Annotated in this window: 64 protein-coding genes (2 of these 64 only partly in view); 7 read left to right on the top strand and 57 right to left on the bottom strand. The window is 63.8% G+C overall.

The annotated features are described in order from the left end of the window. Both APZ15_RS38785 and APZ15_RS05615 read left to right on the top strand, forming a co-directional pair. Positions 1-594, top strand: partial view of a lipid II-degrading bacteriocin gene (locus APZ15_RS38785; protein ID WP_080982187.1) — the 3' portion only. It extends 540 nt beyond the left edge of the window; the window shows 594 of its 1134 coding nt (coding positions 541-1134); the start codon falls outside the window, past its left edge; it ends in the stop codon at positions 592-594. 76 nt (positions 595-670) lie between these two features. Continuing rightward, positions 671-1069, top strand: a complete 399-nt coding sequence (locus APZ15_RS05615; protein WP_027788557.1) for a hypothetical protein — start codon at positions 671-673, stop codon at positions 1067-1069. Between the two features lie 60 nt (positions 1070-1129). Here the strand turns inward: APZ15_RS05615 and APZ15_RS05610 are convergent, their stop codons facing one another. From APZ15_RS05610 to APZ15_RS05600, 3 genes are all read right to left on the bottom strand, one after another. Beyond that, on the bottom strand, positions 1130-2596 hold the full coding sequence (locus APZ15_RS05610) for a glutamate synthase subunit beta (protein WP_021162703.1): 1467 nt from the start codon (positions 2594-2596) through the stop codon (positions 1130-1132). Between the two features lie 85 nt (positions 2597-2681). After that, a complete protein-coding gene (locus tag APZ15_RS05605; RefSeq protein WP_027788558.1) occupies positions 2682-7385 on the bottom strand; it encodes a glutamate synthase-related protein in 4704 nt (1567 codons plus the stop codon). A gap of 288 nt (positions 7386-7673) precedes the next feature. Continuing rightward, a complete protein-coding gene (locus tag APZ15_RS05600; protein WP_027783329.1) occupies positions 7674-8387 on the bottom strand; it encodes a transposase in 714 nt (237 codons plus the stop codon). Positions 8388-8580: 193 nt separating this feature from the next. Here APZ15_RS05600 and APZ15_RS05595 point away from each other — a divergent pair, with 193 nt between their 5' ends. Next, entirely contained in the window at positions 8581-9312 is a 732-nt protein-coding gene (locus APZ15_RS05595; protein ID WP_027788559.1) for an OmpW/AlkL family protein, read from the top strand. 163 nt (positions 9313-9475) lie between these two features. Here APZ15_RS05595 and ugpQ read toward each other — a convergent pair whose 3' ends face one another. The 12 genes from ugpQ to APZ15_RS05535 form a co-directional block, all read right to left on the bottom strand. Next, the gene (gene ugpQ / locus APZ15_RS05590) at positions 9476-10240 is read right to left on the bottom strand and encodes a glycerophosphodiester phosphodiesterase (protein ID WP_027788560.1); all 765 of its coding nucleotides are present in this window, start codon (positions 10238-10240) and stop codon (positions 9476-9478) included. A gap of 28 nt (positions 10241-10268) precedes the next feature. Then, a complete protein-coding gene (locus tag APZ15_RS05585) occupies positions 10269-11354 on the bottom strand; it encodes a sn-glycerol-3-phosphate import ATP-binding protein UgpC (RefSeq protein ID WP_027788561.1) in 1086 nt (361 codons plus the stop codon). A gap of 32 nt (positions 11355-11386) precedes the next feature. Next, entirely contained in the window at positions 11387-12232 is an 846-nt protein-coding gene (ugpE, locus tag APZ15_RS05580; RefSeq protein WP_027788562.1) for a sn-glycerol-3-phosphate ABC transporter permease UgpE, read from the bottom strand. Next, a complete protein-coding gene (ugpA, locus tag APZ15_RS05575) occupies positions 12229-13113 on the bottom strand; it encodes a sn-glycerol-3-phosphate ABC transporter permease UgpA (RefSeq protein WP_027788563.1) in 885 nt (294 codons plus the stop codon). The genes ugpE and ugpA overlap by 4 nt, the downstream gene beginning before the upstream one ends. Before the next feature lie 97 nt (positions 13114-13210). After that, positions 13211-14545, bottom strand: coding sequence for a sn-glycerol-3-phosphate ABC transporter substrate-binding protein UgpB (gene ugpB, locus APZ15_RS05570; protein ID WP_027788564.1), 1335 nt, complete (start codon positions 14543-14545; stop codon positions 13211-13213). Between the two features lie 90 nt (positions 14546-14635). Next, positions 14636-15844, bottom strand: a complete 1209-nt coding sequence (locus APZ15_RS05565; RefSeq protein ID WP_021162708.1) for a deoxyguanosinetriphosphate triphosphohydrolase — start codon at positions 15842-15844, stop codon at positions 14636-14638. Positions 15845-15886: 42 nt separating this feature from the next. Next, a complete protein-coding gene (gene aroB, locus APZ15_RS05560; RefSeq protein WP_027788565.1) occupies positions 15887-16966 on the bottom strand; it encodes a 3-dehydroquinate synthase in 1080 nt (359 codons plus the stop codon). Next, positions 16963-17517 carry a shikimate kinase AroK gene (gene aroK, locus APZ15_RS05555; protein ID WP_027788566.1) on the bottom strand — a complete coding sequence of 185 codons (555 nt, stop codon included), beginning with the start codon at positions 17515-17517 and terminating at the stop codon, positions 16963-16965. Before aroK ends, aroB begins: the two co-directional genes overlap by 4 nt. 40 nt (positions 17518-17557) lie before the next feature. Then, positions 17558-19201 (bottom strand): type IV pilus secretin PilQ, encoded by a 1644-nt coding sequence (locus APZ15_RS05550; RefSeq protein ID WP_027788567.1) that lies wholly within the window; start codon positions 19199-19201, stop codon positions 17558-17560. Continuing rightward, positions 19198-20064, bottom strand: a complete 867-nt coding sequence (locus APZ15_RS05545) for a hypothetical protein (RefSeq protein WP_027788568.1) — start codon at positions 20062-20064, stop codon at positions 19198-19200. Before APZ15_RS05545 ends, APZ15_RS05550 begins: the two co-directional genes overlap by 4 nt. After that, positions 20061-20669 (bottom strand): hypothetical protein, encoded by a 609-nt coding sequence (locus APZ15_RS05540; RefSeq protein ID WP_049097336.1) that lies wholly within the window; start codon positions 20667-20669, stop codon positions 20061-20063. Before APZ15_RS05540 ends, APZ15_RS05545 begins: the two co-directional genes overlap by 4 nt. Continuing rightward, on the bottom strand, positions 20666-21586 hold the full coding sequence (locus APZ15_RS05535; RefSeq protein WP_027788570.1) for a type IV pilus biogenesis protein PilM: 921 nt from the start codon (positions 21584-21586) through the stop codon (positions 20666-20668). Before APZ15_RS05535 ends, APZ15_RS05540 begins: the two co-directional genes overlap by 4 nt. Before the next feature lie 225 nt (positions 21587-21811). On the opposite strand from APZ15_RS05535, the gene APZ15_RS05530 reads away from it, so the two are divergent. Next, positions 21812-24199 (top strand): penicillin-binding protein 1A, encoded by a 2388-nt coding sequence (locus APZ15_RS05530; RefSeq protein ID WP_088611330.1) that lies wholly within the window; start codon positions 21812-21814, stop codon positions 24197-24199. Positions 24200-24277: 78 nt separating this feature from the next. Here the strand turns inward: APZ15_RS05530 and cyaY are convergent, their stop codons facing one another. Then, the gene (gene cyaY, locus APZ15_RS05525; RefSeq protein ID WP_021161744.1) at positions 24278-24604 is read right to left on the bottom strand and encodes an iron donor protein CyaY; all 327 of its coding nucleotides are present in this window, start codon (positions 24602-24604) and stop codon (positions 24278-24280) included. A gap of 36 nt (positions 24605-24640) precedes the next feature. On the opposite strand from cyaY, the gene lptM reads away from it, so the two are divergent. Further along, positions 24641-24919 (top strand): LPS translocon maturation chaperone LptM, encoded by a 279-nt coding sequence (gene lptM / locus APZ15_RS05520; RefSeq protein ID WP_021161743.1) that lies wholly within the window; start codon positions 24641-24643, stop codon positions 24917-24919. A 74-nt stretch (positions 24920-24993) separates the two neighbouring features. Here the strand turns inward: lptM and msrQ are convergent, their stop codons facing one another. The 5 genes from msrQ to APZ15_RS05495 all read right to left on the bottom strand — a co-directional run bounded on the left by msrQ (position 24994) and on the right by APZ15_RS05495 (position 31042). Then, positions 24994-25680, bottom strand: coding sequence for a protein-methionine-sulfoxide reductase heme-binding subunit MsrQ (gene msrQ, locus APZ15_RS05515; protein WP_027788572.1), 687 nt, complete (start codon positions 25678-25680; stop codon positions 24994-24996). Positions 25681-25700: 20 nt separating this feature from the next. Beyond that, positions 25701-26696, bottom strand: a complete 996-nt coding sequence (gene msrP / locus APZ15_RS05510; protein WP_027788573.1) for a protein-methionine-sulfoxide reductase catalytic subunit MsrP — start codon at positions 26694-26696, stop codon at positions 25701-25703. 158 nt (positions 26697-26854) lie between these two features. Further along, positions 26855-28045 (bottom strand): c-type cytochrome biogenesis protein CcsB, encoded by a 1191-nt coding sequence (gene ccsB, locus APZ15_RS05505; RefSeq protein ID WP_027788574.1) that lies wholly within the window; start codon positions 28043-28045, stop codon positions 26855-26857. Between the two features lie 4 nt (positions 28046-28049). After that, entirely contained in the window at positions 28050-30266 is a 2217-nt protein-coding gene (locus APZ15_RS05500; protein WP_027788575.1) for a cytochrome c biogenesis protein ResB, read from the bottom strand. Positions 30267-30388: 122 nt separating this feature from the next. Then, positions 30389-31042, bottom strand: coding sequence for a c-type cytochrome (locus tag APZ15_RS05495; protein ID WP_027788576.1), 654 nt, complete (start codon positions 31040-31042; stop codon positions 30389-30391). 214 nt (positions 31043-31256) lie between these two features. Between APZ15_RS05495 and yihA the strand changes: the two genes are divergently transcribed. Continuing rightward, positions 31257-31916 (top strand): ribosome biogenesis GTP-binding protein YihA/YsxC, encoded by a 660-nt coding sequence (gene yihA, locus APZ15_RS05490; protein WP_021161737.1) that lies wholly within the window; start codon positions 31257-31259, stop codon positions 31914-31916. A gap of 253 nt (positions 31917-32169) precedes the next feature. Beyond that, positions 32170-33168 (top strand): porphobilinogen synthase, encoded by a 999-nt coding sequence (gene hemB / locus APZ15_RS05485; protein ID WP_027788577.1) that lies wholly within the window; start codon positions 32170-32172, stop codon positions 33166-33168. 95 nt (positions 33169-33263) lie between these two features. On the opposite strand, the gene dsbD is transcribed toward hemB, so the two are convergent. The 36 genes from dsbD to recQ form a co-directional block, all read right to left on the bottom strand. Then, positions 33264-35108, bottom strand: a complete 1845-nt coding sequence (gene dsbD / locus APZ15_RS05480; protein ID WP_027788578.1) for a protein-disulfide reductase DsbD — start codon at positions 35106-35108, stop codon at positions 33264-33266. Then, entirely contained in the window at positions 35101-35427 is a 327-nt protein-coding gene (gene cutA / locus APZ15_RS05475; protein ID WP_021161734.1) for a divalent-cation tolerance protein CutA, read from the bottom strand. Before cutA ends, dsbD begins: the two co-directional genes overlap by 8 nt. Before the next feature lie 208 nt (positions 35428-35635). After that, a complete protein-coding gene (gene rplQ, locus APZ15_RS05470) occupies positions 35636-36031 on the bottom strand; it encodes a 50S ribosomal protein L17 (protein WP_027788579.1) in 396 nt (131 codons plus the stop codon). 148 nt (positions 36032-36179) lie between these two features. Then, positions 36180-37157, bottom strand: coding sequence for a DNA-directed RNA polymerase subunit alpha (locus tag APZ15_RS05465; protein ID WP_006477176.1), 978 nt, complete (start codon positions 37155-37157; stop codon positions 36180-36182). Positions 37158-37281: 124 nt separating this feature from the next. After that, positions 37282-37905, bottom strand: coding sequence for a 30S ribosomal protein S4 (gene rpsD, locus APZ15_RS05460; protein WP_021161733.1), 624 nt, complete (start codon positions 37903-37905; stop codon positions 37282-37284). Between the two features lie 154 nt (positions 37906-38059). After that, on the bottom strand, positions 38060-38461 hold the full coding sequence (gene rpsK, locus APZ15_RS05455) for a 30S ribosomal protein S11 (RefSeq protein WP_004197937.1): 402 nt from the start codon (positions 38459-38461) through the stop codon (positions 38060-38062). Positions 38462-38489: 28 nt separating this feature from the next. Continuing rightward, positions 38490-38855 (bottom strand): 30S ribosomal protein S13, encoded by a 366-nt coding sequence (gene rpsM, locus APZ15_RS05450; RefSeq protein ID WP_006400641.1) that lies wholly within the window; start codon positions 38853-38855, stop codon positions 38490-38492. A gap of 38 nt (positions 38856-38893) precedes the next feature. Further along, on the bottom strand, positions 38894-39010 hold the full coding sequence (rpmJ, locus tag APZ15_RS05445) for a 50S ribosomal protein L36 (protein WP_004199844.1): 117 nt from the start codon (positions 39008-39010) through the stop codon (positions 38894-38896). Between the two features lie 20 nt (positions 39011-39030). Then, positions 39031-39249 (bottom strand): translation initiation factor IF-1, encoded by a 219-nt coding sequence (infA, locus tag APZ15_RS05440; RefSeq protein ID WP_004521905.1) that lies wholly within the window; start codon positions 39247-39249, stop codon positions 39031-39033. Between the two features lie 8 nt (positions 39250-39257). Then, on the bottom strand, positions 39258-40607 hold the full coding sequence (secY, locus tag APZ15_RS05435) for a preprotein translocase subunit SecY (protein WP_006482915.1): 1350 nt from the start codon (positions 40605-40607) through the stop codon (positions 39258-39260). A gap of 42 nt (positions 40608-40649) precedes the next feature. Further along, a complete protein-coding gene (gene rplO / locus APZ15_RS05430) occupies positions 40650-41084 on the bottom strand; it encodes a 50S ribosomal protein L15 (RefSeq protein ID WP_006482880.1) in 435 nt (144 codons plus the stop codon). A 26-nt stretch (positions 41085-41110) separates the two neighbouring features. After that, positions 41111-41293: a 50S ribosomal protein L30 gene (gene rpmD, locus APZ15_RS05425; RefSeq protein WP_006400644.1), complete on the bottom strand. Its 183-nt coding sequence runs from the start codon at positions 41291-41293 to the stop codon at positions 41111-41113. A gap of 15 nt (positions 41294-41308) precedes the next feature. Continuing rightward, positions 41309-41827 (bottom strand): 30S ribosomal protein S5, encoded by a 519-nt coding sequence (gene rpsE / locus APZ15_RS05420; protein WP_006482895.1) that lies wholly within the window; start codon positions 41825-41827, stop codon positions 41309-41311. Between the two features lie 14 nt (positions 41828-41841). After that, a complete protein-coding gene (gene rplR, locus APZ15_RS05415; protein WP_006477183.1) occupies positions 41842-42207 on the bottom strand; it encodes a 50S ribosomal protein L18 in 366 nt (121 codons plus the stop codon). 12 nt (positions 42208-42219) lie between these two features. Then, entirely contained in the window at positions 42220-42750 is a 531-nt protein-coding gene (gene rplF / locus APZ15_RS05410) for a 50S ribosomal protein L6 (RefSeq protein WP_006758786.1), read from the bottom strand. Between the two features lie 18 nt (positions 42751-42768). Continuing rightward, the gene (gene rpsH, locus APZ15_RS05405) at positions 42769-43164 is read right to left on the bottom strand and encodes a 30S ribosomal protein S8 (protein ID WP_006477185.1); all 396 of its coding nucleotides are present in this window, start codon (positions 43162-43164) and stop codon (positions 42769-42771) included. Positions 43165-43178: 14 nt separating this feature from the next. Beyond that, positions 43179-43484, bottom strand: coding sequence for a 30S ribosomal protein S14 (rpsN, locus tag APZ15_RS05400; protein ID WP_011350676.1), 306 nt, complete (start codon positions 43482-43484; stop codon positions 43179-43181). Positions 43485-43491: 7 nt separating this feature from the next. Continuing rightward, complete coding sequence (rplE, locus tag APZ15_RS05395) at positions 43492-44031, bottom strand: 50S ribosomal protein L5 (RefSeq protein WP_006482882.1); 540 nt, start codon at positions 44029-44031, stop codon at positions 43492-43494. A gap of 16 nt (positions 44032-44047) precedes the next feature. Continuing rightward, on the bottom strand, positions 44048-44356 hold the full coding sequence (gene rplX / locus APZ15_RS05390; protein ID WP_006477187.1) for a 50S ribosomal protein L24: 309 nt from the start codon (positions 44354-44356) through the stop codon (positions 44048-44050). A gap of 9 nt (positions 44357-44365) precedes the next feature. Then, positions 44366-44734: a 50S ribosomal protein L14 gene (rplN, locus tag APZ15_RS05385; RefSeq protein ID WP_006482918.1), complete on the bottom strand. Its 369-nt coding sequence runs from the start codon at positions 44732-44734 to the stop codon at positions 44366-44368. A gap of 309 nt (positions 44735-45043) precedes the next feature. Continuing rightward, entirely contained in the window at positions 45044-45316 is a 273-nt protein-coding gene (rpsQ, locus tag APZ15_RS05380) for a 30S ribosomal protein S17 (protein ID WP_006477189.1), read from the bottom strand. Beyond that, a complete protein-coding gene (rpmC, locus tag APZ15_RS05375; protein WP_006400652.1) occupies positions 45313-45507 on the bottom strand; it encodes a 50S ribosomal protein L29 in 195 nt (64 codons plus the stop codon). The genes rpsQ and rpmC overlap by 4 nt, the downstream gene beginning before the upstream one ends. A 9-nt stretch (positions 45508-45516) precedes the next feature. After that, a complete protein-coding gene (gene rplP, locus APZ15_RS05370) occupies positions 45517-45933 on the bottom strand; it encodes a 50S ribosomal protein L16 (protein WP_006482873.1) in 417 nt (138 codons plus the stop codon). Between the two features lie 2 nt (positions 45934-45935). After that, on the bottom strand, positions 45936-46736 hold the full coding sequence (gene rpsC / locus APZ15_RS05365; RefSeq protein WP_006482899.1) for a 30S ribosomal protein S3: 801 nt from the start codon (positions 46734-46736) through the stop codon (positions 45936-45938). A gap of 11 nt (positions 46737-46747) precedes the next feature. Continuing rightward, positions 46748-47077, bottom strand: coding sequence for a 50S ribosomal protein L22 (gene rplV, locus APZ15_RS05360; protein ID WP_004199272.1), 330 nt, complete (start codon positions 47075-47077; stop codon positions 46748-46750). A 12-nt stretch (positions 47078-47089) separates the two neighbouring features. Next, positions 47090-47365, bottom strand: coding sequence for a 30S ribosomal protein S19 (gene rpsS / locus APZ15_RS05355; protein WP_004199273.1), 276 nt, complete (start codon positions 47363-47365; stop codon positions 47090-47092). Between the two features lie 10 nt (positions 47366-47375). Continuing rightward, positions 47376-48203 (bottom strand): 50S ribosomal protein L2, encoded by an 828-nt coding sequence (gene rplB, locus APZ15_RS05350; RefSeq protein WP_006482900.1) that lies wholly within the window; start codon positions 48201-48203, stop codon positions 47376-47378. Between the two features lie 2 nt (positions 48204-48205). After that, positions 48206-48520: a 50S ribosomal protein L23 gene (gene rplW, locus APZ15_RS05345; protein ID WP_004199275.1), complete on the bottom strand. Its 315-nt coding sequence runs from the start codon at positions 48518-48520 to the stop codon at positions 48206-48208. Next, on the bottom strand, positions 48517-49137 hold the full coding sequence (gene rplD / locus APZ15_RS05340; RefSeq protein WP_006477192.1) for a 50S ribosomal protein L4: 621 nt from the start codon (positions 49135-49137) through the stop codon (positions 48517-48519). The genes rplW and rplD overlap by 4 nt, the downstream gene beginning before the upstream one ends. Beyond that, complete coding sequence (gene rplC / locus APZ15_RS05335; protein WP_006482922.1) at positions 49137-49787, bottom strand: 50S ribosomal protein L3; 651 nt, start codon at positions 49785-49787, stop codon at positions 49137-49139. The genes rplD and rplC overlap by 1 nt, the downstream gene beginning before the upstream one ends. A gap of 178 nt (positions 49788-49965) precedes the next feature. After that, positions 49966-50277 carry a 30S ribosomal protein S10 gene (rpsJ, locus tag APZ15_RS05330; RefSeq protein WP_004199280.1) on the bottom strand — a complete coding sequence of 104 codons (312 nt, stop codon included), beginning with the start codon at positions 50275-50277 and terminating at the stop codon, positions 49966-49968. A gap of 285 nt (positions 50278-50562) precedes the next feature. Then, positions 50563-51753 (bottom strand): elongation factor Tu, encoded by a 1191-nt coding sequence (gene tuf / locus APZ15_RS05325; RefSeq protein WP_057056448.1) that lies wholly within the window; start codon positions 51751-51753, stop codon positions 50563-50565. A gap of 39 nt (positions 51754-51792) precedes the next feature. Further along, positions 51793-53895 (bottom strand): elongation factor G, encoded by a 2103-nt coding sequence (gene fusA, locus APZ15_RS05320; protein WP_021161762.1) that lies wholly within the window; start codon positions 53893-53895, stop codon positions 51793-51795. A gap of 123 nt (positions 53896-54018) precedes the next feature. Continuing rightward, positions 54019-54489 carry a 30S ribosomal protein S7 gene (gene rpsG / locus APZ15_RS05315; RefSeq protein ID WP_006477195.1) on the bottom strand — a complete coding sequence of 157 codons (471 nt, stop codon included), beginning with the start codon at positions 54487-54489 and terminating at the stop codon, positions 54019-54021. A 172-nt stretch (positions 54490-54661) separates the two neighbouring features. Then, positions 54662-55042, bottom strand: a complete 381-nt coding sequence (gene rpsL / locus APZ15_RS05310; protein ID WP_006400662.1) for a 30S ribosomal protein S12 — start codon at positions 55040-55042, stop codon at positions 54662-54664. Positions 55043-55269: 227 nt separating this feature from the next. Beyond that, on the bottom strand, positions 55270-55319 hold the end of the coding sequence (gene recQ / locus APZ15_RS05305; protein WP_021161761.1) for a DNA helicase RecQ. The gene runs 1798 nt beyond the window's last position; only the last 50 of its 1848 coding nucleotides appear in the window; its start codon lies off the right edge, out of view — the gene reads right to left on this strand; the stop codon is at positions 55270-55272.

The following is a 55319-nucleotide window of genomic DNA, read 5'->3' as shown; positions in this document are numbered from 1 at the left end:
GGTCAGTCACACGGCATCCCTCCGACGCGCGGATTTGCATCGTATGGAAATCCATTGATGTTCGTTGAAGCAATTAATCACTGGATAAACGGAGACGGGACCCAACGAACCGTCAACATTGAATCTCTAAACTTAAAAATGAGTGTCGCCGATTTCAAAGAAATAACGAAGGCTATCGAGAATCCCGGATATGGTCCCGGCACCTACTCGTTCGACACGGCTTTCAGCACCAACATTTTCAATCACGGAACAAAGGACCTCTGGAGTGCCTCAACTTTTGGGCGAGTATCCGGCAGGATACGTGGCACACTTGTGATGCTTGAGGACGATACATATCGGTTTGACGGCTACTACTCACTCAATCCCGATAGATTCGATGCAGATCCCTCAAACCGCCCATTCCTGCAGGAAGCTGCAACGACATTTCTGGCCAAGCTCGGCGCCATCCTGGGCCGCAAGGACTATCAAATCAATTTTTTCGGCGAAAAAAGTCTTTCGTTCTCGGGCCAACGGCCGGTCAAGAATGCAGGCACACGCCCCCCTCAGGCAGTCCATAGACCGTCGCTCGGTGGACTGATGCGCCCACTTCGCTAGCATGCCGCCGGGCGGCTCCGGAAATGTGGCTGCCCGAATCCATCACACATGTTCTTTACGTCCCATCGGGCACGTCATGATTTCCAGAACCATGCGCGGAGTTCTCAGGCTAGTTCTTTGGCTAGCTGGCGCAGTAATCTGCGCCTATACGCTGCTGTTCATCGTCGTCGCGGCTTCCCGGTATGAGAGAACGGAAGGCAGTTGCCCCGACATGCCCCTCGATGCGCTACGGAAAAAAGTCCAGGCTCGTCTTCTCGAAGCGCATGGGATACCGCCGGACAGCATCCGGTTCGACGGCGCGCCGCAGTATCACGCATGGAAGCTGGGTGTGTGGGAACTCCCGCTGCGCGTTGACGAAACCCGATACACCGCGATGATCGACTGCAACGAGCAACTTGCAAGCTACGGGCGAACCATCGATCCGTTGGGCGCCCCAACCGGACAAGCCCGCGATCGCCCACAGCATCAGAAATAAAAAAACCGGGCGCCCTTTCGGACGCCCGGCTCTCATCGAAACCCGCTCGCGATATTCAGCTCAGCGCGGCAGGTTCGAATGCCCCATCAGGTACGCATCGACCGAGCGCGCGCACTGGCGGCCTTCGCGGATCGCCCACACCACGAGCGACTGGCCGCGACGCATGTCGCCCGCGGCGAACACCTTGTCGACCGACGTGTAGTACGAGCGATCGCCTTCGGTCGCCGCACGCGCGTTGCCGCGCGCGTCCTTCGCGACGCCGAACGCTTCGAGCACCGGCGCCGCCGGCTGCGTGAAGCCCATCGCGAGCAGGACGAGATCGGCCTTCAGTTCGAACTCCGAGCCCGGCACTTCCTGCATCTTGCCGTCCTTCCACTCGACGCGCGCGGCGATCAGCTTCTCGACCTTGCCGTTCTTGCCTTCGAGACGCTTCGTCGCGACCGCCCAGTCGCGCTCGCAGCCTTCCTCGTGCGACGACGACGTGCGCAGCTTGATCGGCCAGTACGGCCACACGAGCGGCTTGTTCTCCTCTTCCGGCGGCTGCGGCAGCAGCTCGAACTGCGTGACCTGCTTCGCGCCGTGACGGTTCGACGTGCCGACGCAGTCCGAACCCGTATCGCCGCCGCCGATCACGATCACGTGCTTGCCCTTCGCGAGCAGCTGGTCGGCGAGCTTGTCGCCCGCGTTCACGCGGTTCTGCTGCGGCAGGAAGTCCATCGCGTAATGCACGCCGGCGAGCTCGCGGCCCGGCACCGGCAGGTCGCGCGGCGTTTCCGAACCGCCCGCGATCACGACCGCGTCGAATTCTTCCTTCAGCGTGTCCGGAGAAATGGTTTCCTTCGCGAGGCTGCCGATCGACTCGGGCAGCGGATCCTTGCCGATGAACACGCTGGTGCGGAACGTCACGCCTTCCGCTTCCATCTGGCGCATGCGGCGGTCGATCAGCCACTTCTCGAGCTTGAAGTCGGGGATCCCGTAACGCAGCAGGCCGCCGACACGATCGTTCTTCTCGAACACCGTCACGTCGTGGCCCGCGCGCGCGAGCTGCTGCGCGGCGGCGAGGCCCGCGGGGCCCGAACCGACGACCGCAACCTTCTTGCCCGTCTTGTGCTCGGCCGGCAGCGGCTTCACCCAGCCTTCCGCCCAGGCCTTGTCGATGATCGCGTGCTCGATCGACTTGATGCCGACCGGATCGTTGTTGATCCCGAGCGTGCACGCCGCCTCGCACGGCGCCGGGCAGATGCGGCCCGTGAACTCCGGGAAGTTGTTGGTCGAGTGCAGGACTTCGATCGCCTGCTGCCAGTCCTGGCGGTAAACGAGATCGTTGAAATCCGGAATGATGTTGTTGACCGGGCAGCCGTTGTTGCAGAACGGGATGCCGCAATCCATGCAGCGCGCGCCCTGGACCTTCGCGTCCGCGTCGGTCAGTGCCGCGACGAATTCCTTGTAGTGCTTCACGCGCGTGAGCGGTGCTTCGTACGCCTCGTGGCGGCGTTCGAACTCCAGAAAACCGGTTGCCTTGCCCATAAGGTGCTCTTCTGTTCGGTGTATCGGGTGGGGGAGCCGCGCGCGGCCGTCAGGCGCGCGCGGCATTCGCTATGTCGTTCGTCGCTCAGGCGGCCAGTTCTTCCTTCGCCGCCTTCTTCGCACCGATCTCGCCCAGCGCGCGCTTGTATTCGTGCGGGAACACCTTCACGAACTGGCGGCGCGCCGCGTCCCAGTTTTCCAGCAGCGACTTCGCGCGCGGCGAACCCGTGAACTGGAAATGACGCTCGACGAGCCCCTTGAGCAGCGCTTCGTCCGTCGTGCCTGCGTGCCAGAGTGCGCGGTCGACCGTGCGCTCCTGCTCGGCCTGCTGCAGCACCGGCTCGAGCGCGACCATCGACTTGTTGCACTTCGCCGCGAACGTGCCTTCCGGATCGTAGATGTACGCGAGACCGCCCGACATGCCGGCCGCGAAGTTGCGCCCGGTCTCGCCGAGCACGACGACCGTACCGCCCGTCATGTATTCGCAGCCGTGGTCGCCCGTGCCTTCGACGACCGCCGTCGCGCCCGAGTTGCGCACGCAGAAGCGCTCGCCCGCGACGCCGCGGAAGAACGATTCGCCTTCGATCGCGCCGTACATCACCGTGTTGCCGCAGATGATGTTTTCCTCGGACTTGCCGCGGAAGTCGTTGGTCGGACGGATGATGATCCGGCCGCCCGACAGGCCCTTGCCGACGTAGTCGTTGCCGTCGCCGACGAGGTCGAGCGTCACGCCCTTCGCGAGGAACGCGCCGAAGCTCTGGCCGGCCGTACCCTTCAGCTGGATGTGCACCGCGTCGTCGGCCAGGCCTTCGTGGCCGTGCTTCTTCGCGATCACGCCCGACAGCATCGCGCCGACCGTGCGGTTCACGTTGCGCACCGGCTGGATGAACGACACGTGCTCGCCGTTCTCGATCGCCGCCTTCGCCTTCTCGATCAGCACGTGGTCGAGTGCGCGCTCGAGGCCGTGATCCTGCACGTCGACGTGACGCGGTGCGACGTCCTCGCACTCTTCCGGCTGGTAGAACACGCGCGAGAAGTCGAGGCCCTTCGCCTTCCAGTGCTCGATGCCCTTGCGGGTGTCGAGCAGATCGGCTCGGCCGATCAGGTCGTCGAACTTCGCGACGCCGAGCTGCGCCATGATCTCGCGCACTTCCTCGGCGACGAAGAAGAAGTAGTTCACGACGTGCTCGGGCTGGCCCTTGAACTTCGCACGCAGCACCGGATCCTGCGTCGCGACGCCGACCGGGCACGTGTTCAGGTGGCACTTGCGCATCATGATGCAGCCTTCGACGACGAGCGGTGCCGTCGCGAAGCCGAATTCGTCCGCGCCGAGCAGCGCGCCGATCACGACGTCGCGGCCCGTCTTCATCTGCCCGTCGGCCTGCACGCGGATCCGGCCGCGCAGGCGGTTCAGCACCAGCGTCTGCTGCGTTTCGGCCAGGCCGAGTTCCCACGGCGTGCCCGCGTGCTTCACCGACGACAGCGGCGACGCACCCGTGCCGCCGTCATGGCCGGCGATCACGACGTGATCGGCCTTCGCCTTCGCGACACCGGCCGCGACCGTGCCCACGCCCACTTCCGACACGAGCTTCACCGAGATGCTCGAGCTCGGGTTCACGTTCTTCAGGTCGTGGATCAGCTGCGCCAGATCCTCGATCGAGTAGATGTCGTGGTGCGGCGGCGGCGAGATCAGGCCGACACCCGGCACCGAGTAACGCAGCTTGCCGATGTACTCGGACACCTTGTGGCCCGGCAGCTGGCCGCCTTCGCCCGGCTTCGCGCCCTGCGCCATCTTGATCTGGATCTGGTCGGCCGATGCCAGGTACTCGGCGGTGACGCCGAAGCGGCCCGACGCGACCTGCTTGATCTTCGAGCGCAGCGAATCGCCGTCCTTCAGCGGAATGTCGCTGACGATCTCGTCGCCGATCACCGACTTCAGCGTCTCGCCCGACTTGATCGGAATGCCGCGCAGCTCGTTGCGGTAACGCTTCTCGTCCTCGCCGCCTTCGCCGGTGTTCGACTTGCCGCCGATCCGGTTCATCGCGATCGCGAGCGTCGCGTGCGCTTCGGTGCTGATCGAACCGAGCGACATCGCACCCGTCGCAAAACGCTTGACGATGTCCTTCGCCGGCTCGACGTCGTCGATCGGAATCGCCTTGGTCGGCTCGACCTTGAACTCGAACAGGCCGCGGAACGTCATGTGACGCTTGGTCTGGTCGTTGATCAGGTGCGCGTATTCCTTGTACGTCTGGTACGAGTTGCTGCGCGTCGCGTGCTGGAGCTTCGCGATCGAATCCGGCGTCCACATGTGGTCTTCGCCGCGCACGCGGTACGCGTACTCGCCGCCCGCGTCGAGCATGTCGCGCAGGACCGGGTTGTCGCCGAATGCGTCGCGGTGCAGGCGGATCGCTTCTTCCGCGACTTCGAACAGGCCGATGCCGCCGACCTTCGACGCCGTGCCCTTGAAGTACTTCTCGACGAGGTCGCTCGACAGGCCGAGCGCTTCGAAGATCTGCGCACCCGTGTACGACATGTACGTCGAGATGCCCATCTTCGACATCACCTTCTGCAGGCCCTTGCCGACCGCCTTCGTGAAGTTGTAGACGGCCTTCTCCGGCGACAGGTCGCCCGGCAGGCCTTCGGCCATCTTCGCGAGCGTTTCCATCGCGAGGTACGGGTGCACGGCTTCCGCGCCGTAGCCCGCGAGCAGCGCGAAGTGGTGCGTCTCACGTGCGGAGCCCGTCTCGACGACGAGGCCCGTGCTCGTGCGCAGCCCTTGCTGGACGAGGTGCGTGTGGATCGCCGACGTGGCGAGCAGCGCCGGGATCGCGACATGCTCGGCGTCCGTCTTGCGGTCGGACACGATCAGCATGTTGTAGCCCGACTTCACCGCGTCGACGGCTTCCGCGCACAGCGACGCGAGACGCGCCTCGATGCCTTCCTTGCCCCAGGCGACGGGATAGCAGATGTTCAGTTCGTATGCGCTGAACTTGCCGCCCGTGTACTGGTCGATCGCGCGGATCTTCGCGATGTCCTTGAAGTCGAGCACCGGCTGCGACACTTCGAGACGCATCGGCGGGTTGATGTTGTTCGTGTCGAGCAGGTTCGGCTTCGGGCCGATGAACGACACGAGCGACATGACCATGTTCTCGCGGATCGGGTCGATCGGCGGGTTCGTGACCTGCGCGAACAGCTGCTTGAAGTAGTGATAGAGCGTCTTGTTCTTGTTCGACATCACCGCGAGCGGCGAGTCGTTGCCCATCGAACCGACGGCCTCTTCGCCCTGCTGCGCCATCGGCGCCATCAGGAACTTCAGGTCTTCCTGCGTATAGCCGAACGCCTGCTGGCGGTCGAGCAGCGCGGCGCCCTGCGTACGGCCGGCCGCGACTTCCTCGGCCTTCGGCTCGATCTCGTCGAGCTTGATGCGCACCGCGTCGATCCAGCTCTTGTACGGCTTCGCGTTCGCGAGGTTGTCCTTGAGCTCCTTGTCGTCGATGATGCGGCCGTGTTCCATGTCGATCAGGAACATCTTGCCCGGCTGCAGGCGCCACTTCTTGACGATCTTCGATTCGGGGATCGGCAGCGTGCCGGCTTCCGACGCCATGATGACGAGGTCGTCGTCGGTCACGATGTAGCGCGCCGGACGCAGGCCGTTACGGTCGAGCGTCGCGCCGATCTGGCGGCCGTCGGTGAACGCGATCGCGGCCGGGCCGTCCCACGGCTCCATCATCGCGGCGTGGTATTCGTAGAACGCGCGGCGGTTCTCGTCCATCAGCGTGTGCTGTTCCCACGCTTCCGGGATCATCATCATCACCGCGTGCACGAGCGGGTAGCCGGCCATCACCAGCAGTTCGAGACAGTTGTCGAAAGACGCCGTATCGGACTGGCCCGGGTAGATCAGCGGCCACAGCTTCGGAAGATCGTCGGCGAGCACGTGCGACGCGATCGCGCCGGTACGCGCGTTCAGCCAGTTCACGTTGCCCTTCACGGTGTTGATCTCGCCGTTGTGCGCGATCATCCGGTACGGGTGAGCCAGCTCCCATGCCGGGAACGTGTTGGTCGAGAAGCGCTGGTGCACGAGCGCGAGCGCCGACACGACGCGCGCGTCCTGCAGGTCGCGGTAGTACACGCCGACCTGGCCCGCGAGCAGCAGCCCCTTGTAGACGATCGTGCGCGCCGACATCGACGGCACGAAGTATTCCTTGCCGTGCTTGAGCTTCAGCGCCTGGATACGGTGGCTGGCCGTCTTGCGGATCACGTACAGCTTCCGCTCGAGCGCGTCCGTCACCATGATGTCCTTGCCGCGGCCGATGAAGATCTGACGGATCAGCGGCTCGCTCGCCTTCACGGTCGGCGAAATCGGCATCGCGTGGTCGACCGGCACGTCGCGCCAGCCGAGCACGACCTGGCCTTCGGCCTTCACCGTGCGCTCGAGCTCCTGCTCGCACGCGAGACGCGATGCGTTTTCCTTCGGCAGGAAGATCATGCCGACCCCATATTCGCCGGCCGGCGGCAGGTTCACGCCCTGCTTCGCCATTTCCTCGCGATAGAACGCGTCCGGAATCTGGATCAGGATGCCCGCACCGTCGCCCATCAGCGGATCGGCACCGACCGCGCCACGGTGATCGAGGTTCTCGAGGATCTTCAGACCCTGCTGAATGATCTCGTGGCTCTTCTTGCCCTTGATGTGAGCGACGAAGCCGACGCCGCAGGCGTCGTGTTCGTTTTGCGGGTCATACAGACCTTGTGCGGCGGGCACCGCGGCGAGCGGCTGCTGGTGGTCGTTCATGGGGACACCGTCGTAAAGGGGGCCTGGAGGCCGTTGAACCATTTTCTTGTTGCCGTCGATCCCGCTCCCGACGGGAGACGGCGCGGCCGACAGTGGGTGGGCATGCTTCGCCCGGGCCACCGGAATTCGGAATATACGCGACGAATCAAGGGAATAGCAACAAAAACCGCTTGATCGAACCCCAATTAAACGGATGCTTCGATCTGGTGCCGTTTTATTGGGGCCGTATCATTTTGGTGCAAAAAGAAGCGGCGCCCGCAGCGCCGCTTCTGGCCCGCCTTTCCGGCGTTACTGCTGGATCGGCGGCGTGTTCTCGCGCACCTTTCTGGGGCGTCCGCGCGGCAGCGGCGACACGCGCCGGTTTGCCGTGCGCGCCGCCCACTCGCGATAGTTCTCGCCGCCGAGCACCCAGCCTTTCAGCGTCGCCTGCTGCAGCTGGTCGGCCTGCCGCTCGTCGAGCGGCTGCTCGCACAGCTCCTTGTACGCGCGCTGGCGGTCGAACGGCGTATTGCCGAGCGCCCAGTAGAGCGGATGGTCGGTGATCAGGCTGTCGACGGTGAGCCCGACGTGATGCCGGTAGCTCGACCAGCGATAGGCTTCGGGCGTCGCAACGAGTTGCGAGCGTACCGGGCTCATCTCGACCACGCGGCTCGCGAGCAGGAAATAGCGCTCGCCTTCGATCACGGTCGCGCGGTAGCGGCCTTCCCACAGGGTGCCGCGCCGCGAATAGCGCCGGTTGAAATGCGCGACGTAGCGACGGCCGACGGCCTGCATCGCCTTCGGCAGGCTCGCCTCGTCGCTCGGGGTCACGAGGAGTTGCACCTGGCGCGGCAGCAGCACATAGGCATGCACCGACAGGTGGTGATCGCGCGCGGCGGCCTTCAGGCAGTCGATGAAGAGTTCGTAGTCCTGGTCGTCGACGAACGCGGGTTGCTGATCCAGGCCGCGCAGTATCACGTGCTGCGGCTGGTCGGGAACGTAGAGTCGGGCTAACCGTGCCATGCTGAATGTCCGTTTGAACGCGTTAGGAAATACCCGGAGGTCCGAAAGTGCGCACCTGCGTAGAATGCCCGTCCTGTCGGTGCGCGGATACGTACGGTCGTACTAATCCTAGGGTGAAAACTCTAACTTACGAGCTTGTTTGGTTTTAAACGCAGTCGTCATAATGAGCACGCCTTAGATCGGAGGAGACACAATGAAACGAAAACTGGCCATTACGGGGGCCGCAGCGCTCGCATTCACGTTCGCGGGCGGTACGGCACATGCACAATCCGCAGGTGATTTCTACGTCAGCACCGGCTGGCTGCACCTGTCGCCGCAGGACAGCAGCGACCCGCTGTTCCTGTATCGCGTCGGCGGCACGCCCATCAACCAATCGATTCCCAACACGGGCGCCGGCATCAACGACGCCGATACGCTCGGGCTCGCCGCTGGCTACTTCGTCACCGACCACATCTCCACCGAGCTCGTGATGGGGATACCGCCGAAGTTCGACATTACCGGCAAGGGTCAGTTCGAAAAGTTCGGCGTACTCGGCCGTGCGTACCAGTGGAGCCCCGCCGTATTGCTTCGCTACCACTTCAACGACGCCAACGCGAAGTTCCGTCCGTATGTCGGCGTCGGCGCGACGTACGTCTGGTTCACCGGCGCAAAGATCACGAACAGCAGCTTCGAGAACGGCGTGCTCGGCGGTCCGACCAGCGCGACGACCAGCAACCAGTGGGCGCCCGTGTTCAACGCCGGCTTCACGTACAACTTCACGAAACACTGGTTCGCGGGCCTGTCGCTCTCGTACATCCCGGTCAGCGTGACCGCAACCTTCACGACGGCCCGCCGGACGCCGGTCGGCACCCTGACCGAAACGTCGAAAGCGAAGATCTCGCTCAACCCGATCGTCACGTACCTGAACGTCGGTTACCGCTTCTAAGCGTAGTCGAATATTTGGGGAATGGTTAATCCTGCTGCAATTTGTAGCGGAATTTTCGTGACGTAACGTCTCCACGATGTAAAACGCCCCGGCGAAATCCCGCCGGGGCGTCGTTTTTTTGTCTCAGGGTCTTCCCTTGCCCGCCATCGCGCGGGACCGGGCGCTACGCGATGTCGTCCAGCGCATCGGGACCAATCAGGTCGATGCGGTCCGTGCAGATCGCGTCGACACCCCAACGCGCGAGTTCGCGCGCCCGTTCGAGGTCGTTCACCGTGTACACCAGGATGCGCAGCCCGGCCGCCTTGATCGCGCGCACGAGCAGTTCGTCGAGCCGTTTGTGGTCTGCATGCAACGATACGCAGCCGAGCGCGCCGACGACCTGCGCATGCCAGTCGTCCGGCACGGACTCGTAGAGCATCCCGCGCGGCAGCGCCGGCACGGTCTCGCGCGCCTGTTGCAGCGCATCGAACGAGAACGACGACAGCAGCGGCGGGACCGCCGCATCGCGCCAGTACGCGGCCGCGTCGGCCGCCACGCGCTGCCCGGTCTCGCGCTCGCGCCCCGGGCACGGCTTGATCTCGACGTTGGCGGCCAGCCCGTGCGCGATGCAGCGTGCCGCCGCCGCCTCGAGCGTCGGCATCCGCTCGCCCGCGAAGCGCGCGTCGCGCCAAGCCCCCGCGTCGAGCTCGGCCAGCGCCGCATAGCGCATGCCCGCCGCCGCCCCCTGGCCGTTCGACGTCCGGTCGACCGTGTCGTCGTGCAGCAGGAACGTCACGTCGTCGGCCGACAGCTTCGCGTCGAACTCGACCATCCGGTAACCGCGTCGCGCGCCCTCGTCGAGCGCGGCGAGCGTGTTCTCCGGCGCGAGCGTGCCGCCGCCGCGATGGGCGACGACGCGCGGATAGGGCCAGTCGGTACGGGAAATCATCGTCGGTCTCTCTGCAAGGTCAGCCGGTTCAGCCGGCACGCTTGCCGGTCTCTGGGTCGAAGAAATGCAGCCGGTGCGCGGGCAGCGCGGCCGCCAGCGCCGTGCCGCGCGCGGGGCGGTCCGCGTGCGGCAGGCGCACCGCGACGTCGTGGTTGCCCCAGCGGCCGTGCGCGAGGTTGTCCGCGCCGAGCAGCTCGCACGAGTCGACCGGCAGCGTCGCCTGCGCGACGCCCGGCTGCGGTGTCATGTGTTCCGGACGCACGCCGAGCACCCAGTCGCGCCCGGTGGCGATCTCCGCGCCTATGCCGGGTGCGCCGGCGACCGGCAGCGCGGGGCCGCCGCCCGCGACCGTGAAGGTCGCGCCGTCGTCCGACAGCCGGCCGTGCATGAGGTTCATCGCGGGCGAGCCGATGAAGCCCGCGACAAACACCGTCGCCGGCTTCTCGTACACGTCGACCGGCGCGCCGATCTGCTCCGCGTAGCCGCGATTCATCACGATCACACGCTGCGCAAGCGTCATCGCCTCGATCTGGTCGTGCGTCACGTAGACGCTCGTCGTCGCGAGCCGCGCATGCAGCCGCTGGATCTCGAGCCGCATCTGCACGCGCAATTTCGCGTCGAGGTTCGACAACGGCTCGTCGAACAGGAACACCGACGGCTCGCGCACGATCGCGCGCCCCATCGCGACGCGCTGCCGCTGGCCGCCCGACAGCTCGCGCGGGCGCCGCGCGAGCAGCGGCTCGAGTTCGAGGATCTTCGCGGCCGCCGCCACCCGCGAGTCGATCGTCGCACGCTCGATCCCGCGGATCTTCAGCCCGTAGCCCATGTTCTGCGCGACCGTCATGTGCGGATACAGCGCATAGTTCTGGAACACCATCGCGATGTCGCGATCCTTCGGCTCCAGCGTGTTGACGACGCGCTCGCCGATCGCGATCTCGCCGTCCGTCACCGTCTCGAGCCCCGCGATCATCCGCAGCAACGTCGACTTGCCGCAGCCCGACGGGCCGACCAGCACGATGAATTCGCCGTCGGCGATCTCCACGTCGATGCCATGCAGCACGTGCTGCTTGCCGTCGTAGGATTTCCTGACGCCCTTCAAGCTCAGCGCAGCCATACCTGGTCCTTCTCCCGGTTACCGTCCGTGGTTCATTTCTCGGAATCGACGAGGCCGCGCACGAACCAGCGCTGCATCGCCAGCACGACGACGAGCGGCGGAATCATCGCCAGCAGCGTCGCCGCCATCACGTATTGCCATTCGGTCGCGGCGTCGCCGCTCGCGATCATCATCTTGATGCCCACCACCGCCGTCGACAGCGATGCTTCCGTCGTGATCAGGATCGGCCACAGGTACTGGCTCCAGCCATAGATGAACGTGATCACGAACAGCGCCGCGATGCTCGTCTTCGACAGCGGCAGCACGACGTCCCAGAAGAAGCGCATCGGCCCCGCGCCGTCGATGCGCGCGGCGTCCATCAGTTCGTCGGGCAGCGTCATGAAGAACTGCCGGAACAGGAACGTCGCGGTGGCCGACGCGATCAGCGGCAGCGTCAGCCCGGCGTAGGTGTTCGTCAGGTGCAGCGTCGACACGACCTGCACGGTCGGGAAGATCCGCACTTCCACCGGCAGCATCAACGTGACGAAGATCAGCCAGAACGCCGTGTTGCGGAACGGGAAGCGGAAATAGACGATCGCGTACGCGGACAGGATCGACACCGCGATCTTGCCGACCGAGATGCCGAGCGCCATCGCGAAGCTGTTGACGAGCAGGCGGCCGAACGGCGCCGTCGCGGCGCCGCTGCCGTGGCCCCAGATATAGGCGATGTTCTCGAACAGGTGCGTGCTCGGCACGAGCGACAGCGGCACCGTGAGCACTTCCTGCGCGCTCATCGTCGCCGCACAGAACGCGACGTAGACGGGGAACACGATCAGCACGACGCCCGCGATCAGCACCGCGTGGCAGAACAGGTCGAAACCCTTGCGATTTTCGATCATGCGTATTGCACCCTGCGTTCGACGAAACGGAACTGGATCACCGTGAGCCCGACGACGATGATCATCAGTACGACCGACTGCGCGCCGGAGCTGCCGATGTCGAGCCCCTGGAAGCCTTCCGCGTAGATCTTGTAGATCAGCGTCTTCGTGCTCTGCGCGGGGCCGCCGCCGGTGGCCGCGTCGATCACCGGGAACGTGTCGAAGAACGAATAGACGAGGTTGACGACCAGCAGGAAGAAACTGGTGGGCGACAGCAGCGGCAGCACGAGGTTGAAGAAGCGTCGCACCGGCCCCGCGCCGTCGATCGCCGCCGCCTCGATCAGCGAACGCGGAATCGCCTGCAGGCCCGCGTAGAAGAACAGGAAGTTGTAGCTCACCTGCTTCCACACCGACGCGAGCACGACGAGGAACATCGCCTGCCCGCCGTTCAGCGCGTGGTTCCACACGATGCCGCCCTTCGCGAGCGCATAGGTGATCAGGCCGATGCTCGGATTGAACAGGAACGCCCACAGCACGGCGGCGATCGTCGGCGCGACCGCGTACGGCCAGATCAACAACGTGCGATATGTGCGCGCGCCACGGGTCACGCGGTCCGCGCACGCGGCGAGCAGCAGCGACACGACGAGCCCGCTCACCGTGACGAGCGTGCTGAACACGAGCGTCGTGCGGAACGAATCGAGATACAGCGGATCGGCGAACAGGTGCGTGAAGTTCGCAAAACCGACGAATTCACTCGACGTGCCGAACGCGTCCTGCATCTGCGTCGACTGCCACAGCGCGACGCCGGCCGGCCACAGGAAGAACACGGCGGTGATCGCGAGTTGCGGCGCGATCAGCAGGTACGGCAGCAGGCTCGTGCCGAAACGGGAACGGGATTGCATCGCGGATATCCGGTCAGACGAAACGGAAAGGAAACCGCGCCGCCGGCCGGCCCGCACGCTTGCGCGGCGCGGCCGGCGGCACGAACGCGATGCGCGCTCAGCTGCCCGACTTCTCGAAGCGGCGCAGCAGCTCGTTGCCGCGCGAGGCCGCCGAATCGAGCGCGTCCTTCGGCGATTTCTTCTGCGCCCAGACCTGTTCGAACTCCTCGTCGACGACCGTGCGGATCTGCGGCATGTTGCCCAGGCGCAGCCCCTTCGTGTACGGCAGCGGCGGCTTGTTCAGCATCTGCTTGATCGCGGTTTCGGCGCTCGGGTTCTTCGCGTAGAAGCCCTGTTCGCGCGTCAGGTCGTACGCCGCCTTGGTGACCGGCAGGTAACCCGTGTCCTGGTGCCACTTCGCGGCGACGGCCGGCGATGCGAGAAACGCGAGGAATTTCGCGACGCCCTTGTAGGTCGCCGGATCCTTGCCCGCCAGCACCCACAGGCTCGCGCCGCCGATGATCGCGTTCTGCGGCGCGCCCTTCACGTTCGCGTCGTACGGCATCATGCCCGTGCCGAAGCTGAACTTCGCGAACTTCTGCAGGTTCGCGAGCGCGCCCGACGACGTCGTCATGATCCCGCAGTCGCCGCTGTAGAACTTCGCCGATGCTTCGTCCTTGCGGCCCGCGTACGTGAACGTGCCGTCCTTCGCCATCTGCTGCAGGAACGACACGTGCGCGATCTGCTGCGGCTTGTTGAATTCGAGCACGGCGTCCGTACCGTCGAAGCCGTTGTTGCGGCTCGCGAACGGCAGTGCATGCCACGCGCTGTAGTTTTCGAGCTGGATCCAGCCCTGCCAGCCGGTCGTGAAGCCGCACGCCATCCCCGACTTGCGCAGTTTCTCGGCATCGTCCTTCACGTCGGCCCACGTCTTCGGCGGCTGGTTCGGATCGAGCCCGGCCTTCTTGAACGCGTCCTTGTTGTAGTACAGCACCGGCGTCGAGCTGTTGAACGGCATCGACACGAGATGGCCCGTCTTCGCGTCGCTGTAGTAGCTCGCGATGGTCGGCACGAACGCCTTTTCGTCGAGCGGCACGCCGGCCTGCCTGAACACGTCGTAGACGGGCACGACGGCCTTCTTCGCCTGCATCATCGTGGCCGTGCCGACTTCATAGACCTGGAGGATCGCCGGCGCATTGCCGCTGCGGTAGGCCGCGATGCCGGCCGCGAGCGCCTGGTCGTAGGTGCCCTTGAAGACCGGCACGATCTTGTAGTCGCTCTGCGACGCGTTGAACTGGTCGGCGATCGCGTTGACCCGCTCGCCGAGCGCGGCTTCCATCGCATGCCAGAACTGGATTTCCGTCGCGGCGAGCGCCGCGTGCTGCACCCCGAACATCAGCGCGCCGCCGAGCGCGATCGAACGAACCAGTGTCCCCGCAGGCTTCTTCTTCATCGACCTCTCTCCTATGAAAACGTTACCAACAGCGTGTGCAACATTCCCATCGCCATTGAACCGGCGAAGTCTAGTGATCGTTTGTGACAGTCAGTTGTCGTTGATGACGAACAGGCGCTGATACTCCTTCAGCGCGAAGCGGTCGGTCATGCCGGCGATGTAGTGCGCGACGAGGCGCGGCTGCTGCGCGGCGTCGTCGGACTGGTACGGCGGCGGCAGCAGCCGCGGATCGTCGATGAACGCATCGAACAGCCCGGTGACGACGCGCTGCGCCTTGCTCGCCATGCGCATCACCTTGTAGTGGCGATAGAGGTTCTTGAAGAGGAAACGCTTGAGGGCGGCCGCCTGGGCGGCAACGGATTCGCTGTGCGACACGAGCGGCGGCGCCGCGCGCACGTCGTCGAGCGACGCCGGCGCGACGCGCGCGAGATTGCGCGTCGTTTCGTCGATCAGGTCGACGATCAGCGTGTTGATGATGCGGCGCACCGTCTCGTGCACGAGACGGCGGCCTTCGAGGTGCGGGAACTCGGCGAGCGCCGCCTCGTAGTGGCGCTGCCACAGCTCGACTTCCGCGAGCTGCTCGATCGTGATCAGGCCGGAACGCAGGCCGTCGTCGACGTCGTGGTTGTTGTACGCGATCTCGTCCGCGATGTTGGCAAGCTGCGCTTCGAGCGACGGCTGGCGGCCCTGCAGGAAGCGCTCGCCGAGCGCACCGAGCTTGCGCGCATTCTCGCGCGAGCAGTGCTTCAGGATGCCTTCGCGTGTCTCGAAGCACAGGTTCAGCCCGTTGAACGCGCCGTAGTGCTCCTCGAGCTCGTCGACGACCGCCAGGCTCTGCAGGTTGTGCTCGAAGCCGCCATGCTCGCGCATGCAGGCGTTCAGCGCGTCCTGCCCGGCATGGCCGAACGGCGTATGGCCGAGATCGTGCGCGAGCGAGATCGCCTCGACGAGATCCTCGTTCAGGCGCAGGTTGCGCGCGACCGAGCGGGCGATCTGCGCGACTTCGAGGCTGTGCGTGAGACGCGTGCGGAACAGATCGCCTTCATGATTGACGAAGACCTGTGTCTTGTATTCGAGCCGGCGAAACGCGGTCGAATGGACGATGCGGTCGCGGTCGCGCTGGAATTCGGTGCGCGCCGCCGGTGGTGTTTCCGGATGGCGGCGGCCGCGCGACTGCGACGCGTGTGCGGCATACGGAGCGAGATGGGCTTCCAGCGCCGCCAGTGTCGGCGGCTCGGCCACCGGCGCAGCGGATACGCGGCCGGCTTCGGGCAGTGTGCTGCTGGATGTCTCGCTCACGTCTCCTCCATGTCAGGGGCGCCGTTGCATCCGGGCCGCCCGTTAGCGCGTCGTCTGCGCCAGTGTAGCGAATACGGCTTCGTCCGGCGCCTGCGTGATCAGCGTATCGCCGAATCGCTTCAGCAGGATGAACTTGATCGCGCCGGCCTCCGCCTTCTTGTCGACGCGCATCAGGTCCATGTAGCGCGCGTCGCCGAGCGCGGGCCCGCGGGTCGGCAGGTGCGCCGCCGCGATCACCGCATCGAGGCGCTGCCGCGACGCTTCGTCGAGCAGGCCGAGCCGCACCGACAGGTCGCCCGCCATCACCATCCCGCAGCCGACCGCCTCGCCGTGCAGCCACTCGCCGTAGCCGAGCCCGGCCTCGATCGCATGACCGAACGTGTGGCCGAAGTTCAGGATCGCGCGCAGGCCGCCTTCGCGTTCGTCGGCCGCCACCACGCTCGCCTTGATCTCGCACGAGCGCTTCACCGCGTGCGCGAGCGCAGCCGGGTCGCGACGGTTCAGCGCGTCGACGTTGGCCTCGATCCAGTCGAAGAATGCCGCATCGGCGATCGCGCCGGTCTTGATGATCTCGGCGACACCGGCCGCCAGTTCACGGTCGGGCAACGTCGTCAGCGCGCCGATGTCCGCGATCACGGCCTGCGGCTGGTAGAACGCGCCGATCATGTTCTTGCCGAGCGGATGGTTGATGCCCGTCTTGCCACCGACCGACGAATCGACCTGCGACAGCAGCGTCGTCGGCACCTGGATGAACGGCACGCCGCGCATGTAGCATGCGGCCGCAAAGCCCGTCATGTCGCCGATCACGCCGCCGCCGAGCGCGACGAGCGTCGTCTTGCGGTCCGCGCGGTCGGTCAGCAGGCCGTCGAAGATCAGGTTCAGCGTCTCCCAGTTCTTGTACGCCTCGCCGTCCGGCAGCACGACCGTCGACACGCGCTTGCCGAGCGGCGCGAGCGCCGCGCGCAGCGCGTCGCCGTAGAGCGGATCGACCGTCGTGTTCGTGACGATCGTGACGGAAGAACCCTTGATGTGAGGTGCGAACAGCTCGGCGCGGCCGATCAGGCCGGCGCCAATGTGAATCGGGTAGGCGCGGTCGCCCAGGTCGACGTTGACAGTAATCATGCTTGTAGCGGCTTGGCGATGACGCCCGCCAGTTCGAGTTGCATCAGCACCATGTTGACGAGACCGTTGACCGACGGACGGCCGGTCTCGATGACGAAATCCGCGCATTCGCGGTACAGCGGGTCGCGCACTTCATACAGCGCTTCGAGGCGCCCCTTCGGGTCTTCGGTCTGCAGCAGCGGGCGGTTCTTGTCCTTGCGCGTGCGCAGCCACAGGTCGTGCGGGTTCGCGCGCAGGTAGACGACGATACCGTTGCTTTTCAGGCAGTCGCGATTTTCCGGGCGCAGCACCGCGCCGCCGCCCGTCGCGAGCACGATGTTCTCGCGCTGCGTGAGATCGGCGATGACCTGCGTTTCGCGATCGCGAAACCCGGCCTCGCCCTCCAGCTCGAAGATCACCGGAATGCGCGCGCCCGTGCGGGCCTCGATTTCGTGGTCGGAGTCGAAGAACGTCCTGTCGAGACGACGCGCGACCGCACGGCCCACGGTGGTCTTACCCGCTCCCATAAGGCCGACGAAAAATACGTTTGCATGTGGGTCCCGCGCTTGCAACGGCTTCCTCTGCTTCAATCTTGCTGGTGTGTGGCGCAGCTTACTGGCAAAGCGGCTGCCTTGTCGAGCCTGCGCCGGCGGCTTCCGGCCCCGTTTTATCGGCATCCGCGCTGCCCATGCCGCGTGCATCGCAGCGCGCATCGACGACCGTCGGCGTGATGAAGACGACCAGTTCGCTGCGCTGGTCGCGTTGCGCGCGGTGCCGGAAAAGCGCGCCCAGAAACGGTATTTTGCCCAAGAGCGGCACGCGCGTCACATCGTTCCGGTTCAGTTGCTCATAGATCCCGCCGATCGCGACCGTCCCGCCGTTCTCGACCTCGACGCGCGTCTGTACGTGCTTCGTATGAATCGCCGGGCCGGCCGCCGTCGGCTCGCCGACGCTGTCCTTCGTCACGTCCAGGTCGAGCACGACGCGCCCGTCCGGCGTGATCTGCGGCTCGACCTCGAGCTTGAGCGTCGCCCGGCGGAACTGCACGCCGCTCACGCCATTGCCCACCTTCGCCTGGTACGGCAGCTCCGAACCCTGTTCGACGATCGCCTTGACGCGATCGGCGGTCACCACGCGCGGGCTCGAAACGATCTGGCCCCGCCCCTGCGCCTCGAGCGCGCTCAGTTCGACGTCGAGCACACGGCTGAGCGGCGCGGCAAACAGCGTGAAGCCGGCGGTCGCCGCTTCGAAGCCGCCGAGCGGCCGCCCGGCAAGGTCGAGCGCGTTGCGCGCGCCGCTCGTGAACGAGGCGCTTTCGCTCGCACTCTCGCCCGACGGCGGCCGCGCCTGCGCCCTCAGCGCGACACGTGCGCCGAGATTGCGCGAAAAGCCTTGCTCGCCCTCGACGATGCGGGCCTCGATCCGGACCTGCCGCGACGGCCGGTCGATCGCATCGATCAGGCTCGCGATCTGGTCGAGACGCGGCGCGAGATCGGTGACGAACAGCAGGTTCGTCCGCGGATCCGCCGCCGCGGCGCCGCGCTTCGACAGCAGGCGCTGGCCGGTTGCGCCGGCCAGCAGCCGTTGCACGTCCTGCGCGCGCGGGTAGCGCAGCGCGAACGTCCGGCTCGCAAGCGGCTCCAGATCCGCGGCCCGCGCGTGCATTTCGAAGCGCTCGCGTTCGCGCGCCGCCAGCTCGGCCGCCGGCGTGACCCATATCACGTTACCCCGCCGCGACATCGCGAGCCCGTGCGTGTCGAGCAGCGTGTCGAAGGCATCGCGCCAGCGGACATTGTTCAGACGTAACGTGACGGTGCCGCGCACCTGCTCGCCGACGACGATATTGAGCCCGGTGAACCGCGCGAACGCGTCGAACGCGGCCGCAAGCCCCGCTCCCTGCAGATTCAGCGAAATCCGCCGTGCGTCGTCCGCATCGCCCGGGTGCCGCGCGGCGGCATCGCCCATCCGGGCCGGCGGCGCCAACGGGATCGGCGGCCCCTCCAGCCCGGGGGCCGGGGCGGCGGCCTCCGCCTGAAGCGTCGTGCGAGCCGCCTGGTCGAACGGCGGCGGGCCGGCCTCCGCAGATGCGGGGCCGTCCGCCCCGTCCACCGCGCCTTGGGGCAACGGCAGGCCCGGCACCGGCACCTCCATCGATGCCGCGGGCCAGACGGCCGGCAGCGGCGGCAACGAGGCGCTTGCACCGGCCGCCGTCAATCCGGCCCAGACGGCGAGCGCCCGACATCCGTGCTTCATCATGGGTGCCTCCCGTCGTCCAGGGCGACTCGGTACGCGCCATCCGCCGTCGCGAGCGTCACGGTGACGGGATCGACTCGCACCACCCGCGCGGCCCCGAGGGCTTCGCCGGGCACCAGGGCAGCGAATGCGCCGCCACCGTCGTCGAACAACGCGAGACCGGCACGCCTGTCGCGAATCGTGCCGGCCAGGCGGGCAGCCGCCCCCTCCGTTTCAGACGAGCCGGCCTCGCCGAACGGATCGGCGCCGGGCGCGTCGGCCAGAACCGGCGTCTCCCCGCCCTTGGACGTCATCGCCGGCAACTCCGGAAACACGTCGACCGCCATTTCCACACGCGCGGCCTCCTTTCCTCGTTCGACACGCAGCGTGGTCGGCACCGCCAGCACCGGAAAACGCGCCAGCCATCCGACCATCTGCAGCAACGCGCGAAACCCGCCATCCGCGACGATGCGCACCGAGCGCTGCCCTTCCGGCACTGCCCCCTCGGCGCGCAGCGGTTCGATCGATACGCCGCGCAGCCCGCTCGACGCGGCGCGATCGGCCAGCTCCAGCATCAACGCGGCCCATTCCGGCGCACGCGACGAGCGATCGCCGTCGGCCGCCGCCGGATGCGCGTCGTGTTGCCGTGCAGCGGCTGCGAGAACACGCTGCGCGTCGGCCTCTCGCTTCTGCGCCGCCGCCAGCAACGCGCGGCTGTGCGCGAGCCCGCTCCAGTCCGCGGCATTCGCCAGATGAATGCCGCCCGTCAGCACGGCCGCGAACGCGAGCACGCAGCCTGCGATATGCGCAGTCGCCGGCGACACGCGCCGCACGCCGTTCCGCCATCCTCCGCGATACGGTGCGGGCCGATGCGCGAGCGCCGTCATGCGCCACCTCCCGATGCTTTCCGGGACGGCATCGCGTCGTGCCAGCGCAACTGGACCGAGAACCGGAACGGCATCCCGCCGGCAGCGACCGGTGCATCCGGGGCTGGCTTCAACGCATCGATATCGATCCGCCAGCCACGCTGCTCGCGCGCCATCCCCGCAAGCCATCGCGCAGCCGCCCGGTAGCTCACGGCGCGGACATCGAGCACGGCACCGGCCGACGTCGTACGCAGCGCATCGAGCCGAACCGTGCCGTCGTGCACCTGCGCCAGGGTCGCCAGCAGCCCCGCGACGTGCCGATAAGGTGCGGCGCGCGCGGCCGCCTGCGCGTCACGCTGCGCGACGACGGCCGCCGCATTGGCGGCGCGTGTCGCAGCGCCCATCTGCGGCTGCAATTGCCGCAGCCGCGCCTCCACGATTGCGCGCTCCGCATCCACACGCCACCGCGCCCCGCTGGCGACACCCGTCCACAGGCCGGCGCCGAGTATGCCGAGCAGAACCGCCGTACCGCACTGCGCGGCCCGACGACGTCGCAACGCCCGCGCCAGCCGCTCCCGGTACGGCAACAGGTTGAAGCCGCCCGGCTCCGCATGGAGGGCCGTCATTCCCACACCCCGCGCAATGCCAGCCCGAATGCAACAGCCAATGCCGGGCCGCCCGGCGTGCCGGTGGACAGGCACGATTGCGCGCCCCAGCCCGCGCAGTCGAACGGCACCGCAACCGCGCCGACCACGTCGCCGATCTCGGCGACGGACGTTTCGAAGCGGGCGATACACCGCTCGTCCCCGGCCACGAGGACACAGCGCACGGCCCCGAGCGCGCGCCGGCGCAATGCATCGGAAAACGCCCCCGGCACCACGCCGGACAGCGTCAGCACCGGTACGGCCGACGGACCGTCGATTCGCCAGCCCTGCACGCCCGAGTCATGGAACCAGAGCGCCGCGCAGGGGCCCGCCTGCGCGTCGAGTTCGCATTGCGCCGCATAGCGCAACGCACGCAGCGCGGCGGCCGATTCGCCGTCGACCACCGTCAGATCGACACCGGCCTGCGCGGCCACATCGACCCGCCGTTCGATCAGCGCCAGCGAGGCCACGGCAACCTCGATCTCCCCCGCACCGCCATCCTGCCGCCAGTCGAACGCGAGACTGTCCGGCGCGAGCCCCGAAATGCGTTCGGCCGCCTGCCGCGCGGCGTCCTCGATGTCGTCCCGCCCGGCCAGGTCCAGCATCGCGGTGCGCATCTCGTCATCGGGCAACGCCATCACGCCGCGCGCGCCGCACCGCACGTCGGCCGCCGACAGTCTCGACACGGCCGCGGCCAGCGCCCGAGCGACCGCCGCCCAACGCGCATCCTCCGGGCCACCCGCCAACCCGACCGGCTCCCGCTCCAGCCCCTCGACGCACACCTCGGCGCCCCGGCCGCGCCGGCTCAGCACGACCACCCTCACCTCGTCCGCACCGACGTCGATTCCCGTCGACCGGTGCCCGCCCTGCGCAAACCGCGCTCGCCATCTTCCCGCCATCCCAGCCTCCCGAGATCGTCGCGGCCCACGCCGCGTTTCCGGGACTGATTCTGCAAAACGGCGCGTCGGGCCGACAGTCGGCCTAACGGCCAGCATCCGCTCGCGACGGCCGCGCGCGGGCTATGCTGGAAGCACGCCGGCCCGCGGCTTCGGGGCGGGCGGCCCCCGCGTCAGGACCGGTCTTACCGGGCAGCTATAATCGCGGGACTGTTTTCCGGTATGCCTATGCAATCCACGACTCCTACGTCCCCGCCTCCCGCCCCGGAGCCAAAGAAGCGGCCCTGGTGGCAAAAAGTCCTGCTCGGATTCGCCACGATGTGCGTGGCGCTCGTCGTGGCCGGCGGCCTCGTGCTTGGCTACGCGCTCGTCGTCGCGTGGCCGAACATGCCGTCGCTCGATGCGCTGACCGACTATCGCCCGAAGGTGCCGCTGCGCATCTATACGTCCGATCACGTGCTGATCGGCGAATTCGGCGAAGAGCGCCGCGACGTCGTCCATTTCAAGGACGTGCCCGACTCGCTGAAGAAGGCGATCCTCGCGATCGAGGACGCGCGGTTCTACGATCACGGCGGTGTCGACCTCACCGGCATCGTGCGCGCCGGCTTCGTCGCGCTGACGAACGGCCATGCGTCGCAGGGGGCGAGCACGATCACGATGCAGGTCGCGCGCAACTTCTTCCTGTCGAGCGAGAAGACCTACACGCGCAAGATCTACGAGATGCTGCTCGCGTACCGGATCGAGCGTGCGCTGACGAAGGATCAGATTCTCGAGGTCTACATGAATCAGATCTATCTCGGCCAGCGCGCATACGGCTTCGCGAGCGCCGCGCGGGTCTACTTCGGCAAGGACCTGAAGGACATCACGCTCGCCGAAGCGGCGATGCTCGCGGGGCTGCCGAAGGCGCCGTCCGCGTACAACCCGGTTGTGAACCCGAAGCGCGCGAAGGTGCGCCAGGAATACATCCTGCAACGGATGCTCGAGCTGAACTTCATCTCGCGCGAGCAGTACGACGAGGCCGTCGCACAGCCGCTCGTCGTCAAGGGTCCGGGCCGCGATTTCAGCGTGCACGCCGAGTACGTCGCGGAAATGGTCCGACAAATGATGTACGCGCAATACCACGAGGAAACCTACACGCGCGGCTTCAACGTCGTCACGACGATCGACTCCGCGGATCAGCAGGTCGCCTATACCGCGCTGCGCAAGGGGATCATGGATTACGAACGCCGGCACGGCTATCGGGGGCCGGAAGGCTTCATCGAGCTGCCGGCCGGCGCCGACGACCGCGAACAGGCGATCGACGATGCGCTGCTCGAACACCCCGACAACGGCGAACTGATTGCAGCGGTCGTCACGGCCGCGAACCCGCGCCAGATCACGGTCGCGTTCATCGACGGCAGCAATGCGACGATCGAAGGCGACAACCTGCGCTTCGCGTCGGGCGCGCTGTCGACCAATGCGCAGCCGAATCGCCGCATCCGTCCGGGTGCGATCGTCCGCGTCGTGAAGAACGACGCCGGCAAATGGTCGATCACGCAGTTGCCGCAGGTCGAGGGGGCGTTCCTGTCGATCGTCCCGCAGGACGGCGCGATCCGCTCGCTCGTCGGCGGCTTCGACTACAACAAGAACAAGTTCAACCACGTCACGCAGGCGTGGCGGCAGCCGGGTTCGTCGTTCAAGCCGTTCATCTATTCGGCGTCGCTCGACAAGGGCCTCGGGCCGGCAACGGTGATCAACGACGGTCCGCTGTATTTCAGCGCGGCCGAAACGGGCGGCCAGCCGTGGGAGCCGAAGAACTACGGCGGCGGCTTCGAAGGCCCGATGTCGATGCGCACCGCGCTGCAGCGTTCGCGCAACCTCGTGTCGATCCGGATCCTGAACCACATCGGCACGAAGTACGCGCAGCAGTACATCACGCGCTTCGGCTTCGACGCGGAACGCCATCCGGCGTACCTGCCGATGGCACTCGGCGCGGGCCAGGTCACGCCGCTGCAGATGGCGGGCGCGTATTCGGTATTCGCGAACGGCGGCTACCGCGTCAATCCGTACCTGATCGCCGAAGTCACCGATCCGAACGGCGCGATCGTCGTGCGCGCGCAGCCGCTCGTCGCCGAACAGAATGCGCCGCGCGCCATCGACGCGCGTAACGCGTACGTGATGAACAGCCTGCTGCAGAGCGTCGCGCAACGCGGCACGGGCGCACGGACCAACGTGCTGAAGCGCACCGACCTCGCGGGCAAGACCGGCACGACGAACGACTCGCACGACGCGTGGTTCGCCGGCTACCAGCACACGCTCGCCGCGATCGCGTGGATCGGCTACGACAATCCGCGCAGCCTCGGCGATCGCGAAACGGGCGGCGGCCTCTCGCTGCCCGTCTGGATCGACTACATGGGTGCCGCGCTGAAGGGTGTGCCCGAGTTCAAGCCGACGATGCCGGACGGCGTCGAATCGCTCGGCGGCGAGCTGTACTTCACCGAGTTCGCGCCGGGTCACGGCTTCGTGTCGACGGTCGGCGTGCCGCAAGCGCCAGCCGCGCAGAACGTCGATGCGACCGTGCCGCACGTCGACGAGCAGGAAAAGCAGGACATCATGAACCTGTTCCAGGCGCACTGACTCTCGGCCCGGACATGAAAAAAGCGCCCCGCGGGGCGCTTTTTCGTTGGGTCACGCGTCGGGGCGGGGCCCCGATCGTCATGCGCTGAACGTGATCGGCAGGCCGGCCTGCTGAGTCGCGTATTCGGTGAGCGCCGAGAAGAACTCGGTGCCCGTGCGCGTATCGCGCCATGCGCCGTCGATGAACCGGTAATGGAAACCGCCGGCCTTCGCGGCGATCCACACTTCCTTCATCGGCGGCTGCAGGTTGACGATGATCTTCGAGCCGTTCTCGAACGTCAGCGTCAGGACGCTGCCGTTGCGCTCCAGATCGATGTCGTGATCGCCGTCGTTGGCGTCGTCGACGGTACGCTCGACGGCCGCCAGCACGGCCTCGGCACGGGTCAGGTATTCGGTATCGGACATGCTAAACTCTATCGGTTCAATTGTTCAGGGACGATCATGCGAGTCGTTTTCCGGATGAGCGCGATTGTAGCGGCTTTGGCGATTCTTGCCGGCTGCGGTCAAAGCGGCGCGCTCTATCTGCCCACCGTGCCTCCGCTGCCCAAGCCACTCCAGCAGCAGGACACACCGCCGTCGGACGTGAAGCCGACCGATGAAAACGCGTCGTCCGACAGTGTGCCCGATTCGTCCGGCACGCCGCTCATGCTGTCGCCCGAATTGTCGAGCGGGGCATCCGCCACGGCTGCACCGGCATCGAGCCCGGCCGTCGCGAAGTAACGACGCGCCGCCCGCGCAGGCTCGCGAAACGAGGCGATGACTTCCCGGTCATCGCCTTTTGTTTTTCTGCGCCGTCACGCGCGCACGCGCCGCCATCCCCATGCAGCCAGCCGCCAGCCGAGCAGCGCGACAACGATCGCCGCATACAGCTTCGGCTGCGCGAGATTGTGCTTGCCGGCCCTCATCGACCAGAAGTGCAGCACACCGAACAGCGCAATCGCGTAGATCGCGCTGTGCAGCGTCGCCCAGTGGCGGCCGAGCCGGCGCACCATCGCGCGCGGCGACGTTGCCGCGAGCGGAATCAGCAGCACGAACGCGGCGAAACCGACCGTGATGAACGGGCGCTTGCCGACGTCCTTCAGGATCGCGACGACATCGAACCACTTGTCGAACCACAGGTAAGTCGTGAAGTGCAGCGTCGCGTAGAAGAACGCGAACAGCCCGATCATGCGGCGAAAGCGCAGCAGCGCGGCGACCCCCGTCATGCGCCGAAGCGGCGTGACGGCGAGCGTGACGCACAGCATCACGAGCGTCCAGAGGCCCGTCGAGCGCGTGATGAACTCGATCGGATTCGCGCCGAGCCGGTCGGTCAGCCCGAACAGCACGAGACGCGTGAGCGGATAAAGGCCTGCCGCGAATACCAGCACCTTGGCCGGCGCGAGCCAGCGCGGCGCGGCGGGGCGAGTCGCGCCGGCCCGCACGGCACGTGCAGCCGGGCCGGCGCCCGCTGCACGCGCGGGCGTCAGCGTCGAAGGAGGCATGTCGTTTCTCACCTTCGCCCTCAGAAATTCTTCTTCAGGTCCATGCCCTGATACATCGACGCGACCAGGTCGCCGTAGCCGTTGAACATCAGCGTCTTGCGCTTCGGCGTGAAAAAGCCGTCCTCGCCGATGCGCCGCTCGGTCGCCTGGCTCCAGCGCGGATGATCGACGTTCGGGTTCACGTTCGAATAAAAGCCGTACTCGTTCGACGCATACGTGTTCCAGCTCGTCTTCGGCTGCTTGTCGACGAAGCGAATCTTCACGAGCGACTTCGCGCTCTTGAAGCCGTACTTCCACGGCACGACGATACGCACCGGCGCGCCGTTCTGGTTCGGCAGCACCTGCCCGTAGACGCCCATCGTCAGCAGCGTCAGCGGATTCATCGCCTCGTCCATCCGCAGCCCTTCCGAGTACGGCCAGTCGAGCACGGGTGTCGACAGGCCGGGCATCTGCGACGGGTCGGCCAGCGTGATGAACTGTACGTATTTCGCATTGCCGGTCGGCTGCACCCGCTTGATCAGCTCGGACAGCGGCACGCCGATCCACGGGATCACCATCGACCATCCCTCGACGCAGCGCAACCGGTACACGCGCTCTTCGAGCGGCGCGAGCTTCAGCAGCTCGTCGAGATCGAACACCTTCGGATGCAGCACCTCGCCCTCGACGCTCACGCGCCACGGGCGCGGCCGCAGCGTGCCCGCATTCTGCGCGGGGTCGCTCTTGTCGGTGCCGAATTCGTAGAAGTTGTTGTAGGACGTGATGTCCTTGAACGGCGTCACCTTGTCGGCCGCGACGAACTTCGGGTTCGTTTTCGCCGCGAGCTTCGCTGCCCGCGCGTCGGGCGACGCATAGGCGGCAAATGCCGCGCCGCTACCGCCGAGCAGCCCGCCCGCCGCCGCGAGGCCGGCCGCCTGCAATACGCGCCGCCGGTTCTCGAAGACCGCACGCGGCGTGATTTCGCCGGGCGCGATATCGCCACCGGTCAGTACGTTCAGCAAAGGGCGTTTGATCCACATCGTGCTGCTCCTCCTGCCTGCGCCGCGCGCAGCTTCATGGGCGTTCGACCGGCCTCATCTTGCGCCGTTCGCCGGCCGGACCGCCCGTCCGTTACAAAAGAAAACCGCCGGGCACGCAGTGCACCGGCGGTCTCATAGTCGGACGAGCAGCGGGAATCTTACAGCTTGCCGTAGCTGTGCAGCCCGGACAGGAACATGTTGACGCCGAGGAACGCGAAGGTCGTCACGAGCAGGCCCGTCAGCGCCCACCACGCGGCCACCGTACCGCGCAGGCCCTTCATCAGGCGCATGTGCAGCCACGCCGCATAGTTGAGCCACACGATCAGCGCCCAGGTTTCCTTCGGGTCCCAGCTCCAGTAGCCGCCCCATGCCTCGGCCGCCCACAGCGCGCCGAGGATCGTCGCGATCGTGAAGAACGCGAAACCGACCGCGATCGACTTGTACATCACGTCGTCGAGCACGTCGAGCGTCGGCAGGCGATCCGCGAGCACGCCGCGCTCCTTCATCAGGTACGCGACCGACACCATCGCCGACAATGCGAAGCTGCCGTAGCCGATGAAGTTCGCCGGCACGTGGATCTTCATCCACCAGCTCTGCAGCGCCGGCACGAGCGGCTGGATCTGCTGCGCATCGCGTGCGACCGAGTACCACATCAGGAAGCCGACCGCCGCGCTGATCACCAGCAGCACGAACGCGCCGAGCGAACGCGTCCCGTAGTGGCCTTCGTAATAGAGATAGAGCAGCGCGGTGATCAGGCTGAACAGCACGAACACTTCATAGAGGTTCGACACCGGAATGTGCCCGACATCCGCACCGATCAGGTAGGACTCGTACCAGCGCACCATCAGGCCGGTGAAGCCCATCAGCACGGCGACCCACGTGAGCTTCTGGCCGATCGCGGAGCCCGATTCCGAGCGCGCGAGCAGGCCGATCCAGTAGAAGATCGTCGCGAGCACGAACAGCGCGCTCATCCACAGGATTGCCGACTGGCTCGACAGGAAGTACTTGAGGAGGAACGCCGAATCGGCGCGCGCGAGATCGCCCTGGTAGATCTGGATCGACAGCAGCGCCAGCACGGCGATCGACGCCATCATCAGCCGCGCGGGCTTCCAGCGCCAGCCGAGCGCGACGAGCGCCGGCACGGTGCCGATCATCACCGCCTTGTCGTAGTAATCCATGTGCGCGTTGTAGTGCACGAGCGCATAGCCCGCGCCCACCACGAGCGCCAGTGCGAACAGCCAGTCGAGCAACGACAGGCGCGCGAGGAACGGACGATCGTCGAACAGCGGTGCCGTGACCGGCGCCTGGGCCGACGCCCGATGGGAAGAGGAAACTTGCGTGAGATCCATGATGTTACCGGGTGGAATTCTCGGAATCGGAACCGCCGCCGGCAGGCGAACGGGCCGTCGATGCCGCACCGGCCGGTGCGGCATCGCGAGGTGCGGCGTGCAAGGCGGCACCGGCCGCGTCGCGCGTCTGCACGTATTCTTTCTCGAAATCGAAGGTCTTGCGGGCCGTGGACATTGCCATCACCACATCGACGCCCGAACCGGCGTCCTTCAGCCAGAACCAGAGGCGCCGCTCGCGCACGTAGAACATCGAGAAGATGCCGGCGACCAGCAGCAGGCTGCCAAGATACACCAGATTCTTGCCGGGTGCGCGCGTCAACTGAAATACCGAAGCTTGCACCTGCTTGAATGAGTCAAGCTGCAAATAGACCGGCGATCCATACAAAAAGCTGTCGGATAGCGCGTTGATCGCGTTCTGTACGAAACGGATCGTGTCGGTGCCCTGCTGCGCCGCCGGCTCCCCCGCACGCTCGCGCGCGATCTGCCAGACCTCCCACATCGAGCCTTCGAGCATCCGCAGCAGCAGGCTCGCGGCCTTCTCCTGCTCGGCCTTGGGCACCGAGCGGTCGATGAACGTCGCCACGGCCTGGAAGCCGCCGATCGGCTGGCCGTCGGCGCCGCGACCGACGCTGTCATCGTTCGCCGCAAACAGGGTCAGCACCTTCAGCGCGCTGTCCTGCAGGCGGCCGCGCAACGATGCGTCGGTGCCCGGCAGCGAACGCTGCGCGAAGCGCGCGGCGGCTTCGGCGCGCACGGAAGGATCCTCGAGCGCGGCGCGCAGGTGCATCCATTCGCCGATCGAATCCTGGCTGTCGGCCGGAATCCGCATGTAGCGGAACGGGTCGTTCGGGCTCGTGCGCACGCCGGCGAGGAACACGCGCTCGCCGTTCATGTCGACGGGCAGCATGTAGTTGTTGAATTCGCGCGCCTGGCCGTCCTTGCCGCGGATCTTGTACTGCACGGACGGGCCGATGTTGTGGAGCTGCGTCGGCTTCGACGTCTTCGCGCCGGAGCCGAGCCGTTCGTCGAATACTTCCTTCAGCGAGCTCGTCGTCGCCACACCACGCACGTCCGGCTTGCCGTTCGCGTCGGCCATGTTCTCGACGTTGATCGCGCGGAAATCGGCGAACTCGATCGTGTCGCCGTCGGCGCCCGGCATCTGCAGCGGCGCCGAACTGCCGATCGTGCCCTGCACGGGGAAGGTCTTCGCGTTGCCGCCCGTCATCGGATAGGCCGTCATCTGCATCTGCGAGCCGCCGTCCTGGAAGCTCGACTGGTAGATCGACACGCCCTTGTACGTGAACGGCTTGTTGACCTCGACGCGCGCCGGAATTTTCCGGCCGGTCTCGCGATCGATCACGACGATGTCGCTCGCGAACAGTTTCGGCATGCCCGTCGTGTAGTAGTCGACGATGAACTTGTTGAGCTGGATCGAGAACGGCAGGTCCTGGATCAGCGAGCCGCTCGGCTGGTTCAGGATCGCGGTCGACACGAACTGGCCCTCGGGCACCCACGCGTAGCCGCGGAACGTCGGGTTCGACGCGGACAGGCGATGGTCGGGCGAGATCTCGCTGATCGTCGCGCTCGTGTTGACCGGGCTCTTGCCGAACATCCACATCTGGAATTTGATCGGCAGGTTGCTGTCGAGCAGGCCGCCGATACAGATCACGACGATCGCGAGGTGCGCGGAGATATAGCCCCACTTGGTCATCGCGCCGCGCTTCGCGGAGATCAGCGTCGCGCCGTCGTTTTCACGCACGACGTGCTTGTAGCCGGCCTTGGTGACGAAAGTGGCGAGCGTTGCCGTGACGGTCGCGCGCGTGCCGGAAGCCGTGTACTCGGCCTTGTGGTGGAAAGCCCGCAGGCTGCCTTCGCGAACCTTGTCCTTCCAGCTCTTTGCATCGGCGAGCATCTTCGGCGCGTTGCGGATCACGCACAGCGAGATCGACACGACGAGGAAGATCAGGATCAGCATGAACCACCACGCGCTGTAGACGTTGTACAGGCCGAGCGAGCGGAAGATGTCCGCCCAGAACGGCCCGAACTGGTTCACGTAATTCGGATACGGATCGTCCTGGGTCAGGACCGTGCCAATGATGCTCGCGATCGACAGCACCACCAGCAACGCAATCGCGAAGCGCATCGAGCTCAGCAGCTCGACCGCGCGCTTCGACGCACCCTGACTCGACTTCGACTGCAACCCCGACGTGGTAACGCTCATTCAAACTCCGACTGACAACAAAAAAGGGCAAGGCGGCCGCGACTGCGCGGCGCCCCACCCTTTTCTTGTTCTGACTCCGGCCGCCCTTCGGGCGTCCGGTCATTTCATTCGCGGCTGACCGCTCAACGCAGGCCCGCGATGTAATCCGCGACGGCCTTGATCTCGTTGTCCGACAGCCGCGTCGCGATCTGATGCATCGCCTCGTTGTTGTTGCGTGCGCCGGCACCCTGCTGGAACGCGGTCAACTGCGCGACCGTGTAATCGGCCCACTGTCCAGACAGACGCGGGTACTGGACCGGGAGACCCTGCCCTGTCGGCCCGTGGCAGCTCGCGCAGGCGGGTACGCCCTTCTCCGCGATGCCGCCGCGATAGATCTTCTGGCCGATCGGCACGGTCGCCGCATCGCGTGCGGTGCCGAGCTTCGTCGTCTGCGACCCGTAGTACGCGGCGACGTTGCGCATGTCGTCCGCGCTCAGCGCGCTCGCGAATCCGACCATCACTGCGTTGGTCCGCACCGGCCCCTTCGCGCCCGGCTGCGTCTTGAAGTCGTTCAACTGCTTGACCAGATATTCGGGATGCTGGCCGGCAAGCTTCGGGAAACTGCCCGACGCGCTATTGCCATCGGCACCGTGACACGATGCGCACACCTGCCCGGCAATCGCCTTGCCGCGGTCGAGATCCGGCTTTGCTGCCTCCGCCGCGTTTGCCTCTGCTACGAAACCTACGAACCCTGCTGCAACCTGAAGCACCATCAGAGACTTGCACAGTCGATTCATTCGCACACCCTGTTTCGTCTTGTGGGAATTTGAGGTTCTGCAAAAAACGACGGCGTTCAGTCTACCGCAGAAGCCACATAAAAGCGCGAGGCAGGCGCCCGGTGGCCTTCGGTAAAACCGCCGTATTGTACAATATCGCGTTGAAAGCTCCCGCGCCTATCGGGGCTACCCCGCCTCCACCAAGCGGCTCGCGCCGCCCGTCCTTCCGGTTCCCATGGCCTTTCTGCTCCATCAAGCCCGCTTCTACACGACCGTCAACCATCTGCGCGACCTGCCGCCGACGGTCCAGCCGGAAATCGCGTTCGCGGGCCGCTCGAATGCCGGCAAGTCGACGGCGATCAACGTGCTGTGCAACCAGAAGCGGCTGGCCTTCGCGTCGAAGACCCCTGGCCGCACGCAGCATATCAACTACTTCTCCGTCGGCCCGGCCGCCGAGCCCGTCGCGAATCTCGTCGACCTGCCCGGCTACGGCTACGCGGAAGTGCCCGGCGCCGCCAAGGCCCACTGGGAAATGCTGCTGTCGTCCTACCTGGCAACCCGCTCGCAGCTTTGCGGCCTGATTCTGATGATGGATTCGCGCCGCCCGCTGACCGACCTCGATCGCCGCATGATCGAGTGGTTCGTACCGACGGGCAAGCCGATCCACACGCTGCTGACGAAGTGCGACAAATTGACGCGGCAAGAAAGCATCAATGCGCTGCGGACCACGCAAAAGGGGCTCGATGCGTATCGTGACCAGGGCGTCCAGGGCAAGCTGACGGTCCAGCTGTTTTCCGCGATGAAGCGCACGGGCCTCGACGAGGCGCACGAACTGATCGAGAGCTGGGTGCGGCCGTCCGCCGCCGACGAAAAAAGCGAGCCTGTAGCACAATGATCGGGCAACGCGCGGCCGGGATCGGCGGCGCGCACCTGACGGCGCCTGCGGATTCGGCCGGCTCATAAAAAAACCCGCCGTTGAACGGCGGGTCAAACAGCCTAATCGAAAAACGACAGGCACCCGCTCAGGGAGGAGAAGCGGGGAGCTGCACGCGACGCGTGCCGCTCGATCGCTATCATATACCAACGCTCCCGAAAATGACCGAAGGGTTCCGTAAGGTCCTTCTTGCCCTGATTTCTACCCAATCGCCATGAGCTTTCATCCGCTTCATCGTCCGCGCCGGATGCGCCGCGACGACTTCTCCCGGCGCCTGATGCGCGAAAACCGCCTGACCACCGACGACCTGATCTATCCGGTATTCGTCGTCGAAGGCACCAACGAACGGCAGCCGGTGCCGTCGATGCCCGGCGTCGAACGCGTGTCCGTCGATCTGCTGATGCATGTCGCCGAGCAATGCGTCGAACTCGGCGTGCCTGTGCTGTCGCTGTTCCCGGCCATCGAACCCTCGGTGAAAACGCCTGACGGCCGCGAGGCAGCCAACCCGGAAGGCCTGATCCCGCGCGCGGTGCGCGAGCTGAAGAAGCGCTTTCCCGAACTCGGCGTGCTGACCGACGTCGCACTCGATCCGTACACGAGCCACGGCCAGGACGGCGTGCTCGACGAGAACGGCTACGTGATCAACGACGACACGATCGAGATCCTGATCGATCAGGCGCGCGCACAGGCGGAAGCCGGTGTCGACATCGTCGCGCCGTCGGACATGATGGACGGCCGCATCGGCGCAATCCGCGAGATGCTGGAAAGCGACGGCCATATCCATACGCGCATCATGGCCTATTCGGCCAAGTTCGCATCAGCGTTCTATGGCCCGTTCCGCGACGCGGTCGGCTCGGCGTCCAACCTGGGCAAGGGCAACAAGATGACCTACCAGATGGACCCGGCGAACAGCGACGAAGCGTTGCGCGAAGTGCGCCTCGACATCGACGAAGGCGCCGACATGGTGATGGTCAAGCCCGGCATGCCGTACCTCGACATCGTGCGCCGGTTGAAGGACGAGTTCCGCTTCCCGACCTACGTGTACCAGGTGAGCGGCGAATACGCGATGCTGAAGGCCGCCGCAATGAACGGCTGGCTCGACCACGACAAGGTCGTGCTCGAATCGCTGCTCGCGTTCAAGCGTGCGGGCGCCGACGGCGTGCTCACGTACTTCGCACTCGACGCCGCGCGCCTCCTGAAAGCGCAGCGCTGAGCCACGCGCCGGCAGCGCCACGAAAAACGGCGGGACACTTCGGTGTCCCGCCGTTTTCATTTGCAATCGGTGTACAAGCCACCGACAAGCGTGCGCTACACCGTTGGTACCGCCGCGCGATCGAGACTGCGCAGAAACGTCTCGGCTGCCTGATAGCCGACCACACGGCCGATTTCGTTGCCATTGCGATCGAAGAAGATGATGCCGGGCGGCCCGAACAGGTTGAAGCGCTTGAGCAGCGCCTGATCGTCCGGGTTGTTCGCGGTGACGTCCGCACGTACCAGGTGAAGCTGCGCGAGCCGCGCCTGCACGCGTGAATCAGTGAACGTCAGATGCTCCATCTCCTTGCAGCTCACGCACCAGTCGGCGTAGAAGTCGAGCATTACGGGCTGGCCCGACGTCTTCAGCAGCGCGTCGAGTTCGCCGCTGGAGCGCACCGAAGCGAACGCCGGCTGCCCGGCAGCCGGACCGGCTGCCGACACATCGCCCGACGCGACCGTGCGCGCAGCAAGGACAGCCAGCGGTTTCACGGGGTCGTTGGAGCCCGCCGCAAGACCGACGAGCAGCGTCGCCGCCCAGATCGCGAGCGCGGCGCCGAGGCCACGGCCGAGGCGGCGCCAGATCGACGCGGCGCCGGCATGCGGCGTGAACAGGCCGAGCGCCGCGGCAGCGATGAGTAGCCACAACGCAGCGAGCACCATCTTCAGGCCGCCGGCAAGCACCGGCCACACGATCCACAGCGCGGCCGCGAGCAGCACGATGCCGAAGAACACCTTCACGCCGTCCATCCATGCACCTGCGCGGGGCAGCACCGTACCGGCACCGACGCCGACCACGAGCAACGGCACGCCGAGCCCCAGCCCCATCGCGAACAGAGCGGCACCGCCGAGCAGCGCATTGCCCGTGTGTGCGATGAAAGCGAGCACCGCGAACAGCGGCGCCGTCATGCATGCGCCGACCACCAGCGCCGACAACGCGCCCATCGCGGCAACCGCAACGAAGTGACCGCCCTGTCGCGCACTCGACACTTCGGCTGCACCGTTCTGCCAGCGCGCGGGCAGCGCGATGTCCTTGCCCGAAATCAGCGAAACCGCGAACGCGGTGAGCAGCACGCCGAACGCGCCGAGCACCCACGGGTTCTGCAGCCACGCGCCGAGGCTCTGGCCGACCAGCGCCGCGGCGATGCCCAGCACCGTATAGACGAGCGCCATGCCGACCACGTACGTCAGCGACAGCGCAAAGCCGCGCGCATGCGTCGCGCGCGTGCCCTGGCCGATGATGATCGCCGACACGATCGGGATCATCGGGTACGAACACGGCAGGAGGCTCAGCACGACGCCCGCGACGAAATACAGCGCGACGATCGTGAAGAAGCCATGCCCCTCGAGCAGCGACTGCGCGAAATCGGCGCTCGTGACCTTGTCGAACCAACTGCCCTCGGCTGCCGCATCGCCGGAAGACGAGGCCGCACCCAGTGCGGCGCCGTCGACCTTCACGACGTGCTCGGCGGGCGGATAGCAGATCCCTTCGTCGGCGCAGCCCTGCGACGTCACCGCGAGCTCGAACGGCCCCGACGCCTGCTTGACGGGCACGTGAACGACGACTTCGTCACGGTAGGTCTCGACGTTCTTCTGGAACGTCTGGTCGAACTTCACATGGCCGGCGGGGAACTGCGGCTCGCCGAGCGTCGCCTGCCCGCTCTTCACCGCGAACGCGAACCGCTCGCGGTACAGGTAATAGCCGTTGGCGACCTTGAAGCGGACGTCCACCTGCCCCGGCGATTCGCTCGCGCTGAACTTGAACGCCACCGACGGATCGAGGAAATCGTCGGCCGCACGCGCGACCGACAGGCCGCCGCCCAGCACGAGCATGAACGACAACAGGACTGCGAGGAACCGCAGCGCGCGCACGCGCACGGAAAGCGCCATACCGTTAAACATGAAATAGACGTTGAGTTTCGCTGGTCACCCACTGGCCGTAAGCGGCCGAGGCCGTCGCCTGCCACGAGACGATTTCAGGTGTCTCGTATGGATGATGCGCGAGAATAAATCGCTCCAGTTCGAGCGCCCGCACGGGACTCGTCTTGAACAGCAACTGGATCTCGTCGGCCGTTTCGACCTTGCCCTGCCAGTGATAGCGCGACCTGATCGCACCGAGCTCCGACACACACGCGGCAAGCCGCGCATCGAGCGCACCGGCGGAAAGCGCCTCGGCGGTCGCGGCATCGGGCACCGTCGTCAGCATCAGCACCACTATCATCCGCGCCCTCCTGGCTGGTCTATCGACTCCTGGCTCCTGCCGGCGCGCGTTGCCCACCCGGGAGCGCACCGGCTGCCCCGTATCGTAGCGCAGCCCGCGCAACACTGCCGGCACCACCCTGCGACAATCGATCGCAGCCACCGCCTCAAAAACAAAAAGGGCCAAGCAATTGCTCGGCCCCTTTCAGATACTGCTGCGTACCGGAAGCTTATTCAGCTTCTTGCACGGTTTCCGTTTCGTCGACTTCCGGACGATCGAGCAGCTCGACCAGTGCCATCGGTGCGTTGTCGCCCACGCGGAAGCCGAACTTCAGCACGCGCAGGTAGCCGCCCGGACGGTTCGCGAAACGCGGACCGAGCACGTCGAACAGCTTCGCCACCGAGTCACGATCGCGCAGGCGGTTGAACGCCAGGCGACGGTTCGCCAGCGACGGCTTCTTGCCGAGCGTGATCAGCGGCTCGACGACTTTACGGAGTTCCTTCGCCTTCGGCAGCGTCGTCTTGATGACTTCGTGCTCGATCAGCGAGTTGGACATGTTACGGAGCATAGCCAGACGGTGGCTGCTCGTGCGGTTCAGTTTCCGCAGACCATGACGATGGCGCATTTCAGTTTCCTTGATTCAAAGTTTTGATCCAGCTCTTCTATCGCACCTCGATGGGTGCACGGGCCGGTAACGAAAAAAGCAAGATGCGGATTTTAAAGGAAAATCCGCATCTTTGCCAACTACAGCAACAGCAGCGCTACAAGCGAGCTTACTTGTCGAGACCAGCCGGCGGCCAGTTTTCGAGCTTCATGCCCAGCGTGAGACCGCGCGAAGCGAGCACTTCCTTGATCTCGTTGAGCGACTTGCGACCGAGGTTCGGCGTCTTCAGCAGCTCGTTTTCCGTGCGCTGGATGAGATCGCCGATGTAGTAGATGTTCTCGGCCTTCAGGCAGTTCGCCGAACGAACCGTCAGCTCGAGATCGTCCACCGGACGCAGCAGGATCGGATCGATCTGCGGTGCACGCGACGGCGCTTCGGCTGCCGTTTCCGTGCCTTCCAGCGCCGCGAACACGGACAGCTGGTCGACCAGGATGCGGGCCGATTGACGGATCGCTTCTTCCGGCGTGATCACACCGCTCGTTTCGATGTTCATCACGAGCTTGTCGAGGTCGGTACGCTGCTCGACACGTGCGCTTTCGACCGCATAGCTCACGCGGCGAACCGGCGAGAACGATGCGTCGAGGACGATGCGGCCGATGATCTTGGCCGTGTCTTCGCCGTAGCGACGGACGTTGCCGGGCACATAGCCACGACCCTTTTCGATCTTGATCTGAACGTCGAGCTTGCCACCCTTCGACAGGTGCGCAATCACGTGATTCGGGTTGATGACTTCGCAGTCGTGAGCCAGCTCGATATCGCCGGCCGTGACAACGCCTTCACCTTCCTTGCGCAGCGTAACCGTCACTTCGTCACGGTTATGCAGCTTGAACACCACGCCCTTCAGGTTCAGCAGCAGGTTGACGACGTCTTCCTGCACGCCATCCAGCGTCGAGTACTCGTGCACCACGCCCGCGATCGTCACTTCGGTCGGCGCGTAGCCAACCATCGACGACAGCAGCACGCGGCGAAGCGCATTGCCCAAGGTATGGCCGTAACCGCGTTCGAACGGTTCCATGACCACCCTCGCGTGGTTCTCGCCCAGCGATTCCACGGCGATGATCTTGGGTTTCAGCAAACTGGTTTGCATGGGCTTTCCTTTTCAATACCCTCGGCTCGTTACACCGATAAGGCTGACCGGTAACAACCAGAAAATAAACAGCCGAGGCCCCTCCTTGCGCAACGCAATCGGGGTACCTCGGCCGTCAATCGGATTAACGCGAATACAATTCGACGATCAGGCTTTCGTTGATGTCGCCTGCGATTTCAGCGCGTTCCGGCATTTGCTTGAACGTGCCTTCGAACTTCTTCGCATCGACTGCAACCCAGCTCGGCATGCCGCCTTGCTCGGCCAGCGACAGCGCTTCGACGATACGCGCTTGCTTCTTTGCCTTTTCGCGGATCGCGACGATGTCACCCGCCTTCACTTGCTGCGACGGGACGTTTGCGACGACGCCGTTCACGGTGATCGACTTGTGGCTCACCAGCTGACGCGCTTCAGCGCGGGTCGAGCCGAAGCCCATGCGATACACGACGTTGTCGAGGCGCGACTCGAGCAGTTGCAGCAGGTTTTCACCCGTGTTGCCCTTGCGGCGGTCGGCTTCAGCGAAGTAGCGACGGAACTGACGCTCCAGCACGCCGTAGATGCGCTTGACCTTCTGCTTTTCACGCAGCTGCGTACCGTAGTCGGACGTACGTGCGCCCGAGGTACGGCCGTGCTGGCCCGGCTTGCTGTCGAGCTTGCACTTGTCGGCGAGCGAGCGGCGTGCGCTCTTCAGGAACAGGTCGGTGCCTTCACGGCGGGACAGCTTGGCCTTAGGGCCGATATAACGTGCCACTTTGCATTCCTTTTTCAATCAGTCACGCGGATCGAAATCCGCGCTAGTTCGCTCCCTTTGGGGCGAACGGTGGGCTTAGTCAATCAAAAAAGCAACGCCCGTCGACGCTACGCGGCGACAGGCAATGTGCCAGCACGAATGTGCCAGCACACCTTTAGATACGACGACGCTTCGGCGGACGGCAGCCGTTGTGCGGAATCGGGGTGACATCCGAAATCGCGGTGATCTTGATGCCGAGGCCGTGCAGTGCGCGCACTGCCGACTCACGACCCGGGCCCGGGCCCTTGATCCGCACTTCCAGATTCTTCACGCCGTATTCCATCGCGACGCGGCCAGCCGACTCGGCTGCGACCTGGGCAGCGAACGGCGTCGATTTGCGCGAGCCCTTGAAGCCCTGACCGCCCGACGTCGCCCATGCCAGTGCGTTGCCTTGGCGATCGGTGATCGTGATGATCGTGTTGTTGAACGACGCGTGAACGTGAACCACGCCTTCAGCGACGTTCTTCTTAACCTTCTTGCGAACGCGTTGCGCCGCGGTGTTCGAAGCCTTAGCCATTACGTTTTCCTGTAACTGTCAGTTCCGCTTACTTCTTCAGCGCTTGCGCTGCACGACGCGGACCCTTGCGAGTACGTGCGTTCGTACGCGTACGCTGACCGCGCATCGGCAGGCCCTTGCGATGACGAACACCACGGTAGCAACCGAGGTCCATCAGGCGCTTGATGTTCATCGTCACTTCACGGCGCAGATCGCCTTCGACGACAAACTTGCCCACTTCTTCACGCAGCTTTTCCAAGTCTGCGTCGGTCAAGTCCTTGACCTTCTTCGAAAAATCGACGCCAGCTGCCACGCAGATGCTGCGCGAACGGGTGCGGCCGATACCGAAGATAGCCGTCAGGCCGATCTCGGTATGCTGGTGATTCGGGATGTTAACCCCTGCGATACGAGCCATTGTTTTTCCTCAAACAAAAAGCGCAAACAAACGCGCGGTCAGCCTTGGCGCTGCTTGTGGCGCGGATCCGAGCTGCAGATCACGCGAACGACGCCTTTGCGCTTGATGATCTTGCAATTGCGGCAAATGCGCTTAACCGATGCCATCACTTTCATGATAATACCCTTTTTTCAAATCACTTCGCCCGGAACACGATCCGCGCACGAGACAGATCGTAAGGCGTCAATTCAACCGTCACCTTGTCGCCCGGGAGAATGCGGATGTAGTGCATCCGCATCTTTCCGGAGATATGCCCCAACACGACATGGCCGTTTTCCAGCTTCACGCGGAAGGTAGCATTCGGGAGGTTTTCGATCACCTCGCCTTGCATCTGGATTACATCGTCTTTGGCCATAGTCCTTATTAACGCATTGGGATGTTGCCGCCCTTGAAGTTAGCCTTCTTGAGCAGTGACTCATACTGTTGCGACATAACGTACGACTGCACCTGCGCCATAAAGTCCATCGTGACGACGACAATGATCAGCAGCGACGTTCCACCAAAATAAAACGGCACGTTCCAGCGCAGTACCAGGAATTCCGGCAGCAGACACACGAAGACGATGTAGATCGCACCGGCCAGCGTCAGACGCGTGAGGATGCGGTCGATATATCGTGCGGTCTGATCGCCCGGACGGATACCCGGAACAAACGCGCCGCTCTTCTTCAGGTTGTCTGCGGTTTCCCTGCTGTTGAACACCAATGCGGTGTAGAAGAAGCAGAAAAACACGATCGCCAGCGTGTACAGCAACACATAGACCGGCTGGCCCGGCTTCAGCGCTTCCGCAACGTTATGCAACGTGTTGGAAATCCAGCTTCCCGTCGGCTGACCGGTACTGAACCAGCCGAGAATCGTTGCCGGGAACAGAATGATCGACGACGCGAAGATCGGCGGAATCACACCCGACATGTTCAGCTTCAGCGGCAGATGCGACGACTGCCCACCGTAGATCTTGTTGCCGACCTGGCGCTTCGCGTAGTTCACGAGGATCTTGCGCTGCCCGCGTTCGATGAACACGACCAGGTAAGTCACCGCGGCAATCAGGACGACGATGATGATCGCCGAAATGATGCTCATCGAACCCGTACGCACCAGCTCGAACAACCCACCGACGGCATTCGGGAACCCTGCTGCGATCCCGCCGAAGATGATGATCGAGATACCGTTGCCCAGACCACGCTCGGTAATCTGCTCGCCGAGCCACATCAGGAACATCGTGCCGGTAACCAGCGTCACGACCGTCGTCAGACGGAACAGCATGCCGGGATCGGTGACGAGGCCCGGCTGGTTTTCCAGCGCAGCCGCGATACCGAACGCCTGGAAGGTCGCGAGCACGACGGTGAAATACCGTGTGTACTGCGTGATCTTCCGTTGCCCTGCCTGCCCTTCCTTCTTCAGCGCCTCGAGCTGCGGCGATACGATCGCCAGCAACTGCATGATGATCGACGCCGAAATGTACGGCATGATCCCCAGCGCAAAGATCGTGAAGCGGGAAAGCGCGCCACCCGAGAACATGTTGAACATGCCCAGGATGCCGCCCGCCTGGCTCTGGAACAGCTTAGCCAGTTGATCCGGATCGATGCCCGGCACGGGAATGTGCGCGCCGATGCGATAGACGATCAGCGCCAGGAGCAGGAACATCGCTCGCCGGCGCAGATCGCCGAATTTCGCCGTGCTTCGACCGGGTTTTGCAAGACTCGGGCTGTTAGCCAAGTACCTTCTCCGATGAATGCAAATGACGACGCGCTACGCGTGTCACTCGGCGAACGAACCGCCAGCCGCTTCGATCGCAGCACGCGCACCCTTGGTGGCACCGAGACCCTTCACGACGATCTTGCGCTTCAGCTCGCCCGTCGCGATGATCTTTGCGCTCTTCGTCAGCTCGCCGACCAGGCCGGCTTGCTTCAGTGCGAGCAGATCGATCTCATCGACCGGCAGCTTCTCGAGGTCGCCCAGGCGCACTTCACCGACGAATTCCTTCGTCAGCGACGTGAAGCCGCGCTTCGGCAGACGACGTTGCAGCGGCATCTGACCGCCTTCGAAACCGACTTTGTGGAAGCCGCCCGAACGCGATTTCTGACCCTTGTGACCACGGCCAGCCGTCTTGCCGAGGCCCGAACCGATGCCACGGCCGACGCGACGCTTGGCGTGCTTGGCGCCAGCTGCCGGCTTCAGGTTATTCAATTCCATATCAACTCCTTGATCCGTAGGGCCGCTTACGCGATGACCTTAACGAGGTACGAGACCTTGTTGATCATGCCGCGGACCGCCGGCGTGTCCTGAAGCTCGCTGACCGAGTTGAGTCGGCGCAGGCCCAGGCCACGCACGGTCGCGCGGTGCGATTCGCGGGTCCCGATCAGGCTCTTAACGAGCTGAACCTTGACAGTTTTTTCAGACATGGTGACCACCCGGGCTTAGCCCAAAATTTCTTCGACGGACTTGCCGCGCTTCGCCGCGATGTCTGCCGGGGTGGACTGCTTGCGCAGACCGTCCAGCGTGGCGCGAACGAGGTTGTACGGGTTCGTCGAACCGTGGCTCTTTGCCACGACGTTCTGAACGCCCATCACGTCGAACACTGCGCGCATCGGGCCGCCGGCGATCACGCCCGTACCTGCCTTCGCCGGAGCGAGGAGGACAGCCGATGCGCCATGCTTGCCGTGCACTTCGTGTTGCAGCGTGCCGTTCTTGAGCGGCACCTTGAACATGTTGCGGCGAGCTTGTTCCATTGCCTTCTGGACAGCGACCGGCACTTCCTTCGCCTTGCCCTTGCCCATACCGATGCGGCCATCGCCGTCGCCAACCACGGTCAGTGCGGCGAAGCCGAGAATACGGCCACCCTTCACGACCTTGGTCACGCGGTTGACCGAAATCATCTTTTCACGAAGGCCGTCGTCGCGCTCGTCAGCCTGAACTTTCGCTTGCATCTTTGCCATGACGAATTCCTTCCTTAGAACTTGAGCCCAGCTTCGCGAGCTGCCTCAGCCAGCGCCTTGACGCGGCCGTGGTAGCGGAAGCCCGAGCGGTCGAAGGCGACGGATTCGATGCCGGCAGCCTTTGCCTTCTCGGCAATACGCTTGCCGATCAGCGTCGCGGCATTAACGTTGCCGCCCTTGCCCGACTTGTCGGCCAGTTCAGCGCGCACTTCTGCTTCGAGCGTCGACGCGCTGGCGAGCACCTTGGTGCCGCAGGGCGAGAACACTTGAGCGTAGATGTGCGTGTTCGTGCGATGCACGGCGAGACGCGCGACCTGCAGCTCAGCGATCTTGATACGCGTCTGGCGAGCGCGGCGCAGGCGAGATTGAGTCTTATCCATGATTGCGCACCCTTACTTCTTCTTCGTTTCTTTGAGGATCACAACCTCGTCGGAATAGCGCACGCCCTTGCCCTTGTAGGGCTCCGGCGGACGGTAACCGCGAACTTCCGCAGCTACTTGACCGACTTGTTGCTTGTTGATCCCCTTGATCACGATTTCGGTTTGCGTCGGGGTTTCTGCCTTGACGCCTTCCGGCATCTGGTGCACCACCGGGTGCGAGAAACCCAGCGACAGATTCAGCTTGTCGCCTTGCGCTTGCGCACGATAACCGACGCCAACCAGCGTCAGCTTGCGCTCGAAACCCTTGGTCACGCCGTGCACGGCATTCGCGATGATCGCGCGCATCGTGCCCGACAGTGCATTTGCTTCGCGGCTTTCGTCCACCGGCGACAGGTTCAGCGTGCCGTCGTTGTTCGCCACGTTCACGAGCGGATTGATCGCTTGCGTGATGGTGCCCAGCGGGCCCTTGACGGTGATCGCACCGTCGGCCAGCTTGACTTCCGCGCCTTGCAGCGCGATCGGGCTCTTACCTACTCGAGACATGTTTCTCTCTCCTCGGCTTTAAGCGACGTAGCAGATGACTTCGCCGCCGACGCCGGTAGCGCGCGCCTTGCGGTCGGTCATCACGCCCTTCGGCGTCGACACGATTGCCACGCCCAGGCCGTTCATGACCTGCGGAATGTCGTTACGGCCGCGGTACACGCGCAGACCAGGCTTCGACACGCGCTCGAGGCGTTCGATGACCGGGCGACCTGCGTAGTACTTCAGCGCGATATTCAGTTCGGACTTCGCACCTTCCGCCTTGACGGCGAAATCGTCGATGTAACCTTCGTCCTTCAGGACTTGCGCGATTGCAACCTTGACCTTCGACGAGGGCATCGCAACCGATACCTTCTCGACCATCTGCGCGTTGCGGATGCGAGTCAGCATATCGGCGATAGGATCACTCATGCTCATTTACGTTTCTCCTATTACCAGCTCGCCTTGGTCAGGCCAGGAATCTCGCCACGGAATGCGATTTCACGAATCTTGTTACGCGCGAGGCCGAATTTACGGAACGTGCCACGCGGACGGCCCGTGATCGCGCAGCGGTTACGCTGGCGGGTCGGGTTTGCGTTGCGGGGCAGTTGCTGCAACTCAAGGCGTGCTTCGTAGCGCTCTTCTTCCGACTTGCTTTGGTCTTCGACGATCGCCTTCAGCGCATCGCGCTTTGCTGCGAACTTCGCGACCAGGCGGGCGCGCTTCTTTTCACGTTCGATCAGTGCCAGTTTAGCCACGGTAACCTCAGTTTCTGAACGGGAACTTGAAGCTGGCGAGCAGAGCCTTTGCTTCGTCGTCGGTCTTCGCAGTCGTCGTGATGCTGATGTTCAGCCCACGCAGTGCGTCGATCTTGTCGTAGTCGATTTCGGGGAAAATGATCTGCTCTTTCACACCGATGTTGTAGTTGCCACGGCCATCGAAAGCACGACCCGACACGCCGCGGAAGTCACGCACGCGGGGCAGGGCAACCGTCACGAAACGGTCGAGGAATTCGTACATTGCACGGCCACGCAGCGTCACCATCGCGCCGATCGGGTAACCCTGGCGGATCTTGAAGCCTGCGATTGCCTTGCGTGCCTTCGTCACGACCGGCTTCTGACCAGCGATCTTCGTGAGGTCGCCGACGGCGTTCTCGATGATCTTCTTGTCAGCGATCGCTTCGCCAAGACCCATGTTCAGCGTGATCTTGGTGATGCGCGGCACTTCCATGACCGACTTGTAACCGAACTTCTCGATCAGGCCGGGCACAACCTTTTCTTTGTAAAACTCTTGAAAACGAGCCATTTTTTACTCCGCTGCGTCAGGCGCTCAGTACGGCACCGGTCGTCTTCAGGAAGCGAACCTTCTTGCCTTCCTCGACCTTGATGCCAACACGCGACGCCTTGCCATTCGCGTCGACCAGTGCGACGTTCGAAATATGCAGGGGCATCGTCTTCGCTTCCACGCCACCCGTCGTACCCTTCATCGGGTTCGGCTTCACATGCTTCTTGACGAGGTTGATACCTTCAACCGTCACATGCTCTGCACCGACAGCCAGCACGACGCCGCGCTTGCCCTTGTCCTTGCCAGTGACGACGATGACTTCGTCACCTTTGCGAATCTTGTTCATCGCGACTCCTTACAGCACTTCCGGCGCCAGCGAAACGATCTTCATGAATCGTTCGCTACGCAGCTCACGCGTCACCGGCCCGAAGATACGGGTGCCGATCGGCTCGAGCTTGTTATTCAAAAGCACAGCGGCGTTGCCGTCGAACTTGATCAGCGAGCCGTCTTGACGGCGCACGCCCTTGGCGGTGCGGACCACCACGGCGTTGTAAATTTCGCCTTTCTTCACGCGCCCGCGCGGCGTTGCCTCTTTGACGCTCACCTTGATGATGTCGCCAATGCCGGCATAACGACGCTTCGAGCCGCCGAGCACCTTGATGCACAGGACTTCACGTGCACCCGTGTTGTCGGCTACTTCGAGCCGAGATTCGGTCTGGATCATGGTTTGTCTTTCCCAACTTAATCCGGATGCACCACCATGATGCATTCGGTCAGTCTTGGTCCCGTCAGCCAATCGGCTGCTTGGGTTGGAACAGCAGCGACGGCAAACGAAACCCGCCATCGCAATTCGGTGAATCTTTCGGACAGGCAGGCGCCAGTCCGCTTCCCCCACCAACTTCGCCCGCGACGGGGCTCCCATAAAGAGGGAAGACCGGGATTATAACAAATAATCCCGGTCACGCAAGCAAAAACTTTGCGATTTCAAGCACTTCGTGGAGAAGTGCCTGTTACTGCCTACTGCGCTGCCCGCTTAGATGACGCGAGCTGCTTCGACGAGGCGCGACACCGTCCAGGCCTTCGTCTTCGAAACAGGACGAGTTTCCTGGATTTCGACGAGATCGCCTTCGTTGTAGGTGTTCGCTTCATCATGCGCGTGGTACTTCTTCGAGCGCACGACATACTTGCCGTAGATCGGATGCTTGACGCGGTGCTCGATCAGCACGGTGACGGTCTTGTCCATCTTGTTGCTGACGACCCGACCGACCAGCGTCCGCTTCAGCGAGGTTTTCACGCTATCGTTCATTTCTGGTTCGCCTTCTGAGTCATGACGGTCCGCACACGTGCGATGTCGCGACGAACCTTCTTCAGCTGGCTCGTGTTCGTGAGCTGCTGGGTCGCGAGTTGCATGCGCAGGCCGAATTGCGCCTTCAGCAGGTCCGCCAGCTCCTTGTTGAGCGCGGCCTGGTCTTTCTGGAGAAGTTCGGAAGCCTTCATGTTTTCTCCTTAGGCGCCGAGCTGACGCACGATGAATGCCGTCTTGAGCGGCAGCTTGGCTGCAGCCAGACGGAACGCTTCGCGTGCCAGTTCTTCGGTTACGCCGTCCATTTCATAGAGCATCTTGCCCGGCTGAATCTCGGCGACGTAGTACTCCGGGTTACCCTTACCGTTACCCATACGCACTTCGGCCGGCTTCTGCGAAATCGGCTTGTCCGGGAAGATCCGGATCCAGATGCGGCCGCCACGCTTGATGTGACGCGTCATTGCACGACGCGCCGCTTCAATCTGACGTGCGGTCAAACGACCGCGACCGATCGCCTTCAGGCCGAATTCACCGAACGACACTGCGTTGCCGCGCGTCGCCTTGCCGGTGTTACGACCCTTCTGCTCTTTACGATACTTTCTGCGTTTCGGTTGCAGCATCGTTATTCTCCAGTCTTGCCGTCTTCGGGCTTGCCGGCGCCGCGGCGCGGTGCGCCACGACGAGCACCCGGAGCGCCGCCTTCGCCGTCACGGCGCGGACGACGGTCGCCCGGACGCGCATTGCGACGCGGACGCTTGTCTTCGGCTACTTCTTCCACCACCGGTGCGTCGTTGCGGCCGAGCGTGTCGCCCTTGTAAACCCACACCTTGACGCCGATGATCCCGTAAGTCGTCTTCGCTTCCGAAGTCGCGTAGTCGATATCAGCACGCAGCGTGTGAAGGGGCACGCGACCTTCGCGATACCACTCCGTACGAGCGATTTCGATACCGTTCAGACGGCCTGCGCTCATGATCTTGATGCCTTGGGCACCCAGACGCATCGCGTTCTGCATCGCACGCTTCATCGCGCGACGGAACATGATCCGGCGCTCGAGCTGTTGCGTGATCGAGTCAGCGATCAACTGAGCATCGGTTTCCGGCTTGCGGATTTCTTCGATGTTGACGTGAACCGGCACGCCCATGCGGCGTTGCAGTTCCGTCTTCAGCTGTTCGATATCCTCGCCCTTCTTGCCGATGACCACGCCCGGACGCGAGCTGTAAATCGTGATGCGCGCGTTCTTCGCCGGACGCTCGATGACGACCCGACCGACCGAAGCGTTCTTCAGCTTCTTCTTCAGGTATTCACGAACACCGATGTCTTCCTGCAGCATCGCCGCGAAATTGTTGTTGTTCGCGTACCAACGCGAAGCCCAATTGCGGCTGACAGCCAGGCGGAAGCCAGTCGGATGAATTTTCTGTCCCATCGTATGGCTCCTTAATTCCCGACCGTCACAGTGATGTGACAGGATTGCTTCTCGATGCGGTTACCGCGGCCCTTGGCGCGCGCGGTGAAACGCTTGAGCGATGCAGCCTTGTCGACGTAGATGCTCTTGATCTTGAGCTCGTCGATATCGGCGCCTTCGTTGTGCTCCGCATTCGCGATTGCCGACAGCACAACCTTCTTCACGATGCCAGCCGCTTTCTTCGGCGAGAACGTCAGAACGTTCAGCGCCTTGTCGACCGGCAAACCGCGGATCTGGTCAGCCACAAGGCGCGTTTTTTGCGCCGAGATGCGGGCACCGCGATGAATTGCTTTCACTTCCATCTTGATTGCCCCTTATTTCTTGGCCTTCTTGTCGGCCGCGTGACCCTTGAACGTACGGGTCAGTGCGAACTCGCCAAGCTTGTGGCCGACCATGTTTTCCGAGATGTACACCGGAACGTGTTGACGGCCGTTGTGAACAGCGATCGTCAGGCCGATGAAATCCGGCAGAATCGTCGAGCGACGCGACCAGGTCTTGATCGGCTTTTTGTCGCGCGAAGCTGCAGCCGCCTCAACTTTCTTCAGCAAATGGGCGTCGCAGAACGGACCTTTTTTTACAGAACGTGCCATTGCCTACTCCTTAACGCTTGTGACGGCGCTGGACGATCATCGTCGTCGTGCGCTTGTTGCTACGGGTGCGATAACCCTTAGCCGGCGTACCCCACGGGCTAACCGGATCGCGACCTGCAGCCGTCTTGCCCTCACCACCACCGTGCGGGTGATCAACCGGGTTCATCGCAACGCCACGCACCGTCGGGCGGATACCGCGCCAGCGGTTCGCGCCAGCCTTGCCGATCTGGCGCAGGCTATGCTCTTCGTTGCCGACTTCACCGATCGTTGCACGGCACTCGATGTGCACGCGGCGGATTTCGCCCGAACGCAGACGAACCTGCGCGTAGACGCCTTCACGTGCGAGCAGCATGGCCGACGTACCAGCCGAACGCGCCATTTGCGCGCCCTTGCCCGGCAGCATCTCGATGCAGTGGATCGTCGTACCGACCGGAATGTTGCGGATCGGCAGCGTGTTGCCTGCGCGGATCGGCGCTTCCGAACCCGACATCAGCTGTTGGCCGACGGTCAGGCCCTTCGGGGCGATGATGTAGCGACGTTCGCCGTCTGCGTAGAGCACCAGCGCGATGTTCGCGCTACGGTTCGGGTCGTACTCGAGACGTTCGACCTTTGCCGGGATGCCATCCTTCGTGCGACGGAAATCGACGATACGATAGTGTTGCTTGTGACCACCACCCTTGTGACGCGTGGTGATACGGCCATTGTTGTTACGGCCGGCGGTCGAGCTCTGCGAGTCGAGCAGTGCCGCGAACGGCTTGCCCTGGTGCAGGTTCTTGTTGACCACCTTGACCATCGCGCGGCGACCCGGCGATGTCGGCTTAACTTTAACGATTGCCATGATTACTTGGCCTCCGCTTCAAAGTTGATTTCCTGGCCGGGCTTCAGGCAAACGTACGCCTTCTTCACGTCCTTGCGGCGGCCCATCGAACGGCCAAAGCGCTTTTGCTTGCCCTTCTGAACCAGCACGTTGACGGAATCAACTTCAACCTTGAACAGCAGCTCGACAGCCGCCTTCACTTCCTGCTTCGTGGCATCCGGTGCGACTTCGAACACGACTTGCTCGTTCTTGTCGGCAACCAGCGTCGCCTTTTCCGAGATCACCGGTGCGAGCAGGACCTGCATCAAACGATGATCGTTCTTGCGAATCTCGCTCATGACAGCAACTCCTCGATCTGGGCGACCGCAGCCTTCGTGACCAGCACTTTCTTGAAGTAGATCAGCGACAGCGGGTCAGCGTAGCGCGGCTCGACAATTGCCACGTGCGGCAGGTTGCGCGATGCCAGGTACAGGTTTTCGTCAACCGTGTCGGTGATGATCAGCACGGAGTCGAGACCCATGGTCTTGAATTTGTCAGCCAGCAGCTTGGTCTTCGGCGCTTCGAGGATGATGTCCTCGACGACCGACAGGCGGCCTTCACGGGCCAGCTGCGAGAAGATCGAGCAGAGACCTGCGCGATGCATCTTCTTGTTGACCTTGTGCGAGAAGTTTTCTTCCGGCGAATTCGGGAAGATACGACCACCGCCACGCCACAGCGGGCTCGACGACATACCGGCACGAGCACGGCCCGTACCCTTCTGGCGCCACGGCTTCTTGGTCGTGTGCTTGACTTGCTCACGGTCCTTCTGTGCGCGGTTACCCTGGCGAGCATTCGCCTGGTAAGCGACGACGACCTGGTGGATCAGCGCTTCGTTGTAGTCACGACCGAACACGACGTCCGACGCGTTGACCACTGCACCTTCCTGACCATTTTCGTTCAGGAGCTTGAGTTCCATTATTTCGCCCCCTTGGTCTTGACGGCCGGCGTCACGAAGACCTTGCCGCCCTTCGCGCCCGGAATCGCACCCTTCACGAGCAGCAGCTTGCGCTCTGCGTCGATACGAGCGATTTCGAGGTTCTGCACCGTCACCGTCACGTCACCCATGTGACCCGTCATGCGTTTACCCGGGAAAACACGACCCGGATCCTGCGCCATACCGATCGAGCCCGGCACGTTGTGCGAGCGCGAGTTACCGTGCGTCGCACGGCCGGAGGAGAAGTTGTAACGCTTGATCGTACCGGCGTAGCCCTTACCGATCGACACGCCTTGCACGTCGACCTTCTGGCCCACTTCGAAAAGATCAGCACCGACCACGGCGCCATTCGACAGCTCAGCTGCCTTGGCCGCGTCAATGCGGAATTCCTTGAGGATTTCACCGGCTTCGACACCGGCTTTGGCGAGATGACCTGCCAGCGGCTTCGTCACGCGCGATGCACGACGGGAGCCGAATGCAACCTGCACGGCCGTATAGCCGTCGGTTTCAACAGTCTTGATCTGCGTCACGCGGTTGTCCGACACGTCCAGCACGGTGACGGGAATCGAATCCCCTTCAGCCGTGAAGATACGGGTCATGCCAACCTTGCGACCTACGAGTCCAAGGCTCATCATTTTCTCCATTCCCGACTGCGATTGGTCGGGGCTGATTTACAAAATGCCGGGCACGCAAGGCCCAACTTTTTTACGCGAATACGCGAAAAGCCAAGCAGTATAGCCCGACTCCTCGATTTCCGCAAGCAATACAAAGACTTAGCGCCACCCGGCAAGCCAGTTGGCGCCGAAAGCCTTACTGCAGCTTGATTTCCACGTCGACGCCAGCCGGCAGGTCGAGCTTCATCAGCGCGTCAACCGTCTTGTCGGTCGGATCGACGATGTCCATCAGGCGCTGGTGGGTACGGATTTCGAGCTGATCGCGCGACGTCTTGTTGACGTGCGGCGAACGCAGGATGTCAAAACGCTGAATGCGCGTCGGCAGCGGCACCGGGCCACGGACGATTGCGCCAGTCCGCTTCGCGGTATCGACGATTTCGGCAGCCGATTGATCGATCAGACGATAGTCGAAAGCCTTCAGGCGAATGCGGATTTTCTGTTGCTGCATGACGATTCCTTGAAAAGAGCGAGGCGATGTTGCACCGCCGGACACCAAAAGAACGCGAAACCTGCTGCCTGCGGGGAGCGAAGCGACAGGTTCCGAACGGTACTTCCACTGCTAAGCCCGCGATTCTACACGAAAAATCGGAGAGGTGGTGCGGGTTTGTCAATGTGCGTGACGGCACGCCATAAAGAAAAACCGGGTGCCAGCGCAAGCTGAACACCCGGTTTCGACGATACAACTGCATACCGTGGGATCGCGGATCCCGGAAGGATCCGCGGATCGTCGATCTTAGTCGAGGATCTTGGCGACGACGCCGGCGCCGACCGTACGGCCACCTTCGCGGATTGCGAAGCGCAGACCTTCTTCCATCGCGATCGGTGCAATCAGCTTCACCGTGATCGACACGTTGTCGCCCGGCATCACCATTTCCTTGTCCTTCGGCAGCTCGATCGAGCCCGTCACGTCCGTCGTACGGAAGTAGAACTGCGGACGGTAGTTGTTGAAGAACGGCGTGTGACGGCCGCCTTCGTCCTTGCTCAGCACGTACACTTCAGCCGTGAAGTGCGTGTGCGGCGTGATCGAACCCGGCTTCGCCAGAACCTGGCCACGCTCCACGTCTTCACGCTTCGTGCCGCGCAGCAGGATACCAACGTTGTCGCCTGCCTGACCTTGGTCCAGCAGCTTGCGGAACATTTCAACGCCCGTGCAGGTCGTCTTCACCGTCGGCTTGATACCGACGATTTCGATTTCTTCGCCGACCTTCACGATGCCGCGCTCGACACGACCCGTCACCACCGTACCACGGCCCGAGATCGAGAACACGTCTTCCACCGGCATCAGGAACGCGCCGTCAACTGCACGCTCCGGCGTCGGGATGTACGTGTCCAGCGCGTCTGCCAGGCTCATGATCGCCACTTCGCCCAGCTCGCCCGTGTCGCCTTCCAGCGCCAGCTTTGCCGAACCCTTCACGATCGGCGTGTCGTCGCCCGGGAAGTCGTACTTCGACAGGAGTTCGCGAACTTCCATCTCGACCAGCTCGAGCAGTTCAGCGTCGTCCACCATGTCGCACTTGTTCAGGAACACGATGATGTACGGAACGCCAACCTGACGCGCCAGCAGGATGTGCTCACGCGTTTGCGGCATCGGGCCGTCTGCTGCCGAGCAAACCAGGATCGCGCCGTCCATCTGCGCTGCGCCCGTGATCATGTTCTTCACATAGTCAGCGTGGCCCGGGCAGTCGACGTGTGCGTAGTGGCGGTTAGCCGTTTCGTACTCGACGTGCGCCGTGTTGATCGTGATGCCGCGCGCCTTTTCTTCCGGTGCCGCGTCGATCTGGTCGTACGCCTTCGCTTCGCCGCCGAACTTCTTCGTCAGAACCGTCGTGATCGCTGCCGTCAGCGTCGTCTTGCCGTGGTCAACGTGACCAATCGTACCAACGTTCACGTGCGGCTTGGTCCGCTCGAATTTACCTTTTGCCATGATTCTCTTCTTTCAAAAATTATCGATTGAGATAGCGAATTACTTCGACTTCGCGCTGATGATCGCATCAGCAACGTTGCGCGGAGCTTCAGCGTAGTGCTTGAACTCCATCGTGTACGTTGCACGACCTTGCGTCAGCGAGCGCAGCGACGTCGAATAGCCGAACATTTCCGACAGCGGCACTTCGGCGCGCACGATCTTGCCGCCGCCAACCATGTCTTCCATGCCCTGGACGATACCGCGACGGCCCGACAGGTCGCCCATCACGTTGCCCATGTAGTCTTCCGGCGTCTCGACTTCGACAGCCATCATCGGCTCGAGGACGACCGGGTTCGCCTTGCGCATTGCTTCCTTGAACGCCATCGAACCGGCCATGCGGAACGCGTTTTCGTTCGAGTCAACGTCGTGGTACGAACCGAACGTCAGGTGAACCTTCACGTCGACGACCGGGAAGCCAGCCAGCACGCCCGACTTCAGCGTGTCCTGGATACCCTTGTCGACCGCCGGGATGTATTCACGCGGAATCACACCACCCTTGATCTCGTCGAAGAACTCGTAGCCCTTGCCTTGTTCGTTCGGCTCGAGCGTGATGACCGCGTGACCGTACTGGCCGCGACCACCCGACTGCTTGACGAACTTGCCGTCGACGTCCTTCGCCGTCGAACGGATCGTTTCGCGGTATGCAACCTGCGGCTTGCCGACGGTTGCTTCCACGCCGAATTCACGCTTCATCCGGTCGACCAGAATTTCGAGGTGGAGCTCGCCCATGCCCGAAATGATGGTCTGGCCCGACTCTTCGTCGGTCTGCACGCGGAACGACGGATCTTCCTGTGCCAGACGGTTCAGCGCCAGGCCCATCTTTTCCTGGTCAGCCTTGGTCTTCGGCTCGACAGCCTGCGAAATCACCGGCTCCGGGAACACCATGCGCTCGAGCACGATCGGGTTTGCCGGATCGCACAGCGTGTCGCCGGTGGTCGCTTCCTTCAGGCCGACCGCAGCAGCGATGTCGCCTGCACGGACTTCCTTGATTTCTTCACGCTGGTTCGCGTGCATCTGCAGAATACGGCCGAGGCGTTCCTTCTTGCCCTTGGTCGAGTTCAGCAGCGTGTCGCCCGAGTTGACGACGCCCGAGTACACACGGAAGAAGATCAGCTGGCCGACGAACGGGTCGGTCATGATCTTGAACGCGAGCGACGAGAACTTCTCGTCGTCCGACGCCTTGCGCTCCGCTTCTTCACCGTTTTCGAGCTCGCCCTTGACCGGCGGGATGTCGACCGGCGACGGCAGGAAGTCGATCACGGCGTCGAGCATACGCTGCACGCCCTTGTTCTTGAACGCGGTACCGCACAGCATCGGCTGGATTTCGCACGCGATCGTACGATCACGCAGCGCCTTGACGATGTCGGCTTCCGGCAGATCGCCTTCTTCCAGGTACTTGTTCATCAGGTCTTCGCTGGCTTCAGCAGCCACTTCGACCATCTTTTCGCGCCATTCCTTGCAGGTCTCTGCGAGCTCGGCCGGGATGTCGACGTAGTCGAACTTCGTGCCTTGCGACGCTTCGTCCCAAATGATCGCCTTCATCTTGATCAGGTCGACGACGCCCTTGAAGTTTTCTTCCGCGCCGATCGGCACCACGACCGGAACCGGGTTCGCCTTCAGGCGCAGACGGAGCTGGTCGTAGACCTTGAAGAAGTTCGCGCCGGTACGGTCCATCTTGTTGACGAACGCGAGACGCGGCACCTTGTACTTGTTAGCCTGGCGCCACACCGTTTCCGACTGCGGCTGCACGCCGCCCACTGCGCAGTACACCATGCACGCGCCGTCGAGCACGCGCATCGAACGCTCCACTTCGATCGTGAAGTCGACGTGACCCGGGGTGTCGATGATGTTGATGCGGTGTTCCGGATAGTTGCCGCCCATGCCCTTCCAGAAGGCCGTGGTAGCAGCGGACGTGATCGTGATGCCACGCTCCTGTTCCTGCTCCATCCAGTCCATCGTGGCTGCGCCGTCGTGGACTTCACCGATCTTGTGGTTCACACCGGTGTAAAACAGAATGCGCTCGGTCGTCGTCGTTTTGCCGGCGTCGATGTGAGCGCTAATACCGATATTGCGGTAGCGCTCGATAGGAGTCTTGCGAGCCACTTTGATCCTCTACTGGGATGACACGATGCAGCCCTGCTGCATCATGCTTCAACACAAACGGGCGAGGCGCCTGAAAAGCGCACCCGCCCGGAATTTATTTCCGCAAACAGCCCAGCCAGGCGCTTAGAAACGGAAATGCGAGAACGCGCGGTTGGCTTCTGCCATGCGGTGAACTTCATCGCGCTTCTTCATCGCGCCGCCACGACCTTCGGCCGCTTCGGAGAGTTCACCTGCCAGGCGCAGAGCCATCGACTTCTCGCTGCGCTTCTTCGCAGCCTCACGCAGCCAGCGCATCGCCAATGCCATACGACGCGACGGGCGCACTTCGACCGGAACTTGATAGTTGGCACCACCAACGCGACGGCTCTTCACTTCGACCACCGGCTTGACGTTGTTGAGCGCAACCGTGAACACTTCCAGCGGGTCCTTGCCACCCTTGGTCTGGATCTGTTCGAATGCGCCATAAACGATGCGCTCTGCGACCGACTTCTTGCCGGACAGCATCAGCATGTTCATGAACTTGGCTACATCAACGTTACCGAACTTCGGATCCGGCAACACTTCCCGCTTGGGGACTTCGCGACGACGCGGCATGATTCTTCCTTTACTTGTTCAGTTGGAGCTGGTTCCAGCTCCGCGGCCACCAACAAACCCGATCACATCTTCACGACTAACCAGCTTGGCCGGGTGACCACTTACTCGACAGCACCGGCAATCCGGCACTCCCGCCTTGACCGCCCTGCGGCGATCCCTGATCAAAAACTGCTTACTTGGCAGCCTTTGCACGCTTCGCGCCGTACTTCGAGCGCGCTTGCTTACGGTCCTTGACGCCCTGGGTATCCAGCGAGCCGCGAACCATGTGGTAACGCACACCCGGCAAGTCCTTCACACGGCCGCCGCGGATCAGCACAACCGAGTGTTCCTGCAGGTTGTGGCCTTCACCGCCGATGTACGAAATCACTTCGAAGCCGTTCGTCAGACGAACCTTGGCGACCTTACGGAGTGCCGAGTTCGGCTTCTTCGGCGTCGTCGTGTACACACGGGTGCACACGCCGCGACGCTGGGGGCAGTCCTGCAGGGCCGGGCTCTTGCTCTTCGTCGTTTCCGACTGACGGCCTTTGCGAACCAGTTGGTTGATGGTTGGCATTGTTTATTCCTGAAATTGAACAAAATCTGCACATCGATTTCGGGCAAAGCGAGAATCGGCGCACAGTTGACTTCCGAACCGGCGAAACGGGTGCGAGCTTTCGAACGCAACTCGGCCCACCGAATACCGGAACCCAGCATCATATTCCGGAAATACCAACTAAGTCAACGGCTTGCGTGATTCGCCGGCCGGACGCGTGGTTTACCGGAAGGGTCGGAACGCCTGTGTCAGGCAGACTCGACGACGTCGATGATCTCGTCGCCGAAGCGCTCCAGCT

The organism is Burkholderia cepacia ATCC 25416 (assembly GCF_001411495.1).
GTDB lineage: Bacteria > Pseudomonadota > Gammaproteobacteria > Burkholderiales > Burkholderiaceae > Burkholderia > Burkholderia cepacia.
The sequence above is the reverse complement of the archived record's forward strand: the minus strand, read 5'-3'. Positions and strand labels throughout refer to the sequence as shown.

Bases quoted from the DNA above. Each gene is read 5' to 3' on its own strand.
- msrQ (WP_027788572.1), bottom strand. From the start codon at position 25,680: ATGCCTCCTTCGACGCTGACGCCCGCGCGTGCAGCGGGCGCCGGCCCG.
- APZ15_RS05550 (WP_027788567.1), bottom strand. From the start codon at position 19,201: ATGATGAAGCACGGATGTCGGGCGCTCGCCGTCTGGGCCGGATTGACG.
- rplE (WP_006482882.1), bottom strand. From the start codon at position 44,031: ATGGCTCGTTTTCAAGAGTTTTACAAAGAAAAGGTTGTGCCCGGCCTG.
- ccsB (WP_027788574.1), bottom strand. From the start codon at position 28,045: ATGGATCTCACGCAAGTTTCCTCTTCCCATCGGGCGTCGGCCCAGGCG.
- rpsE (WP_006482895.1), bottom strand. From the start codon at position 41,827: ATGGCAAAGATGCAAGCGAAAGTTCAGGCTGACGAGCGCGACGACGGC.
- rpsG (WP_006477195.1), bottom strand. From the start codon at position 54,489: ATGCCGCGTCGTCGCGAAGTCCCCAAGCGGGAAGTGTTGCCGGATCCG.
- ugpA (WP_027788563.1), bottom strand. From the start codon at position 13,113: ATGCAATCCCGTTCCCGTTTCGGCACGAGCCTGCTGCCGTACCTGCTG.
- cutA (WP_021161734.1), bottom strand. From the start codon at position 35,427: ATGATAGTGGTGCTGATGCTGACGACGGTGCCCGATGCCGCGACCGCC.
- cyaY (WP_021161744.1), bottom strand. From the start codon at position 24,604: ATGTCCGATACCGAATACCTGACCCGTGCCGAGGCCGTGCTGGCGGCC.
- rpmJ (WP_004199844.1), bottom strand. From the start codon at position 39,010: ATGAAAGTGATGGCATCGGTTAAGCGCATTTGCCGCAATTGCAAGATC.
- rplQ (WP_027788579.1), bottom strand. From the start codon at position 36,031: ATGCGCCATCGTCATGGTCTGCGGAAACTGAACCGCACGAGCAGCCAC.
- ugpB (WP_027788564.1), bottom strand. From the start codon at position 14,545: ATGAAGAAGAAGCCTGCGGGGACACTGGTTCGTTCGATCGCGCTCGGC.
- rplB (WP_006482900.1), bottom strand. From the start codon at position 48,203: ATGGCAATCGTTAAAGTTAAGCCGACATCGCCGGGTCGCCGCGCGATG.
- rplN (WP_006482918.1), bottom strand. From the start codon at position 44,734: ATGATCCAGACCGAATCTCGGCTCGAAGTAGCCGACAACACGGGTGCA.
- APZ15_RS05530 (WP_088611330.1), top strand. From the start codon at position 21,812: ATGCAATCCACGACTCCTACGTCCCCGCCTCCCGCCCCGGAGCCAAAG.
- rpsH (WP_006477185.1), bottom strand. From the start codon at position 43,164: ATGAGCATGAGTGATCCTATCGCCGATATGCTGACTCGCATCCGCAAC.
- rplW (WP_004199275.1), bottom strand. From the start codon at position 48,520: ATGAGCGAGATTCGCAAGAACGATCATCGTTTGATGCAGGTCCTGCTC.
- rpsS (WP_004199273.1), bottom strand. From the start codon at position 47,365: ATGGCACGTTCTGTAAAAAAAGGTCCGTTCTGCGACGCCCATTTGCTG.
- APZ15_RS05585 (WP_027788561.1), bottom strand. From the start codon at position 11,354: ATGGCTGCGCTGAGCTTGAAGGGCGTCAGGAAATCCTACGACGGCAAG.
- dsbD (WP_027788578.1), bottom strand. From the start codon at position 35,108: ATGTTTAACGGTATGGCGCTTTCCGTGCGCGTGCGCGCGCTGCGGTTC.
- rplV (WP_004199272.1), bottom strand. From the start codon at position 47,077: ATGGAAGTGAAAGCAATTCATCGCGGTGCCCGCATCTCGGCGCAAAAA.
- rpmD (WP_006400644.1), bottom strand. From the start codon at position 41,293: ATGTCTGAAAAAACTGTCAAGGTTCAGCTCGTTAAGAGCCTGATCGGG.
- aroB (WP_027788565.1), bottom strand. From the start codon at position 16,966: ATGATTACTGTCAACGTCGACCTGGGCGACCGCGCCTACCCGATTCAC.
- APZ15_RS05535 (WP_027788570.1), bottom strand. From the start codon at position 21,586: ATGGCGGGAAGATGGCGAGCGCGGTTTGCGCAGGGCGGGCACCGGTCG.
- APZ15_RS05600 (WP_027783329.1), bottom strand. From the start codon at position 8,387: ATGGCACGGTTAGCCCGACTCTACGTTCCCGACCAGCCGCAGCACGTG.
- rplF (WP_006758786.1), bottom strand. From the start codon at position 42,750: ATGTCTCGAGTAGGTAAGAGCCCGATCGCGCTGCAAGGCGCGGAAGTC.
- rpsQ (WP_006477189.1), bottom strand. From the start codon at position 45,316: ATGAACGATAGCGTGAAAACCTCGCTGAAGCGGACGCTGGTCGGTCGG.
- ugpE (WP_027788562.1), bottom strand. From the start codon at position 12,232: ATGATCGAAAATCGCAAGGGTTTCGACCTGTTCTGCCACGCGGTGCTG.
- rplC (WP_006482922.1), bottom strand. From the start codon at position 49,787: ATGAGCCTTGGACTCGTAGGTCGCAAGGTTGGCATGACCCGTATCTTC.
- APZ15_RS05605 (WP_027788558.1), bottom strand. From the start codon at position 7,385: ATGAACGACCACCAGCAGCCGCTCGCCGCGGTGCCCGCCGCACAAGGT.
- APZ15_RS05615 (WP_027788557.1), top strand. From the start codon at position 671: ATGATTTCCAGAACCATGCGCGGAGTTCTCAGGCTAGTTCTTTGGCTA.
- rpsK (WP_004197937.1), bottom strand. From the start codon at position 38,461: ATGGCTAAGGCTTCGAACACCGCGGCGCAACGCGTTCGCAAGAAGGTT.
- rplP (WP_006482873.1), bottom strand. From the start codon at position 45,933: ATGCTGCAACCGAAACGCAGAAAGTATCGTAAAGAGCAGAAGGGTCGT.
- hemB (WP_027788577.1), top strand. From the start codon at position 32,170: ATGAGCTTTCATCCGCTTCATCGTCCGCGCCGGATGCGCCGCGACGAC.
- APZ15_RS05545 (WP_027788568.1), bottom strand. From the start codon at position 20,064: ATGACGGCGCTCGCGCATCGGCCCGCACCGTATCGCGGAGGATGGCGG.
- APZ15_RS05610 (WP_021162703.1), bottom strand. From the start codon at position 2,596: ATGGGCAAGGCAACCGGTTTTCTGGAGTTCGAACGCCGCCACGAGGCG.
- rpmC (WP_006400652.1), bottom strand. From the start codon at position 45,507: ATGAAGGCTTCCGAACTTCTCCAGAAAGACCAGGCCGCGCTCAACAAG.
- rpsM (WP_006400641.1), bottom strand. From the start codon at position 38,855: ATGGCTCGTATCGCAGGGGTTAACATCCCGAATCACCAGCATACCGAG.
- APZ15_RS05500 (WP_027788575.1), bottom strand. From the start codon at position 30,266: ATGAGCGTTACCACGTCGGGGTTGCAGTCGAAGTCGAGTCAGGGTGCG.
- ugpQ (WP_027788560.1), bottom strand. From the start codon at position 10,240: ATGATTTCCCGTACCGACTGGCCCTATCCGCGCGTCGTCGCCCATCGC.
- rplD (WP_006477192.1), bottom strand. From the start codon at position 49,137: ATGGAACTCAAGCTCCTGAACGAAAATGGTCAGGAAGGTGCAGTGGTC.
- rpsL (WP_006400662.1), bottom strand. From the start codon at position 55,042: ATGCCAACCATCAACCAACTGGTTCGCAAAGGCCGTCAGTCGGAAACG.
- msrP (WP_027788573.1), bottom strand. From the start codon at position 26,696: ATGTGGATCAAACGCCCTTTGCTGAACGTACTGACCGGTGGCGATATC.
- yihA (WP_021161737.1), top strand. From the start codon at position 31,257: ATGGCCTTTCTGCTCCATCAAGCCCGCTTCTACACGACCGTCAACCAT.
- APZ15_RS05540 (WP_049097336.1), bottom strand. From the start codon at position 20,669: ATGACGGCCCTCCATGCGGAGCCGGGCGGCTTCAACCTGTTGCCGTAC.
- APZ15_RS05595 (WP_027788559.1), top strand. From the start codon at position 8,581: ATGAAACGAAAACTGGCCATTACGGGGGCCGCAGCGCTCGCATTCACG.
- APZ15_RS05495 (WP_027788576.1), bottom strand. From the start codon at position 31,042: ATGAATCGACTGTGCAAGTCTCTGATGGTGCTTCAGGTTGCAGCAGGG.
- rplX (WP_006477187.1), bottom strand. From the start codon at position 44,356: ATGAACAAGATTCGCAAAGGTGACGAAGTCATCGTCGTCACTGGCAAG.
- rpsC (WP_006482899.1), bottom strand. From the start codon at position 46,736: ATGGGACAGAAAATTCATCCGACTGGCTTCCGCCTGGCTGTCAGCCGC.
- rpsJ (WP_004199280.1), bottom strand. From the start codon at position 50,277: ATGCAGCAACAGAAAATCCGCATTCGCCTGAAGGCTTTCGACTATCGT.
- infA (WP_004521905.1), bottom strand. From the start codon at position 39,249: ATGGCCAAAGACGATGTAATCCAGATGCAAGGCGAGGTGATCGAAAAC.
- rplO (WP_006482880.1), bottom strand. From the start codon at position 41,084: ATGGAATTGAATAACCTGAAGCCGGCAGCTGGCGCCAAGCACGCCAAG.
- APZ15_RS05465 (WP_006477176.1), bottom strand. From the start codon at position 37,157: ATGCAAACCAGTTTGCTGAAACCCAAGATCATCGCCGTGGAATCGCTG.
- lptM (WP_021161743.1), top strand. From the start codon at position 24,641: ATGCGAGTCGTTTTCCGGATGAGCGCGATTGTAGCGGCTTTGGCGATT.
- tuf (WP_057056448.1), bottom strand. From the start codon at position 51,753: ATGGCAAAAGGTAAATTCGAGCGGACCAAGCCGCACGTGAACGTTGGT.
- rplR (WP_006477183.1), bottom strand. From the start codon at position 42,207: ATGGATAAGACTCAATCTCGCCTGCGCCGCGCTCGCCAGACGCGTATC.